Consider the following 57,671-nt stretch of genomic DNA (forward strand, 5'->3'; position numbering starts at 1 on the left):
GCTCGTCATCGTCTACCGCCGCGTCGAGAATCGCCTCGAGGACGCCCAAGAACTGTCCGTCAAATACTACAACCAATTGATCACCGATTCGCTGACCGGCTTGCCGAACCGCATCCTGTTTCAAGACCAACTGACCGCCAAACTTGCCGAGGTGCAGAAAAAACGCAAGAAACTCGCCGTGTTGTTTCTCGACCTTGACCGTTTCAAGTTCATCAACGACACGCTCGGGCATCGCGTGGGCGATCTGCTTTTACAGGGAGTCGTGGAACGGTTGCAGCGTGTGATGAGAAGGGACGAGACGCTCTATCGTCTGGGCGGCGACGAGTTCATCCTCGTCACGGAGTGCGAGCAGAAGTCGGACGGGCTCGAGCGGGCGAACGCTCTGTTGCACCATATGGAAGACCCGTTCGAGATCGACGACCACGAATTGTTCATCACGACCTCCATCGGGCTCTCGTGGTACCCGGATGACGGCGAAGACATGGAGACGCTGTTCAAAAACGCCGACATGGCGATGTATCGCGCCAAAGACCACGGCCGCAACAACGTCCAGCAGTACGAATCGGTCATGAACGTCCATGCGGTCGAACGCTTGCAGTTGGAGAAAGACTTGCGCAAAGCGATCGAGCGCGAGGAATTCCGCGTCTTCTACCAACCGCAGATCGACATCGACAGCGGTCGGATGATCGGGATGGAAGCGCTGGTGCGCTGGCAGCATCCGGAGCGCGGCATGGTCTCCCCCGGTCTGTTCATCCCGCTCGCCGAAGAGACGAACTTGATCGTCCCGATCGGCGAGTGGGTCATGCGCACCGCCTGCGTGCAGACCAAGCGCTGGCACGATGCCGGATTCCCGCATATCCGCGTCTCGATCAACCTGTCCGCGCACCAGTTCACCCAGCCGTCGCTGGTTTCCAAAGTGCGCACGATCTTGGAAGAGACGGGCATCGAACCGAAGTACGTGGACCTCGAAATCACCGAGAGCATCACGATGACCAACGTCGACAAAGCGATCTCCACCATGTCGGAGCTGACCGGACTTGGCATCCAGATCTCCATCGACGACTTCGGGACGGGGTATTCGTCGCTTTCGTATCTCAAGAAATTCCCGATCCACACGCTGAAAATCGACCAGTCCTTCGTCCGCGACATCCCGCAGAACTCCGATGACGCGGCGATTGCCACAGCGGTCATCGCGATGGCACACTCGTTGAACCTCAACGTCATCGCCGAGGGCGTGGAGACGGAGGAACAGTTGGAGTTCCTGCGCGAGCGCAACTGCAACGAATACCAAGGCTATCTCTGCTCACGTCCGCTCCCGCCGCATGAGTTCGAAGAATTGCTGGCCAATGAATTGCAAATGAGAACCTGATCCGCCTGTGCGGGTCGGGTTCTTTTTTTGTGTGTGCGCGGTTTACAATCCCTTAACGAAGAAGCGGAACTAGATTTACGTTCGGCTGATAGGATTAGACCTGTAAGACAGTGATCAAACACATCCTATGTGAAAACATTTCAAATGCAATGCATCTAAAGGGGGACTTTCAGTGTTTAACGTGTCGAAGAAGGCGGTCGCATTCTCTATGGTAGCAACGCTCGCCGCCGGTCTGATGGTAGGGTGCGGAACTGATTCCAGTGCAGAAGCAACGAAATCCGGTGACGCAGGTAAAGCCACCGAAACCAAATCCGATCTCTCTGGCAAAATCACCGCATCCGGCTCCACGGCACTGCTGCCGCTCGTCAAGCAAGCAGCGACTGAATTCCAAGATCAAAATAAATCGGTTACCATCGACGTTTCCGGCGGCGGTTCGGGCACCGGCCTGAAGCAAGTTGCAGAAGGCTCCGTCACCGTCGGGATGTCGGACGTCGAATCCGGCAAGGACTACGCAGACAAAGGTCTCGTCGATCACCAAGTCGTCGTCGCACCGTTCGTTCTCGTCACCAACAAGGACGTAAACGTCACCAACTTGACCAAGGAACAAGCGGGCAAGATCTTCACCGGCGAAATTTCCAACTGGAAAGACGTCGGCGGCAAAGACGAAAAAATCACCATCGTCGGCCGTCCGGAATCCTCCGGCTCCCGCAAACTGGTCAAAGCACTCGTACTGCCGGCCGACAAAGACTTCGCCAAAGACGCAATCGCACAAGACTCCACCGGCGCAGTTCGCCAAACCGTTCAACAAACCGCGGGTTCGATCGGCTACATCGACGCTCCGTACATCACGCCGGAGATCAACGTCCTGAAGTTCGAAAACGTCGAATACAGCAAAGACAACATCTTCAACGGCACCTACAAACTGTTCGCCTTCGAACACATGTACACCAAAGGCGAGCCGGACAAAGTCACCAAAGCGTTCCTCGACTACATCATGTCGGACGCGTTCCAATCCAAAACCGTGGAAGAACTCAAGTTCATCCCGGTCAACAAAATGAAAAAGTAAGACCAAACCCTTGGCGCAACCTCAACCGGGGTAGGGACGGTGAACCTTCATCGTCCCTACCCCTTTGTCAAAAACCAATTGTAAAAATTGTCTAAAATATTCATGAAAATGGGTAAGGGCGCGAAGCCTGCTACCGATTCACAGGAGGTACTCCGGATGGACATTGCGATCCAAGATACGCCCCAGAACGATCGCTCCTCATCGGCACCGCCGAGTTGGAACAACCGCCGCCGTCGGACAGATCGTTTGATGCGCGGGCTGTTCGTCGGCTCTGCTACATTTGTTTCTCTGATTATTTTTTCGATCATCGTGTTTGTCGGCAGTCAAGGGTTGAAGACGTTCTCCGATGTGAGCCTCTTGCAGTTCCTCTCCTTGGACTGGACTCCCGCTGAGAATAAATTCGGGGCCGGCGTGTTCATCCTCGGGTCGTTCATCGTCACAGGCCTCGCTCTGGTACTCGCCGTACCGGTGGCTGTAGTAGGCGCCGTATTCATGGCAAAAATCGCACCGAGTTGGATGCGCGAAATCATGCGCCCGGCGACCGACTTGTTCGTCGGCATCCCGTCGGTCGTCTACGGTCTAGTCGGGTTGACCACGTTCGTCCCGATTGTCGGCAAACTGACAGGGACCGCCGGTTTTGGTGTGCTCCCCGCCGCTTTGATTCTCGCGATCATGATCCTCCCGACGATCATCTCCGTCTCCGAAGACGCGATCCGCACGTTGCCGGGGACGCTGGAAGAAGCGTCCTACGCATTGGGGGCCACGCGCTGGCAGACGATTCGCAAAGTGTTGATCCCGGCCGCGACTCCGGGCATTCTGACGGGTGTCATCCTCGGCATGGGCCGTGCGATCGGGGAAGCGATGGCCGTTCAGATGGTCATCGGGAACGCGCCGCTGTTGCCCAAAGGTCTCGGCGATCCGACTTCCGTCCTGACCACGCAAATTGTAAAAGAGATGCTGAACGCGCCGTTTGGCTCCACGCTCAGCAACTCGCTGTTCCTCATGTCGCTCGTGCTGTTGCTCGTCTCTCTGTCTCTGATTCTCATCATCCGAATCGTGGCACGCAGGAGGGCTGTCTAAATGAACTCCAAAGTAACCAACAAACTCGCCACCGGGATGTTCTGGCTGGTCGGTCTCGGAATTCTCGCGATCCTCGCATGGTTCCTGTGGCACATCTTGAGCGCAGGTCTCCCGCACATCTCGTGGAAGTTTTTAACCAAAAAGCCGGAGGAAATGCTCGCCGGCGGCGGCATCGGGCCGCAATTGTTCAACTCGTTCTACATCTTGGCACTCTCTCTGCTCTTCTCGATTCCGTTTGGGATCGGCGCGGGCATCTGGCTGTCTGAATATGCCAAGAAAAACTGGTTCACCTCACTCGTGCGCCTCGCAACGGAAATGCTCGCCTCCGTTCCGTCCATCGTCTTCGGTCTGTTCGGTCTGCTCGTCTTCGTGACGACGCTGCACATGGGCTACTCGATCATCGGCGGTGCGTTGACGCTCTCGCTGCTCAATCTCCCGGTGCTCGTGCGCGTCACCGAAGAAACGCTGCGCTCTGTGCCGGACTCGTACCGGGAAGCCTCGCTTGCGCTCGGTTCGACCAAATGGCAGACGATCCGCAAAGTTCTGCTGCCGACCGCTCTGCCGGGTCTGATCACGGGGATTACGCTCGTCGCGGGCCGTGCGCTTGGAGAATCGGCGATCTTGATCTTCACCGCGGGCGTGTCCGTTTCGCGCTTCGCCCCGGACCTCAACTTGTTCGCGTCGGGGGAAACCCTGTCGGTCCACCTCTGGTATGTGCGCTCGGAGGGCCTCGTCCCCGATGCCACCCAGATTGCAGAAGGCACCGCCGCACTGCTGGTCGTCGTAGTCTTGCTCCTCAATTTGCTGATTGCCTTGCCGAGCCGCCTATTAAGGAGGAAATATAGATGAACAACAACAAGATCCAAGTGCAGAACCTCAACCTGTTCTACGGAGAGAACCAAGCCCTCTACGACATCGACCTCTCGATGGGAGCAGGTTCGATCACCGCGTTTATCGGTCCGTCCGGCTGTGGCAAATCCACGCTGCTGCGCACTTTGAACCGCATGAACGACCTCATCGCGGGCGTCAAGATCACAGGCGACGTGCTCGTGGACAACCAACAAATTTACAGCGATGACATCGACGTCGTGTCGCTGCGCAAGCGCGTCGGCATGGTCTTCCAGCGACCGAACCCGTTCCCGATGTCGATCTACGACAACATCGCATACGGGCCGCGCATTCACGGCATCAAACGCAAGCGCGACCTCGACGAGATCGTGGAAAAATCGCTCAAGCAAGCCGCGCTCTGGGACGAAGTCAAAGACCGTCTCCACAAATCGGCAATGGGTCTGTCCGGCGGTCAGCAACAACGTCTGTGCATCGCCCGCCTGCTTGCCGTCGATCCGGACGTGTTGCTGATGGACGAACCGACGTCCGCGCTCGACCCGATCTCGACCTTGAAAGTCGAAGAACTGACCCAAGAGCTCAAAGACAAGTACACGATCATCATCGTCACGCACAACATGCAACAAGCGGCCCGCATCTCGGACACCACCGCGTTTTTCCTGAACGGCGTGATGGTGGAACACGGCGAAACCGACAAACTCTTCACCAATCCCGGTGACCAACGCACGGAAGATTACATCACCGGACGATTTGGTTGATAAAGGAGCGTATCTCTGTGGACTCTAGAAAAGGATTTCACTACGCACTCGATGAACTGCAACACGGCATTTTGAAAATGGGCGTGATGGTCGAAGAAGCGATCTACCTCGCCGTCAAGTCGCTGGCGACCCAGGACCTGAAAATCGCCGAGAGCGTCATTCAAAACGACAAGCAAATCAACGACCGCATGATCGAGATCGAATCGCTCTGCTTGAAACTCTTGGCGTTGCAGCAACCGATGGCGTCCGACCTGCGCGTGATCGGCACGGCGATGAAGATCGTCACCGACTTGGAGCGCATCGGCGACCACGCGGTCGACATCGCCAAAACCACACGCCGTCTGTCTGGCGAACCGTTGGTCAAACCGCTGGTCGACACGCCGCGCATGGCGGACATGATCAAAGAGATGCTGCACGAAGCGCTGAACGCCTACGTCAAGCGCGACGTCGAACTGGCGAAGGGACTCGCGGCCAAGGACGACGAAGTCGACGGTCTCTACAAGCAGATCTTCAACGAACTGCAAGAGTTGATGGAAAACGACCGCTCCAGCGTCAAGCAAGCGATTATGCTCCTGATGGTCTGCCAGTACCTCGAACGGATCGGAGACCACGCCACGAACATCGGCGAATGGGTTATCTACATGGTCAGCGGAGACCGTACGGACTTAAATATCTAAGGAGACGGGCAGGACTCCGGCGTCGCCTGCTCGAAATCCAGTACGGGAAACGTGTTGGACGGAGAGCAGGTGATTTTTTATGGAAACATATGAAGGACGTATCAAGAAGATCACGTTTCAAGCCGAGGACGACGGGTACACGATCGCCACTCTGGTCACCGAGGGGGAAAAAAGCGTCGTGACCGTGGTCGGCACGATGCCGGGTTTGGTGGCGGGCGACCTCGTCAAAGTGTCGGGGTCTTGGTCGCGCCATGATAAATTCGGCCCGCAACTGCAAGTGGAGATGTGGGAGAAAGTCATGCCCCAGACGCGTGAAGGCATTCTGAAATACTTGAGTTCCGGACTGGTGAAGGGCATCGGCAAAGCGACCGCCAAGAAACTGGTGGAGAGCTTCGGTGTGGAGACCCTGCAAGTCTTGGAACGGTTCCCGGAGCGGATCACCGAAGTCGAAGGGATCGGCGAGAAAAAAGCAGAGCGCATCCTCAAGAGCTTTCGCGAACAACGCGGTGTGCAGACGCTCGTCTACTACCTCGCCTCCAAGGGCGTTCCGACCGGCATCGCCGCCCGCATCTACAAACGCTACGGCGCAGAATCGGTCGCGATCTTGGAGGAGAACCCCTACCGCCTCGCCGACGAAGTGCCGGGCATCGGCTTCAAGTCGGCCGACACCCTGGCCCAACAGATCGGCATCCCGCCGCTCGCCCCGTCGCGCTTGAAATTCGGTTTGAAATTTACGTTGATGCAAGCGGCCGATGACGGTGGACACGTCTACCTCCCGCTGTCTGAGCTGTTGGAAAAAGGCCTCCACCTGCTCGGCCCCGAAACGGCCCCCCATCTCGCGGCGGCGTTGCAGAGTTTGACGGAAGAGCGCACAGGCGGCGTCAAAGTGGAGGACGGGCGGGTGTATCTGACCGGCTTTTATTATATGGAAGAAAAGACCGCCGAGCGTCTGCGGATCTTGATTGGGTCGGAGGGGATGCTCGACGACGCAGACCCGCAGGTGGTCGAAGCGGTGGAACGCGAAGAAGGCCTCTCGCTCGCCCCGTTGCAACGGGAAGCGGTCGAGGCCGTTTTATCAAAACGGGTGGTCGTCGTGACCGGGGGACCCGGTACGGGGAAAACGACGACCGTCAAAGCGATGATCGCAGCACTCGCCAAACAGGGCATTCGTCCCGTGCTCGCCGCGCCGACCGGTCGAGCGGCGAAGCGGATGACGGAGAGCACCGGCGTGGAATCGAAAACGCTGCACCGACTGCTCGAATACGGGCAAGTCGAGGGCGAAGGCTTGAAGTTTCAACGCGACGAGGACAACCGATTGGAAGGCCGCGTGTTCATCGTGGACGAAGCGTCGATGATCGACTTGTATCTGTTCCATTGCCTCTTGCGAGCGTTGCCGGACGACGCACGGCTTGTGCTGTGCGGAGACATCGACCAATTGCCGAGCGTCGGGGCAGGGCGCGTTTTGCAAGATGTGATCGATTCAGGCTCCGCGACGGTCGTGCGGTTGCTGACGATCTTCAGACAAGCGGGCGAAAGTTACATCGTCAAAAACGCCCATCGCATCAACCAAGGGCAATTGCCGCAGTCGGCGAAAGACTTTTTCTTCGTGGAACAGCGTGCGGTGGAAGATGTGATCGCGTATGTGATCGATCTCGTTACGAGGCGACTGCCGAAGTATCTGCAGGGCGACCCGCTCGACAACATCCAAGTGCTGGTGCCGATGCGCAAAGGTCCGCTGGGCGTCGATGCGCTCAACGAGCATTTGCAAGCGGCGCTCAACCCGCCGTCGCCCGACAAGCGCGAATTCAAACAGTTTCGCGTGGGCGACAAAGTCATGCAGATTCGCAATCATTATCAGAAGGACGTGTACAACGGCGATGTCGGACGCATCGTCGAACTCGACCCCGAAGAGGAAGAAGTGACCGTGGAATTCCCCGAGGGCACCGAGTCGCGGCACGTCACGTACCAGTCCGGCGAACTCGACCATCTGACGCTTGCGTATGCGGTGTCCGTTCACAAAAGCCAAGGCAGCGAATATCCCTGCGTGGTGTTTCCGGTCGTGTTCCAACATCGGGTGATGCTGCAGCGCAACCTGCTCTACACAGGCGTGACGCGGGCGAAGCAACTCGTGATGCTGGTCGGAAACAAAGGCGCGTTGCAATTCGCGGTACGAAACGCAGACAACCAGCACCGCTATTCAGGTCTGGCTCAACGGATTCAGAGAAACAGCTAAACATCTAGGAGGTGTCCCCATGGCGGCTTCCCGCATTCTGGTGGTAGATGACGAAGAATCGATTTCCAAACTGGTGGAGTACAATTTGCAGCAAGCGGGCTTTGAAGTTCAGACGGCCGACACCGGCACGCGCGCGTATGAAATTTTGCAAGAGACGCCGCGCCCGGACTTGGTCGTGCTCGACCTGATGCTTCCGGGCATCGGCGGCATGGAACTCTGCCAACGACTGCGCAAGGAAGGCATCTCCACCCCGATCATCATGCTCACAGCGAAGGAAGACGAAGTCGACCGCATCTTGGGACTGGAAATGGGCGCCGACGACTACGTGACCAAGCCGTTCTCGCCCCGCGAACTCGTCGCCCGCGTCAAAGCGGTCCTGCGCCGTGCGAACGAAGACAGCACCGAAGAGGAAGGCGTGTACAACTGCGGCGACATCATCCTCGACGTGAACCGCTATGAAGTTTCGATTCGCGGCGACCGTGTCGATCTGACTCCGCGGGAGTTTGAACTGCTCCACTTCCTCGCCAAGCACACCGGACGCGTGATGAGCCGCGACCATCTGCTGGACAAAGTCTGGGGCTATGAGTTTGCCGGGGACACCCGCATCGTCGATGTTCACATCTCGCACTTGCGAGACAAGTTGGAGCGCGACCCGAAACAGCCGGAGTACATCAAAACCGTGCGCGGTGTCGGCTACAAACTCGTCCGAAGCGAATGAGGAAGCTGCGGGGAATTCGCGGTCGGATCGTCCTGACCTACGTGGTCTTGATCGGGTTGGCCCTCTCGGTCTTCGGGGTGTACACCCTGCAATTTATCGAAAAAATGTACATGGACTCCATGCAAGATCGCGTCAAAGAAGAAACCTCGCTGCTCGCCAAATGGGTCGTGCCGTATCTGAACGTCAACCAAGACACCCGCACCTTCGAAGACTTGCATGACATCGTCTCGCGCACATCGCTTGAAACGGGCGGTCGTGTCACGATTCTCGATACGAAAGGCAATGTGCTGGTCGATTCCCGACTGGACAGCGATTCCTCCGAGAACCAGTTGCAGTTGCCCGAAGTCTCGGCTGCGGTGCACGGCACGACGGGCACCAACGTGCGCAAGGCACCGTACACGCAATTCAACATGTTCTATCTCGCCGTGCCGGTGCTGGATGATGACGGCCCGATTGCGGTCGTGCGCATGGCGGTGCCGCTCGAAGTCGCGCATGATACGCTGACGTGGCTTTGGGGTCGCATCGGTCTCTCGCTGTTGATCGTCGCCGTGCTGGCCTCGTTGTTCGGGTTGCGATTTGCGCACGGCATCGCCGCGCCGATTGAAGCGATCACGAACACCACGCGCAAAATCGCCAAGGGCGCTTTTGACGAACGTATCTACCAGCGCGGACGCGATGAACTCGGCGTCATGGCAGACTCGATCAACGCGATGGCGGCACGCCTCTCCGACCAGATCGAAGACCTCACGCAGCAAAAAGGCAAAGTCGAAGGGATTCTCACGCACTTGGTCTCCGGCGTATTCGTCGTGGACCGCTCAGGCCGCGTGACGATGGTCAACCCGGCGGCTGAAAAGCTGATCGGGATCAAAGCGGACGACGTGATGCAAAAGTGGCACTGGGAAGCGGGCGGCAATTTCGGGTTGTCCTCGCTGATCGACGAAGCCATTCTCGTCGGGACGGAGCAGATGAAGGAAGTCACGTTCTTCAAGCCGGTGGAGCGCACCGTCGAAGTGTACATCTCCCCGATTCAGTCCAACTACAACCGAATCGCGGGGGCGGTCGTGCTGATGCATGACGTGTCGGACTGGCGACGGTTGGAGCGCATGCGAAGTGAGTTCGTCGCGAACGTCTCCCACGAATTGCGCACACCGATTACGGCGGTCCGCGGATTTGCGGAGACGTTGTTGGACGGGGCGATGGACAACCCGGAGATTTCCAAGCAGTTTTTGCAGATCATCCTCGACGAATCGACTCGGCTGACCCGTTTGATCAATGAATTGCTGGAACTTTCCAAGATCGAGTCGGGACATATCCAGTTCCACTATGGGCCGGTCGATTTGGTGAAATTGGCGGAGCGCACGGTGTTGCGCTATCGACACCAAGCGGAGCAGGCGGGAGTTACGCTTCGTTTTGAGATGCCTGCGAGCGGGGTCGAGTTTGAAGCGGACGGAGATCGGGTGTCGCAGGTGTTGATCAACTTGCTTGGCAACGCGATTGCCTACACGCCGTCGGGCGGGAACGTCACCGTCCATGTCGAGGACGCGGGCGAAGAAGTGTTGATCCAAGTCTGTGACACCGGAATCGGGATTCCCGAGGAAGACCTCCCGCGCTTGTTTGAGCGCTTCTACCGTGTGGACAAAGCCCGCGCCCGCCGTTCGGGCGGCACAGGGCTCGGCCTCTCGATCGTCAAGCACATCGTCGAAGGGCATCACGGACGCGTGGAAGTGAGTTCTCAAGTCGGGTTGGGCAGTCAGTTCAAAGTCTACTTGCCCAAGCAACTCCCGCAACTATAAAAACAGCACATCCGCCGAGGAGCGGACGTGCTGTTTTTTTTCATCCAACTTCCCCTTGGGTGATTTTGCTAAATCGGGTATACTGGATGCACGGATTCGAGAAAGTATGGACTGATTTTTACATAGGAGGGTTTCTTCCATGAGCAAAATCGCGTTGGTTACAGACAGTGCGGCGTACATGCCGAGCGATATGATTGAGAAGTACGACATCACCGTGGTTCCGCTGATGGTGAATTTTGGCAATGAAAGTTTCCGCGAGGGTGTGGACATCTCCTCGGATGATTTTTACAAACGACTCGCTTCGGAGAAAGCCCTGCCGACCACGTCGCAACCGGTCGTGGGCGATCTCGTCGTCGCCTTTGAAAAACTGCTTCAAACGCACGACTCTGTTATCGCCGTCCTGCTTTCCAGCGGACTCTCGGGAACGGTGAACTCGGCGGAAACCGCCGCTCGCATGGTCGGCGGCGACATCACGGTCATCGATTCCAAGATCACCGCATGGGGACAGGCTCACATGGTTTTGGAAGTTGCCAAACTTCGCGAGGAAGGTCTGCCCAAGGACGAAATCGTCTCCCGCGTGCTGGAACTGCGCGACCGTGTCGGTGCGTACTTTGTCGTGGATTCCTTGGAACACTTGCATCGCGGCGGCCGCGTCTCCGGCGTATCGGCGATGCTCGGCTCGCTCCTGCAAGTCAAGCCGGTGCTGCGCGTCAACGACGGCAAACTGGAAATGTTCGAAAAAGTTCGTACCCGCAAAAAAGCGCTCGCCCGCGTCATCGAGCTCTTGCAAGAGAAAGTCGGCGAGAACGACAAACTCGTCGCCTCGATCGTCTATTCGGACGTCAAAGCGGACGGCGAAGCGTTCCTCGCGCAAGTGCAGGAAGCAATCCCGACAGCTGTTCTGGAACTGAGCCAACTCGGGCCGGTCGTCGGCACGCACGTTGGTCCCGGACTGCTCGCCGTCATCTACGCCGTTCGATGAGAAATCAGAGTTGGCGGGAGGCGTTGCTCGGACTGCTGTTTCCCGAGCCTCCCCGCTGCCTGCTCTGCCGCCAAAACTTCATACAGAACCCCGAAGAGGCGGTTTGCGCTCCCTGTCTGGCCCAAGTCCAGAGAAGCGCACCGCCTCTTTGTCGTCTGTGCGGGCGCAAAAGTCTCACGCGGGCGATTTGCTACGATTGCCGCCGAAGGTCGGAGTCGTTTTTTCTCAAAGCGTGCTCGTATGGGCCGTATCGCGGGAAACTCCGAGAGTTGATTCTCGCGGTCAAAAAGGACCGTCGCACGGAGTTGCTTCCGATCCTTGCTGAGTATTTGGCTGACGTGTGGGCGGCAGAGCTGGTGGACAAAGGGGTGTCGTGTCTGGTCCCCGTGCCGATGGCGGAGGAGAAGCGTCGAGAGCGCGGGTTCAATCAGGCGGAGTTGTTGGCGAGGAAGTTGGGCGGGCTGGTGAGGGTGAGGGTTTGCGAAGCTTTGACGTGGCAAGGCGAGCGCCGCGCCCAGATTGCGCGGGATCGAGAGCAACGGTTGGAGGGAATGGGGGAATCGCTCGGGCTGTCGAAGGACGCGGAGCTCGTGGCGGGTGAGGTCGTTTGCCTCGTCGATGACGTCTACACAACAGGATCAACGGCCAACGCCTGCGCTAAAAAACTGCATGAGGCCGGGGCGAGGGCGGTGTACGTGTTGACGTTGGCGAGGTAGAGGCTTTAGACTGTATTTGTTAACGTGTATCGCTTGTTTGGTTAACAATCCGAAATGAGGAATGCATAGATGGCGTCTCCTGAGGTGTTGCGTATCTTGGCGCATCGAGCGCCTTTTTTGTTCGTGGACGAGGTGGTGGAGTTGGTGCCGGGGGAGTTGGCGCGGGCGATTTCGCATGTGCCAAGCGTTGACTTGCAGGCGCTCGGAGCGGGGCAGTTGAAAAACGTGCCGCTCTGGTACGCGGCTGAATTTCTCGCGCAGACGGGAGCTTTGGCGGTGCTCGCCGGAGTTCCGGAGGGGGAAAAAACGCTGATGACCGGACTCGACTCCTTCACCCTGTTGGGGGAGGGAAGCGTAGTCGAACCCCTGTCCGCCGAAGTCACCCTGCTCGGTGAAAAACGCGGCATCGGCAAACGCCAGGGCACCGTCTGGCAAGGCACGCGCAAAATCGCAGAAGGGGTGGTGTGGTATGCGCGAATTCGGAGTTGAGGGACCGCGCGTGCCGGAGCGACCTCGTCGTGTGGCGCTGATCACCGGGGCATCCGGCGCGATTGGCGGTGCCGTTGCAGAACGGCTCGCACAGCGTGGCGAAGACGTTTTTCTCGCATATCGGTCGCATCGGGAACTCGCGGAGCAAAGAGCTGCGTATCTTCGCGAAACGTACGCGATTCAAGCGGAAGCACTCCCGCTCGACCTGTTGGATCGGGATGCCACACACCTCGCCGTCCGACGCATCCTCGACTCGCGGGGACGACTCGACATCCTCGTCCACTGCGCGGGGATGGCGCGTGACAAACTTTTGATTCAAACCAAGGACTCCGACTTCGACGAGTCGTTGCATCTGCACACGACTGCGATGTTTCGTCTCTTGCAAGCCTGCCTCCCGACGATGCGAAACCATCGCTTTGGACGCATCGTTGCGCTGACCTCCTATGCCGCCCTGCACGGTCGGGCGGGACAATCGGCGTATGCGGCGAGCAAAGCGGCGCTGATCGGACTGGTCAAGTCTGCCGCTCTCGAAGAACTTCCATACGGCATCACGATCAACGCCGTCGCGCCGTCCGTCACAGAATCGGCGATGACGAATGCACTCACAGATTCCGAACAAGCCTCCTTGCTCGCTCAAATTCCGCTGCAACGCATGCAGACACCGGAGGAAGCGTCGGCGCTGGTCGAATGGCTGACCACAGACTCTGCGGCGACGCTCAGCGGGCAAGTTTTTGCAGCCGACAATCGAATGTACAGGTGGTAGAGCACGATGAAATCAACCTCAACTCGACGCGTCGTCGTCACCGGAATCGGCGCCGTCACGCCGTTTGGCGTGGGGGTGCCGCTTTTTGCCGAGGCATTGCGCGCGGGCCGAAGCGGTATCCAAACCTTGACGCAACTGGATACGTCCCTCCTGCGCACGAAGGGCGGCGGCGAAGTGCCGCTTTTTTCACACGGGGCTCAGTTGCGCTCCGTTCATTTTGCGAGCTTGGCGTTTCAGGAGGCGTGGAACCAAGCGAACCTGCAAGGCCGGGTCGATCCAACCCGTCTCGGCGTGCTCCTCGGGACGTCGCGCGGCGCGATTCGCGAATGGGAACTCGCCCACACGTTGCGGGAAAAAAGGAACCCGACCGCCAGCGGGTTCCTTTTTCCTAACGGCGAGGTCCCCGAGCTCTCTGCGCTTTTCTCGCAGTTGATCCCTTGCTTCGGCTCGTCTCCGCTCGGGCACTCACTCGCCAAACTAAGCGGTGCAGCCGGGCCGATTGGTACGATCTCGGCCGCCTGTACGTCGGGAACGATTGCCATCGGCGAGGCCGTGCAATGGATTCGCGAGGGTCGTTGCGACGCGGTGATCACAGGCGGAGCGGAGGCTCCGTTCACTCCGACTTCCTTCGCCGGCGTCTGCTCGTCCAAAGCGATGAGCGAACGCTGGGACGACCCGTCTACTGCCTGCCGACCGTTTGACCGAACGCGCGACGGCTATGTGATGGGCGAGGGCGCAGGCGTTCTCATCCTCGAAGCACAGGAGCACGCTCGCGCACGCAACGCCCCGATCCTCGCCGAAATTCTCGGGTACGCACAAACGGCCGACGCCGACCACATCACCGTCCCGACCGGGATCGGACTCTCCGAAGCGATCTCACTCGCTCTGCGAGAATCGGGCGTCGCCCCGTCCGACCTCGACTACATCAACGCCCACGGCACGTCAACCGAACTCAACGACCGCTTCGAAACCCTCGCCGTGAAAAAGGCACTCGGCCCGCACGCGGACCTCGTGCCGCTCTCCTCCACCAAGTCGATGACCGGGCACTTGCTCGGAGCGGCGGGGGCCGTGGAAGCGATCGCGACCATTCTGGCGATGCAAGGAAGTTTTTTGCCGCCGACGATCAATTATCATGTGCCCGACCCCAACTGCGATCTCGATACTGTGCCCAATTTCGCCCGAGAAGCGCGCGTTGATTTGGCGATGTCGCAGTCGCTGGGCTTTGGCGGTCATAACGCTGTTTTAGTTATGAGTGGGGTTTTGTAGGACGTATTCATCTTTTGTAACGCGGAGAGGTCTGCTATAATAAACAGCGAATGGGAGAGGAGGGTGGAGTATGGCACTCGCGAACTGCAAACGCTGCGGGAAACTTTTTAACCGAATGCATCTCGAAATCTGCGCGGAATGCAACAAAGAAGACGACGAGAAGTTCTTTCTCATACGCGATTATTTGAAAGACAACCGCCGTGCGACAATCTATGAAGTAAGCGATGGGACCGGAGTCGAAGTCAGCATGATTATCCGCTTCATCCGTGAAGGTCGGATCACGCCGATTGACAACCCGAACCTCGCCTATCCGTGCGACAACTGTGGGACCGCGATTCAACACGACAGGTACTGCAAACCTTGCAAGGACAAATTGCAGAAGGGCCTGAGCAGCACCCGTGAAGAATTGCGCCAATCAGGGGACAAAAGCGCTCGAACGGATTACTTCCATAAACGTGAACGCTAGACAGTGCTTTCAACGAGAGAGAGAGAGAATACGTGAGATAGACGCTGGTGTTTTCTCCAAACGGCTTTTTCTACGCCTTAATCAAATACTTCCTTGAACCGATACAGGGGTTATCCAAGTATCGGTTTTTTTATTGTGAGGTGATTCCTTATGAAGATCAATGACAGCAATCGCATCTCTCAGGTGCAGAAGTACCAACAAGCAAACCGTGTAGCGGACAACGATAAGAATACGTATGCTTCAACTTATTCCAAGCAAGACGGCGTTTCGATTTCTTCGGAAGCGCTTGAGAAAGCTCGCGAGCTTTCCCAGACGGACAGCGCCGAGCACGCCGAGCGTCTCGCAGAAGTGAAGCGTCAAGTCCAAGAGGGAACGTACCATGTGGAAACGAACGCCGTGGTTCGCAAGATGCTGGAAGCCTACGGTGAGAACTAGAGAGGAGACTTTGCGGTGAGCGTGTTGAAGCCTTTGTTTTCGGTCGTCGAAGCCCTGTTGCGTGAACATCAACAACTGCTCGAACTCGCAGAGCGCAAGAAAAAAGTCCTGGTCGAGAACGACATGGACTCTTTGAACGCCATCGTCCAAGAAGAGACAGGACACATCCACCGTATTGAGCGGTTGGAGTCGGAACGCCAAGGCGCGGGTCGCCTGCTCGCCGTTCGGGCCGGGCTTCGTCCCGACCAACTGACCGCGCAGCGCGTGGCAGAGTTTGCGGAAACTCCCGAAGAGCGGGCGCGAATCACGCAACTCACCGAGAAGTTGCGCGATGTGATCCTCAAACTCAAGGACTTGAACGACCTCAATCAGATGCTGATCCAACAGTCCCTTGATTTCATTCAATCGACCGTGGAAGCACTGACCGAATCGCCGACCGTTCCGCAGTACGGCGGCACCGGGCAGACGCTCGCGAACAACCCGTATCAGCAAGGTCGAGTCTCATACTTCGATTCCAAAGCGTAACGGAGGTACTCCATGTCATCTACATTTTTTAACCTTGAAATCGGCAAGCGCGGCCTGTTCGCTCAACAATCGGGCCTGAACACCGTGTCGCAGAACGTGGCCAACGCCAACACGCCGGGCTATTCCCGTCAGCGAGTCGACTTTGTCACCACGCCGTCGATGGAAGTGCCGGGCCTTGGCAAATCGACCGAAGTCGGCCAGCAAGGCACCGGTGTCGTCGCAGGTCAAATCACGCGGATGCGCGAGTTTTTCCTCGATGCACAATTCCGCAACGAGAACACCACGTCCGGAGAATGGGAGATTCGCCAAGACACGTTGGACAAGTTGCAAGCGATCTTCAACGAACCGTCCGATACCGGGATGTCGAAAGTTATGGACAACTTCTTCCTCTCGTGGCAGACGCTCGGCCGTAATAAGGACATGGCGTCGCGCAACACCGTTCGCCAAGCGACCATCGACTTGGTGGAAGCGTTCAATACGGTCGGCTCGAAGTTGAACGAACTCGACACCGATGTCGCGGACAACGTCAACGCCAAAGTCAGCGAGTTCAACACGTTGACCGCGCAGATCAGCGGCATCAACAAGCAGATCACCACGCTCGAAGTCCTCGGAGACAAAGCGAACGACTTGCGCGACCAACGCGACTATCTCGTTGACCAATTGTCCAAGTCGGCGGGTGTCTCCGGTCAGGAATTGCCGGACGGGACCTACCAGCTCTCCGTGGGCAACACGATCATCTTGCAAGGGGCCGGAACTCCGGTGCAATTGACGTACGATGCGACCACGAACACCACTTCGTTCCCGGTGACCAGCGGTCAAATCGGCGGGATGATGTTCTCGCGCAGCACCATCATTTCCGGTTTCAAGGACCAACTGAACTCGATGATCAACGGGATGGTCAACGGCAAGATCGAATCGAAGTTGCCGGGCGACTATACGTTCGACAGCGCGGTTACCACCTTGCCTTATGACATTACGCTGGCTGATGGAACGAAAGTTGCGGCGGGCACGAACCTCGACCCGACGTATCGCACGCTGACCAAGGGCACGACGATCACGTTCCAAGGTCTGAACCAACTGCACCAATTCGGCTACACGGCCACCCAACCGACGTCGAATGCCGGTGTGCTGTTTGAGACCACCGACAAATCGACCGTTTTCAACGCGACGAACATCAAAGTGTCACAGGCGATCCTCGACGATGTGCGAAACATCGCGTCGTCTAATGCGACCTATGTTGACGTGAACGGCAAAACTCAAGTCAAGGACGGCAACGGCGACCTCGCGTTCATGCTCGGGGAGTCCGTTTCGGCGACGATCGACTTCAAGCAGGGGTTGCCGCCCAACGGTGCCATTCTCGCCAAGGGCTCCGTCAACGACTACATGCGTGCGCAGGTCGGTTCGCTCGGTCTCCAAGCGCAGACGGCAGAACGTCAAGTGAAAAACCAAGACGCGCTTTTGGCCCAGATCGACAACCGCCGTCAATCGATCTCCGGCGTTTCTCTCGACGAGGAAATGTCGAACATGATCCGCTTCCAACAGGCGTATGCAGCTTCGGCACGCGTCGTCAACACGGCGGAAAGCATTCTCGATCAGATCATCCATTTGGGCAACAACCACTAGATATCTTTTGAGATAGGAGGCGTTTGCGACCATGCGAGTCACGCAAAGTATGATGAACTCCCAGTTCATGCGCAATTTGAACTTGAACAACGACCGCTTGACCACCTACCAAGACCAATTGGCATCCGGGAAGAAACTCAACAAGCCGTCCGACGACCCGATCGCCGTCGGGTACGCGATGCGGTACGATCAGCAAATCTCTCGTAATGACCGCTACCAGCGCAACGTCGATGACGGGCAGAGTCAGCTCGAATACGTGGAATCGAACATCGGTGAGATAAATGACATCTTGCAACGCGCCCGTGAACTTTCGGTGCAAGGGGCAACCGGAACGATTCCGTCCGACGCACGCACGGCGATTGCCAATGAAGTTCACCAGTTGTACGAGCAAGTTGTGCAGATTGGGAACTCGAAGTTCAACGATCGCTACATTTACAACGGGCAGACGACCGACCTGCAACCGTTTGACGTCGCCAATGCGCCGTACCAGCAGACGGATAGCGGTAAGATTTCCTACATGATGAGCGAGGGCGCAAACATGGAGGTCAACGTGTTGTCGGATGATCTGTTCGGACCGCCGACCACGGCTGGTAATGAAGCCAACTCCGACAACGTCTTCGCCGTGCTTAAATCTCTGGAAACCGCGCTTCGCGCCGACGACGCGCCGGGTATCGAGAAAGCGCTTGGCAAGGTTCAAGACCGTTCGAACAAAATTCAATCGGTCTGGTCGGACGTCGGAGCGCGTATGAACCGCATCGATTTGATTACCAACCGCTTGAAGGACTATGACACGAACGTTCAAGGATTGCTATCCAAGACGGTTGACGTCGATGTCGCCGAAGCGATCATGAACATGAAAATGGCAGAGAACGTCCAGCAGGCTTCGCTCTCCACCGGAGGCAAGATCATCGTGCCGACGTTGGTGGACTTCCTGAAATAGATTCAGAACGGACTTCCGGGAGGTGAGGAATGATGTTAAGCACATCGTTGCGGCTTGAGCTGTCGCACGGAAACGCGCGGATTGGCGTCCAATCGACTCCGGGCAAGTGGGACATGCAACAACCGCATGCCGACATGGAGATCACGCAGAAGCCTGCAGTGCTGACCATCGACCAAGGTCCGGGTCAACTGGACCTTGACCTCTACACCGCACGGCGGGCCCTCGGATTTAAGAAGACGGGCGACATGCTCGCCGATGTCGCCGGCCAGACCAAGCAGATCGTGCTGGAGGCAATTGGACGAATCGTGGAAGACGGAAACCAGATGGCGGCGATCCAGAACCATCGCAATGTCGTCGCAGACCTTGCTCTGGAGCACCAAGACCTCGGCCCGATGCCGATTCAAGATGTTGATCCCGGAAGCTATAATCCGGTGGGAATTCACTATCAACCGCATGAGACCCAGTTGCACTGGGAAGTTCGCGGCACTGAAATTCACGCCACGCCGCACGCGGCGATCACCAACTACACGCCGGGCAAGGTGGACGTCTATCTCGACCAGAAGAACTGGTTACAGATTGACGTCAAGGGGCAATACATGAATAGAGAGTTCTGAGCAGGAGCGGAGCCGTTGGCACGCTCCTCTTGTTTACCTTTGGGAGAAAGTGAGGCGTCAGAATGGAGATTGCATCTGTTGTGCTGGGGAAATTGGAAGTTGAGGGTGACGCGGTCCTGACGTTTGCAGACGGTTTGTACGGATTTGAGGTGATCCGCGAATACGTCTTGGTGCAAACAGACGCGACCTTGCCATTTGCGTACATGCAAGCCAAGGACGAGCCCGGCATCTGTTTATTAGTCGCAGATCCCTTTGTCTTCAACCCTTCCTATGAATTCGATTTGAGTGCACAAGACACCCAAGCGTTGGGCAATCCGGCGCCGTCAGATTTGCAAATTTGGGTCACTGTGACCACCGAAGAGGAAATGGAACAATCCACGATGAATTTGCTTGCGCCGCTCGTGCTGAACACGACCACAAAAGTGGGCCGGCAGGTGGTGCTGCATGAGTCGGGCTACCAATCGCGCACTCCGATGTTCCCGAAAAAGGAGGCGGAGTAAGTGCTGGTCTTAAAACGCAAAGTAGGCGAATCAATTATGATTGGCGAAGACGTTGAATTGATCGTGCTGGAGAAGGAAGGAGATACCGTCAAGATCGGGATTCACGCGCCGCGAACCATTCGCGTGTTTCGCAAGGAACTCTATGAAGAGATCCGCCAAGCCAATCAACGTGCGTTTGCCTCCACATTGCCTCCGATGGCCGATCTGCAAAAAATGTGGCAGAAAAAATCGAAAATAGACGAAAACTAGCAGAATGGGCCTCTTAGATTGAGATAATCAATCATGAGGTCCATTTTTCGACTCAAACAGGCCTACAACGGGATTAAGCTTTCGAACTCCCGTGACGATATAGAAAGTGTAAGAGATTCTCTTACAAAAAATTGGTCCCACAAGGACGTGGGACGACAATTCCAGGGAGGAAACAAATCATGCGTATTAACCACAACCTTACCGCTCTGAACACCTACAACCGTCTGACCTCTAACACCGAAAACGCTTCGAAATCCATGGAGAAACTGTCTTCCGGTCTCCGCATCAACCGCGCTGGCGACGATGCAGCAGGTCTGGCAATCTCCGAAAAAATGCGTGGCCAGATCCGTGGTCTTGACCAAGCATCCCGCAACTCCCAAGACGGTATCTCCCTCATCCAAACCGCTGAGGGCGCACTGAACGAAACCCACGACATCCTGCAACGTATGCGTGAGTTGGCTGTTCAATCCGCGAACGGTACCTACACCACCACCGACCGTGCGAAGATCGCAGGCGAAGTTAACCAACTTCAAAAAGAAATCACCCGTATCGCGACCCAAACCGAGTTCAACACCAAGAAACTCCTCGCGACCGGTCTGACCCTTGACTTCCACGTTGGTGCGAACTCCGGCCAAACCATCACCCTCTCCATCAACCAAATGGCTGCTTCTTCCCTGAAAGTTGACTCCGGTAGCATCACCGTTTCGATCCGTGCGAATGCTGAAGCAGCAGTTGCAAACATCAACTCCGCGATCAACACCGTCTCCAAAGAACGCGCGAACCTTGGTGCTTACCAAAACCGTCTCGAGCACACCATCAACAACCTCAGCACCTCTTCCGAGAACCTCACCGCTGCGGAATCCCGCGTACGTGACGTTGACATGGCGAAAGAAATGATGAAGTTCACCAAGGACAACATCCTGTCCCAAGCGGCTCAAGCAATGCTCGCACAAGCGAACCAACAACCGCAAGGCGTACTTCAACTTCTCCGCTAATTGGTTCTCCAATTGGTCCAAAAAGAGCCAACCCATTACGGTTGGCTCTTTTTAAACGAAAAGAACGTATGGAGGCGATTTGAATTTGTTAGGAACAGAGTTGAAAGCAGTAGCTTCTAAGTTCTACCGCATGGAAATCAACTCCGCCGTGCAAGATTTGAATCGGGCGGTTGATCTCGTGGGAGAATTTGTATCAGAGGCGATTTCACAAGAAAAATTGTCGTCAGAACAATTGCAAGATGTTAACCAAACGCTGTCTTTGATTATGGACTGCCTCCAAAATGACGATTACATTCTGGTTGCAGACCTGTTCCAGCACGAGCTGGCGCCCCTGATCGAAGAACTTGGATAGATAGGAGTCAACCATGAACACAACTTTCCAATCCAACCAACTCTGCTTGAACGAATACAACCAACATATTTTTGCAATGATCGAAGAACAGCAACTGGAACCGGTCGAGACGCTGCACGTTGGCGAAGACATGATCTTCAAATTGGTCGATGAACAAGGGCGAGAGTTTTATTCAGCCAGCGTTTACGACCCCGTTCATGAAGCTGATGTTTATTTGGAAGGTGTGAATTTCGACAACACGGGCTATATCATATTTGGACTCTCTTCAACTGCACTGATCCGTACCGTTTTGGAACGAAAAACAGACAACTCGTGGGTATTTATCATCGAGCCGGATCTCCGACTCATCAAAGCGTTTCTTTCGGAATTTGATTTTAGCCGCTACCAGTCGGCAGACTTACAACGCATCGTTTTCTTTGGTGGAGAAGAAGCACAACTGAAAGAATATCTCTCCGCATTTTGTAACTCGTTGGTTGGCTATTACTTCATGCAAACGGAAGTATTGCGGACCTTCCCGGCCATCCGCCGGAACAAAGACTTGTTCGACCGTGCATACGAAGTTGTGGCGGGTTTCATAAAGTTGAATGTCACCAATATCGGAAATTCGTTGGACGATACCTTGATGGGGATCACGAACGAATTGAAGAATTTGAAATATATAATGAACCAAGAGAAACGCTTCAAACACCTCGAAAATGCTTACAAGGACAAGCCGATCATCTGTGTCGCTTCAGGACCGTCTCTGGACAAGCAAATTCCTTTGTTGCGAGAGGCCAAGGGGAAAGCCGTTATCATTTGCGCAGAATCCACCTTGCGGGTTCTCTTGAACAACGGAATCGAGCCGGACTTCGTCAGCATCCTCGAGCGGGGAACCCCCTCGTATGAGATCAGTCTCGCGGGGCTGGAAATTCCGCAAGAGACAGCGTTGGTAGGGCTTTCGCTGATCGATCATCGGATCTATGAGAAATGGCACCGCTACCAATTCACGAGTTTTAAATCAAACATTGCACACAGTCGTTTTTTGAACGAACTGTTTCACGGAGATTTTGGTGAGATGTATTCCGGCAATTCCAGCGCCCACATGAATTTCTCCTTGGCAAAATACTTGGGCGGAAACCCGATCGTGTTCATCGGCCAAGACTTGGCTTACTCAGAAACCGGGCAAACGCACAGCAAGGACAGTGTCTATGTGAACGGAACGAAGGGGCTGGATCAACAACAGATCGAGAGCATCCAAAAACCTCTGAAAACCGAGAAAGAAGATGAGAACAATGCGGTGTATCTGGACGGGTACTACGGCGGCAAAGTGAAGTCGCGCGACCTCTGGGCGATTTTTAAACAATGGATGGACAATTTGGTTCACCTACTTGGTGAAGGAATCCAAGTGATCAATTCGACAGAAGGCGGGGCACGGATTGAAGGATGTGAGCAAATTCCTTTCAAAGACGTTGTGGAAACCTACTGCCAGAATCCGATTCCCTCTATTTCCACCGTGTACGATCAACTTCCGATACCCGATCATGAACCGAAAGTCTACTTGCAGTTGCTTTGCAACCGCGTAGACGAAATCAAGCGAATCTACAAAGAAATTCGTGAGATGACAGACGTCAACCGCAAGAACTTGAAAGAGTTGTACGATGACATCGAGAACGGCAAATTGGATCTGGTCGAGGCAAGAGCGGCACGCGTGCTTCGTAACACGGAGAAACTGATTCACCACTTCTTGGCAGAACCGTACGCAGCATTTTTCTACCGTCCGTTGATCGCCAACTTGCACGTGAAGTCAAACCCGATCTCTCGCATCAGCTCTATGGAGCGGTTGCAAACGATTCTTCGGTACCAAGATTTCTTCATGCATCGCGTAATCTTCTTTGCTCATCAATTGGAGGAGACGTATGAGCAGGGCTTCCAACAGGTGGCAAAGGATTTCGGATATTCAGTGGATGATTTTGAGAGAGAGGTACTGGAAGATGGAGAACACGAAACAACTGGTGAGTGAGACCAAAGAGAGTTTGCAAGGCTATCTCCCAAAATTGATCCATGCTTGCGAAGACATCGCATCCCAACTGCAAAGCAGCCAAGATTCGTGGGTCCCTTTGTTCAACGCCCTGCTGGAAGGAGTTCAGTGGGTGATGAACGCTGTAACGGGGATTCAAAGCGTTCAATCGGAAGAACTTAGCCAGTTGAAGCTAACCCGGTTGCAAGAAGTGCTCGTCGAGGTGCAGGAAGCGCTTACCAACCAAGACATGGTGCTGTTCCCTGATCTGCTGGAGTATGAGTTGAAACCACTCTTGCAAACCTTCTTGGAACAAGTAGAAGGGAAGTAGTGAATGGTACGGGTTGCATTCACTGAGTCGAAAACAGGGCTTTTGACAGGCCGTTGCGAAGCGGAAGGCCGTGAATTTTGGTTGCACAGTCCGTATGATCCTGTACGTGAAGCAGAGCGTACGATGCAGGCACAACTTGCCGTCGCGCAGGAACCTTTTGACAGTTGGATTGTCTACGGCTTCGGTTGTGGTCACCATCTGCGAGCCTTGCTCAAAGAGCCGATGTTGGAAGGGAAATTGATCGAGGTTTGGGAAACCAACCTCGAATTTTTCCATTCGGTGTCTCAGAGACCGGAAGTGGCGGATCTGTTGGAGAATCCCCGGATTCGCGTACAGGCGACGGCGGACATCTCGGAGTTGGCGCGCTATAGCGAATCGTGGGAGGAGCAGAGACCGTTTTTACTCGTCCATGAGCCTTCGCTTCGGCTGATGCCTCCGCATTTGCAGCCGTTCCAAGAGTTGCTGGTTCGGTACAAGATGTTTCTCAATGGGTTGTCTTCGTTCGGAGAGCAGATGCAGGAAAACTTCCAGAAAAACGTCTCCCTCTCCAAGCCTGGTATCGCACGGTTTGTAGGTCAGTTTGAAGAGATTCCGTTTTTGCTGATTTCAGCGGGCCCTTCCTTGCAAAGGAATCTCCATCTGGTAGAAGAAGCCAAGAAACACTGTTTGGTCGGTTGTGTAGGTACGGCCTTGAAACCGGTCGTACAAGCGGGGGTTGAGCCTGATTTCTTCATGATCATCGATCCAAAAGAACAGGTTGCGGAACAAGTGGAAGGTCTTGAGGAACACCGATTGCCTTTCTTTTTCATGAGTACGGCGCATCATCGTGTGGCACAGCAACATCGCGGGCCGGCGTTTCTCGTCTACCAAGAAGGGTACGAACCAGCTGAGCGGGCAGCGCAGGAGCAGAACGAACCTACCGTGAAAACGGGAGGCTCTGTTTCGACGGCGCTGTTCGAACTGGTTTTGCAGTTTGGTGCGAACCCGGTTTGTTTAATCGGGCAAGACTTGGCCTATACGGATCAGAAAAGTCATGTGACAGGAGCTCACATGGAGCGCGAAGTTTCCGATCTGAGCGGGACGGTACACGTTGAGAATTTCTGGCGCACGGGTACCGTCCCGACGGTGCGCAACTTGGTGGTCTATCGCGATTATCTCCAACGTCGTTCCAGCGGACAGGGCGCTGCTCTGTACAACGCGACCGAGGGTGGCGCTTTTATCGAAGGGTTTCATCATGTGACATTGGAGTCGTTTCTAGATGAGGTTCGACACGTGGATGCAGAGGTAGCGCGGGGTCGGTTACGAGAGCTCGTACACGGGAGGAAGTAGGATGGATTACCAAGGAAAAAAAATCCTGATCATCGGCGGTACGGGAACGATCGGGTATATGTTGACAGACTATCTGCTTCGTGAGAACCCGCAGGTCATTCGAATTTTCAGCCGAGATGAGTACAAGCAGTTTACGATGCAGAGGGATTTTTCCGAATACGCCTCGCAGATGCGGTTTTTGATCGGGGATGTTCGGGACGGGCAACGGTTGGCTCGGGCGATGGAAGATATCGACTATGTTTTCCACTTGGCTGCCATGAAGCATGTTCCTTTTTGTGAGTACAATCCGTTTGAAGCTGTGCAGACGAATGTCATCGGGACGCAGAACGTCATCCAAGCTGCGATCCAGAACGGGGTTCGGAAAGTCCTGTTCACGTCAACGGACAAAGCCATCTCCCCGACCAACACGTACGGGGCGACCAAGTTAACGGCGGAGCGGTTGATCTCGGCTGCCGAGTACCAAAAGGGACCGAAACAGACGGTGTTTGCCTCGGTTCGTTTTGGCAACGTGATGGGCTCGCGCGGTTCGGTCATCCCCTTGTTTGAAAAGCAAATCGTGGAACGCCGTCAGATCACAGTGACCGACATGTCGATGACGCGCTATATGATGACGCCGAACCAAGCGATTACGTTGATGTTGAAAGCGACCTTGCTGTCCCAAGGCGGCGAAGTGTTTGTTCTCAAGATGCCGACGGTGCGGCTGTCCGACCTCGCCGAAGTCGTGATCGAAGAAGGAACCCGTAAGCACGGAATCACCGATGAGGTCGAGATTCTAGAGACCGGCATGCGTCCGGGGGAAAAAATGTACGAAGAGTTGATGACCGATGACGAACTTCGCCAATCGTTTGAAACTCCGGAGATGTTCATCATCCCGTCGCCGTTCCGAGAGCGTCATGACGAATATCCGGAAGCGGTCAAAACACTTCCCCGTGAAGTGTCGTCTCATACGGATCAACCGATCGACAAAGAAACCCTGCGCAATTGGATCTTGCAAGAGCGACTGCTGTAGGCACGAGGAGGAACCCCTATGACAAAAAAAGTCGTGATCATGCAAGCACGGATGGGTTCTACGCGCTTGCCCGGCAAAGTTTTAAAGACCTTGCACGGTAAAAGTGTGTTGGCACACGGCATTGAGCGTTGCCTGGCCATGAAGCATGCAGACGTGGTGGTCATCGCCACGACAGACGGCCCGGAGGACGACTTGATCGTGCAAGAAGCAGAGCGTTTGGGCGTTCCGTGCTTTCGGGGCAGTGAGCGCGATGTGCTCAGCCGCTACTACGGAGCGGCTCGTGCGCACGGGGCGGATGTCGTCATTCGCGTGACATCCGACTGCCCGTTGCTCGATCACGCCGTCGCGGACGATGTGGTGGAGCGTTTTCTCGCAGGTGTTTCCTATGACTATCTGAGCAACACGTTGGAGCGGAGTTTCCCGCGAGGATTGGATACGGAAGTATTTACGATGGAAGCCTTGGCAACGACGATGCAAGAAGCGGAGCAGGAGTTTGAGCGTGAACATGTCACGCCGTTTCTCTATCGAAATTCGGAGCGCTTCCATGTCGGGTCCTATGCGTGGAGCCAGGATCTCTCGCGCTACCGGTGGACGCTGGACACGCAAGAAGATTGGGAGTTGATCTCTGCCGTGTACGACCGCCTCTATGAAGGCAAGTTGTTCGGTTGGCGGGAGGTTTTGGCGTTGATGGAGCGGGAGCCGGAACTGACAGCGATCAATGCGCATGTGGAGCAGAAAAAGTTAGGGGAGTAAGCGATGAGTGCACAACCGGTTTCGATCTGGATTCGTGCCGATGCTTCTGTTGGAACCGGCACGGGGCATGTCATGCGGTGCTTGACGCTGGCTCATGAATTGCGGGAAAAGGGCGCACACGTGCGCTTTCTCTCGCGGCTGTTCCCGGGGAACCTCTGTGATTTCGTGTCTGACCAAGGCTTCGACGTCGTGCGCCTGCCTTGGCAGGAATCGGACGTGGAGCCATGGTTGGGCGTGACGTGGCAAGAAGATGCGCAGCAGGTTCTGGACGTGCTTCGTGCAGAGGGACAACCCGTCGATTGGCTGATCGTCGATCACTACGGATTGGATGCGCGGTGGGAACGGCAGGTGCGCGGAGGTGTCCGCCGGCTTATGGCGATCGACGACACGGCCGACCGTCCGCACGAGTGCGATCTGCTGCTGGATCAGAATTTGCATGAGCAGTCGGAGGCGCGATATCGCCACCTCGTGCCTTCGTCCTGCGAGACGCTGTTCGGCCCGCACTTTGCGCTGTTGCGGCCGGAGTTTCGAGAGACGCGCAAGCAAGTTTCGGTTCGACAACGAGGCATCAAAAAAATCTTGGTCTTCTTCGGAGGCACCGATCCGACGCGAGAAACGGAGAAAGCCGTAGAAGCGTTGGCGAGTTTGCAGCCTGCCGATTGGACGTTCGATGTCATTGTCGGCGGGACCAACCCGCAACGGGAACGAATGGAGCAACTCGTAGCGGGGACGTCAAACGCCGCTTTTTATTGCCAAGTTTCCGATATGGCGGCGAAGATGGCCGCGGCCGACCTCTCGATTGGAGCGGGCGGTTCGGCGACATGGGAGCGTTGCTGCCTGGGCTTGCCGTCCCTGCAGATCGTCGTCGCGGACAACCAGCGTGAAATCGCGGAGAATGTCGCACGCGTCGGAGCGAGCGTTACTCTCGGGGAAGCGGTTGAGGTAACGGCAGATCGAATCCGAGCAGGAGTCGAGCGCTTTTTGACCCGGCCGGAGACGTTGGCGGAAATGTCCCGACGCGCCATGAAACTGGTTGATGGAGAAGGGGCCGCACGAGTTGGAGAGCGCTTGCTTGCATGTGCAGAAAGGGAGGAACGGGCATGAAAATTCTCTTGCTCGGGCCGGAACGACCGGAGTTTGTGGCGTATCTGCGCGCAAAGGGCGATGACGTTCATGTAACGGAAGCGCCGCTCCACGGTACGTCTGAGCTCTTGGAGGGCGTGGATTTTCTCATCAGTTACGGGTATCGCCATATCTTGCGTGCAGATGTGCTCGACCGGTTTCCGAAGCGGGCGATCAATTTGCACATCTCCCTGTTGCCGTGGAACCGCGGCGCGGACCCGAACTTGTGGAGTTTTTTGGAGGATAGCCCGAAGGGCGTCACGATTCATGAGTTGGACCCGGGGATCGACACGGGCGGCATTCTCGCGCAACAGGAAGTCGGCTATGAGCACGACGACACGCTGGCTTCGAGTTACGCCCGACTGACGAGCGCGATCCAAGAGTTGTTCTTCCGCGAGTGGCCGGGGATCCGCAACGGAGAGACGCAAGCACGCCTGCAAGTACAGGGTGGAAGTTTCCATCTCGTCAAACACAAACAGCCGTACGAACATCTCCTGACCGCGGGCTGGAACACTCCGGTCCGCGATTTGATCGGGAAGGCGCTTACGAATCCGCAGGGGGTGTAGAACATGACACAACAAGCCATCCAGTTGGGGCATCTGCAAGTCGGGCCGGGTCACCGTCCCTTTGTGATCGCCGAGATGTCCGGCAACCACAACCAATCGTTGGAGCGCGCGCTGGAGATCGTCGAAGCGGCGGCAAAAGCGGGCGCACACGCCCTGAAGATTCAAACGTACACACCGGACACGATGACGCTCGATTTGGCAGAGGGCGAATTTTTCATCGAGGACCCGAATTCTCTCTGGAAGGGTCGTTCGCTGTACGAGCTCTACGGAGAAGCCTACACGCCGTGGGAGTGGCACAAGCCGATCTTCGACCGCTGTCGGGAATTGGGCATGATCGGGATCTCGACCCCGTTCGATCACACGTCGGTCGATTTTCTTGAATCGCTCGACGTGCCGTTCTACAAGATCGCTTCATTTGAAAACACCGACCACGCACTGCTGCGCAAGGTCGCTGCAACGGGCAAGCCGATGATCATCTCCACGGGGATGGCGAGCGTTGCCGATTTGGATAAAACGGTGCGCGTGTGCCGCGAAGCCGGTTGCCAAGATCTCATCTTGCTCAAATGCACGTCGACGTACCCGGCAACGGCGGAGAACACCAACATCTTGACGATCCCGCACATGCGCGACCTGTTCGATGTGCAAGTCGGCTTGTCCGACCACACGATGGGTGTCGGCGTGGCAGTCGCCAGCGTAGCGCTTGGCGCAACCGTCGTCGAAAAGCACTTCACGCTCCGACGAGCAGACGGCGGCGTCGACTCGGCGTTTTCCTTGGAGCCGGAGGAGTTGGCAAGTCTCGTCGTGGAAACCGAGCGCGCTTGGCAAGCGCTTGGGCAGGTCTCGTACGGTGCCACGGAGAAGGAGAAAGCGTCCATGCGCTTCCGCCGCTCTCTGTACATCACCGCTGATCTGCAAGCCGGAGACATCTTGACGGCGGAGAACCTGCGGGCCATCCGTCCCGGTTTCGGTCTCGCCCCGGAGCATTACGACCTGTTCCTTGGCAAAAAAGTAAACCAAGACGTCAAGCGCGGCACGCCGCTGAGCTGGGACTTGATCTAAACATTCGCGAGGAGTTGTGAGAACATGAACGTATTTCTGACCGGCGGCGCCGGATTTATCGGTCGTTGGGTGGCGAAACGCCTCTTGAACGACGGCCATAACCTGTGGATTCTCGACGACCTCTCGAACGGTCGCAAGGAAAACCTCGACGAGTTCGAAGGGCACCCGAACTTCAAAAAATTCGTCGTCGGCGATATCAAAAACGAAGCGACGCTCGCGGAGCTTTTTGAAGAAGGGCAGTTCGACCTCTGCTACCACCTCGGAGCTTCGATCAACGTGCAAGACTCGATCGACGACCCGCGCACCACGTTCAACAACGACACCGTGGGCACGTTCTACGTCATGGAACAAGCGCGCAAACACAACGTCAAAGTCGTGTTCATGAGCACCTGCATGGTCTATGAGCGTTCCTTGGACGAATCGGGCATCACCGAATCGCACCCGACCAAACCGGCGTCCCCGTACGCAGGTGCCAAGATCGGCGCGGAGAACATGGTGCTCTCCTATTTCCACTCCTACGACTTGCCGGTCGTCGTCGTGCGTCCGTTCAACACCTACGGCCCGTTCCAGAAAACCGGGGGCGAGGGCGGTGTCGTGGCGATCTTCGTCCGCAACCAACTGAAAGGCTTGCCGCTGAAAATCTACGGCGAAGGCACGCAGACCCGCGACCTGCTGTTCGTAGAAGACTGCGCGCGCTTCGTTGTAGAAGCCGGCTACACAGACGCGGTCAACGGTGAAATCGTCAACGCAGGTCTTGGTCGCGACATCGCGGTCAACGACCTCGCCGAACTGATCTCCGGCGGCACCGTCGAGATTCAGCACGCCGAGCACATCCACCCGCAAGCTGAAATTCAGAAGCTCCTCTGCAACTACGACAAAGCGAAACGCCTGATGGGCTGGGAGCCCAAAGTCTCGCTTGAGGAAGGCATCGAACGCACCCGCGAATGGATCAAAACCAGCCACCTCATGTAAGGGAGGAAATTTCTGTGGAAAAACTCGCCCTGTTAGGCGGCACTCCGGTGCGTACCTCCGTCCTCTCCTACGGCCAGCAATGGATCGAGGAGCAGGACATCCAAGCGGTCGTCGATACGCTGAAAAGTCCGTTTATCACGCAAGGCCCGGCGATTGACGCGTTTGAGCTTGCAGTCGCCGAGTCGTGCGGCGCGAAGTACGCCGTCGCTTTTACAAACGGCACGGCCGCTTTGCACGGGGCTGCGTTTGCAGCGGGCATCGGGCCGGGAGATGAAGTCATCACATCGCCGATCACGTTCGTCGCCTCGTCCAACTGTGTGTTGTACATGGGTGGCACGCCTGTTTTTGCCGACATCGACCCGCGCACGTACAACCTCGATCCGGAAGTCGTGCGCGGCAAGATTACAGATCGCACGAAAGCGTTGATTCCGGTCGACTTCACGGGGCAGCCGGCCGACATGGAAGCGTTCCGCAAACTTGCCGACGAGCACGGTCTCGTGTTGATCGAAGACGCCGCGCATTCGCTGGGCGCTTCGTACCAAGGGCGCAAAGTCGGAACGCTCGCCGACATGACGATGTTCTCGTTCCACCCGGTCAAGCACATCACGACCGGCGAGGGCGGCATCATTGTAACGGACAGCGAGGAGTACGCGGAGAAACTCCGCCTGTTCCGTTCACACGGCATCACTCGCGAACCGTCGATGCTGACCAAGCCGGAGGAAGGTCCGTGGTACCACGAGATGCATGCGCTTGGCTACAACTACCGCATGACCGACTTGCAAGCGGCGCTTGGCAACTCGCAGATGAAGCGTCTCGACGAATTCGTCGCCCGCCGCCGTGAGATCGTCGCGGCGTACGACCAAGCGTTTGCCGAATTCGACGGCATCGTCACGCCGTTCCAGCAGGAAGACACGAACTCGTCGTGGCATCTCTACATCTTGCGCTTCACCCGAGACAAGTTCACGGCGTCGCGCAAGGAAATCTTCGAAGCTCTGCGCGCAGAGGGCATCGGGGTGAACGTCCACTACATCCCGGTCTATACCCAACCGTACTACCAAGCTCTCGGGTATGAAAAAGGTCTCTGCCCGCATGCAGAGGCCCTCTACGAAGAGATCGTCACGATCCCGCTGTTCCCGAAGATGACCTCCGAGGACATCGAAGACGTGGTGCGCGCCATCGGCAAAGTCCACGCACACTTCTACAAAGCCTGACAAAAAAAGTCCGTCTCCCGAGAGACGGACTTTTTTTGCCCTCTTACAGAGTATACTGGAGCTAGTAGATGATAGCTTGCGTAAATGGGGAAATTCAGCCCTCAGAGATACAGATCTCTATGCCGATACTGGTAACTAGAGAAATGTATTCGGTAAAGGGAGTGACGTTCATGCCGACTCGAATCAATGGATTAGGAACCTCCGGCCTTGACACAGATACACTGGTCAAACAATTGATGCAAGCCAAGCGTATTCCGATTGATAAAATGGTTCAAAAGAAAACGCAACTCGAATGGAAGCGAGACGCGTACCGTGATATGAACACCGTATTGTCCGGGTTCCAAACGGCCGTCGATAAACTCAATCTGCAATCGACTCTTCTTTTGAAAAAAGCCACCTCCAGCGACGAGACGAAAGTCAGCGCCACCGCGAGCTCGGGATCGATCAACGGTACCTATAACCTCGTCGTCAAACAAGTGGCGAAGGCGGCGCAAGTGAGCAGCACGTCGACACTCGGGATTTCATCGAATGTGAGCCAAAGCCTCACCGCGACAGGGACCAGTTTTGACCTGACCGGCGAATTGGGCACGCAGACGATCAACATCGCTGCGGGGAGTACCATCGGGTCGACTGTGCAACAGATCAACGCAGTCTCTTCTCAGACAGGTGTGAAAGCGGTCTATGACCAAGCGATTGACAAATTCACCCTGGTTTCGACCAGCACGGGTGCGGCGTCCAAGATCCAATTGAAAGAGAATGACGGTCAGAATTTCCTCTCCGGAACACTCAAACTTGCGGTCACCAACGACCCGGTCGCAAACCCCGGTTCCATTGACCAAACGGCCGTCGTCACGGGGCAAGACGCCATCGTCAACTTGAACAATGGTGGAGACAACAACGTGCGGACCAATAACTTTACGTTGAACAACATCACCTTCAACATCAAGGCCGACCCGGCCTCGTTTGGGGTGGCGCAATACAATGTGAGCTTGAGCGTCGATACGGACGTCGATGGCATGTACAACAACATCAAGACTTTCGTAGATAAGTACAACGAAGTCATGGACAAAGTCGGGGACAAGCTCGCGGAACCGGTGAACCGCGACTACCTGCCGCTGACTGATACGCAGAAGGCAGACATGAAGGATGCTGATATTGCAAGCTGGACCGCAAAAGCGAAGTCCGGGTTGTTGCGCCGAGATGATGTTCTCGCACCGGCTCTGGATTCGTTCCGTTCACTGGCGACAGATTCGGTGGGGACCATTTCCGACCCGAACTACAGCTCGCTGTCTGCCATCGGCATCGGTGGTCCGACTGTCACGGGCATGAACAACTTCCAATACACCGACAAGCATCTGTACATTGATGAGACCAAGCTGAAAGCGGCGCTGACCGCCGATCCGGATTCGGTCGTCAAACTGTTCACCGACTACAGCGCCAGCGACTACGATTCCAAGGGCGTTATGACCAACTCGAAAAATGAAGGGATTGCATCCCGTCTTTCCTACGCGGTCAAAAACGCACTCCGGTCGGTCGGCGATCGCATGAGCACAAGTCCGTCGCTCAGCCCCTTAACCAAGCAGATCAACGACTATAACACGACGATTTCCGAGCAAACGTCTAAACTCAGTACGTACGAACAGCAATACTACTCGCAATTTGCGTCTCTGGAAACCATGCTGACCAAGATGCAAACGCAGGGCAGTTGGCTGATGTCTCAATTGGGTAATTAATTTAGGGGGAGGAAACACCGATGTCTATGAACGCCGCTACCTATCAGAAATCCTACAACAACGCCCAGGTAATGACCGCCCCACCTGGTGAACTCACCCTCATGCTTTACAACGGAGCCATCAAGTTTCTGAAAATCGCCAAGACCGCTATGGAAGCGAAAAAGATCGCAGACACCAACCACAACATCCAGCGCGCGCAAGACATTATCTCCGAGTTGATGTGTACGCTGAACATGGATGTGGAGATTTCCAAGAACCTGATGGCGCTCTATGAATTCATGAACAACCATCTCTTGCAAGCGAACATCCAAAAAGACCCGAACCTCGTCCAGGAAGTTCTCGACCTCGTCGAAGACCTGCGCAACACCTGGGTTGAAGTCATCAAGACCACCCGCCTCCAAACCGCCAAAGCGGCAAACGGGATGGCCTAGATGCGTGAGATCTTGATCGCCTACCGCGATGCAACCCAGGCCGTCGTCGACCTGCTCGCACCGGGAAGCAAAACGGTGGACACCGCCCGCTTGGAGATGTTGTTGGACGTGCGCGATTCTTTGATCGCCACCCAGCCGACACTTCCCAACGTGCGTCAAGATGCCGAACTCGCGGCGCTTGCCGACGAGATTCTGCGTCTCGACCAACTCGCCCGCGATCTCGTTTCCCGTGCGATGCAGCAGACCCAAGCCACCATCAACCAGATGAACAACACGTCCCGAAAAGCTTCGAGGTACGAGCAAGCCTACGCGCCGGACGCGTACTTCATCGACAAAAAAAAGTAAACCACCTGTCCACAGTCGCTCTCATCCCTTTCCCGCTCTCTTCTGTGGATAGATTCATGGTTATACACAACACCTGTGCATAACTTATCCAGAGTTGTGAATAAGTCCTTGAAAGGGAGGGAGTAGACGTGCAAGTATCCAGAACTCCGCAAGCCATCACATCGCCTGAGACAGACCAGAGAGGCAAGGAACCGGTCGCACAACCGCAGACGGTTTCCGAACCTCCACTTATCCCGTCGAATGCGTCAAAGTCCAAGGCCGAGCAGATTGAAGCCAGTTTCAACCGCATTCAGAAACAACTTCAAGACATGCAGGACACCAAGGTTCAGATGGACTATGACAAAGACCTGGATCGAGTCATCGTCAAGTACTCCAGCAGGACCACGGGTGAAATGATTCACCAGATTCCTTCCGAGCAGTTTGTAGAATTTGAGAAGGAATTCGTCAAGTCTGTCGGTTTGCTTTTCGACAAGAAAGTCTGATACGAATCCTACGAAAAAAGCCCGTGCCCCTCGTCTGAGGGGCACGGGCTCTTTTTCACGTTTACAGGGAGAATGCAATCGACACGAGAATCATCAGGACAGCCGCGACGAGAAACGTAATGTCCCGTCCGCGTTCTTCCAAAGCTCTCGCGTCCTTGGCGTTCAGGTTGCGGTTTGATTCGTCGTGTTCGCGTTTCTCTTCGACCGTTTTGAACTTCAACATCGCCAAGTAGTTCGGCACGCCCATTCGACGGCGGAAACTGGCGAGGCGGGAGAAAATCACGACCCCGATCATGAGATAGATCAAGCCGAACTGAAACACCCCGTTCGAAATACGCGTGAACAGCTCCGGTTCTGCATCGGAGCCGTAGCGCAACCATTGGTAGAGTGCGACGATCACGGCGCTGACGAGGCCGATCAACAGGCCCCGCGTCACTCCTTTGCGCATGAGGGTCCCCTCCTACAGGTTGTAGATGCTCTCGACTTCTTCGTTCTCGAATTCCATCGTCCGCTCGCGGTTCTTCTCGCGGAACGAGACGACGTAATGCGTATACGTACGTTCCTTCAACAACAGATCGGTCACACCGAAGTCCGTGCTCAACTTCGCGGCGAGGTCGGTCTTGGCCGCCTGCGCTTCCTCATCCGGCGCGATCATCTCAATCGCCACCATCTGCGTCCAGCTCAGCAGGAGCAAGTCGAGGTCCGGCATGATTTCAACTTCCAAATCGTCTACGTAATCAGACACAGAAATCCCTCTCTCGTTTCAAAGCTATTTTCTATCTTACCACATTTTGCTGACGATCAACCCCGAAACCCTTTTCGCAGCAGGGAAAAAGCGTACAGACCCAGAACTTGTACGGTAGCAAAAGGAAAACGGAAAGGGAGCTGGGACGAGCATGCGTGAGACGATCAGGCTGTTGCAGGCGGGAGATCTACATATCGGAACGGCTTTCTCCGGCAGTGGGTTTGGCGTGGAGAAAGCCAGACGTCGCCGACGGGAAGTGTTGGGCACATTTCGCCTGTTGTGTGAAGCGGCGCTGACCCATCGGGTCGATGCGTTGTTGTTGACGGGAGACCTGTTCGAAGCAGAGTGGGTGACGGAAGCGGAAGTCGCAGAAGTGCGGCACTTGCTCGGCACACTGCGTCTGCCGGTGCTGATTACGCCCGGCAACCACGACGCGCTGCTTGAAGGGAGCCCCTACTCGTGGGGCGAATGGCCGGACAACGTCCACCTCTTCGGCCCGCAAGTGGAAGCCAAGCACCTGCCGGAACTCGGCTTGACCGTACACGGCTACGGCTATGGTCAGAAGTGGGTGCGCGAGAATCCGATGCAGGACTATCGCGTGCCGGAGGATGAGCATCTGCACGTCGTCATGATTCACGGCTCCTACGATTCACCGCAGGGCACCCCCTATTGGCCGATCACCCGAGACGAACTACTGTCATTGGGAGCCGATTACGTCGCTCTCGGCCATTACCACCAACCGCAAGTCCTGCTCGATTCCGGAGGTCTCATGCAAGCCGCCTACGCGGGTTCTCTGGAACCGCTTGGCTATGACGAAACGGGAGAGCACGGCGCGTTTCTGCTCCAATTGCAACGGGGCGGGGCGCGGGTGGAATGGTTGCCTGTCGCCCAGCGCGCGTACCGCCGCATCGAAGTGGATCTCGACGGATGCACGAATTTACTGGACGTCGCAGACCACATTCGTGCTGTCGTTCCCGAAAGTTCGCGGGGACGCGATTTGATCGAAGCCGTCTTGAACGGTGCGATCGACCCGGCGTTGCACCTCGATTTGCAAGACCTCGCCGAACGATTGCAGAACCTCGTGTTCCACTTGCGCTTGACCGACCGCACCCATCCCGATCTCGACGGCGACGCGTATGCGCCGAGCTCGGCTGGAGGCCGGTACGTGGCAAAGATTCGCGAGCGCCTGAGCGCGGAGACGGACGAGGAAAAACGTCGCGTGCTGGAACGCGCGCTGGTGATCGGACTGAATGCGTATGAACGCGGCAAGGTGGTGAACTCATGAAGATTCAAAAAGCCCACATCGACGGCTTTGGCCGCTACGCCGAACGAGACTTCGAGTTCGGTGACGGCCTCAACGTGATCTACGGGAAAAACGAAGCGGGCAAGTCCACGCTCCAACACTTCCTGCTCGCCATGCTCTACGGCCAGAAAAACCCCAAGCGCAAGCGCACCGTGTATGTAGAAGAGGAACAAAAGTACCGCCCGTGGCAAACCGGCACCTACGGCGGGAAACTCTGGTTCAGCACGGAGGGCACCGACTATCGCGTTGAGCGCAACTTGCGCCGTGAGGACGAATGGGTACGGGTGTTCCTGAACGAAACGGGCGAGGAGATCACGAGCCACTTCGACCTCGATTCCCGCAAAGAACCTTCCTTCGCGCAAGTTTTGCTGGGCGCGGACCGCGACCTTTTTGCCCATGCGTTGTGTGTCGGGCCTGTGCAAGACCGCGACCGTCTCGCGTGGTTGAAATCGTCCGTGCGCCAAGGAGGTCGAGCCGGGGAGGAAGGTCAGGAGCCGGCGACGCACGAGCAACAGCAGATGCGCCTCGCCGAAGAAGTGATCGCCAAGTACCTCGAGTCGCTCGGCACCGAACGCGCCGCTTCCAAGCCTTACGGACAAGCTCTGAAACTGCGCGACGAACGCCACCGTGAACTCAACGACGCTCTGGAGCGGGAACGCACCCAAGCCGGAGCTCGACAAGAAGCGGAGCAGACCGAGTCGCAATGGCAAGAGTTCGTCCGCGACGAGCAGATGTTGCGCGACGCTTTTTTTGAAAAACTCACCTGCTTCCTGAGCGTGCAAGGAGCCAAGCGCGGGGAACTCCAAGGGCGGATCGCGCAACTCGCCCACGCGCTCGACCAAAACCGCGAAGCAGCCCGCAACGAACTCGACAACTTGAGCGAAGAGACGTTCCGTGAACTGCAGAACGACTTCAACCGCTTCGTCAACGCCAAAAAGGAACTCGACTCCTACCAAAAGCGCCTCGATGCGCTCCTTGAGGAGTCGCACACGGCGTCCTCCTACGTCGACCAACACCGCAACTTCGACGAAGCACAACTGCTCGACGTCGAACGCACCGCCCAGCGGTTGGAATGGTACGAGAGCCGTCTGAGCCCCAAGGAACTCCACGCGGACGACGAAGCCGACTCCGAGTTCGAAGGCAACTCCGCGCCGTCCCGACAGGCCCCAAGCGATCGAGACACCCTCGTCGCCCGTCAAAAACAACAGCGCGGCAAAGTCTGGATGTTCGGGGCCGCCGCCGTCCTCACCACGCCGCTTACGTTCCTGCACTGGGCCGCGATCTTCGTCGTGCTGATTTGCATTTCGCTTGCCGTCATGACAGCTCTGAGCATTCCGCGCATCCAGGGCGACATCGAACACTGGGATGCCGAACGAGAGCGCGAAGCTCTGGAACGGGAAGCGGACCTCGCCGAACAAGCCCGCTTGGAGCGACACCTCCAAGACCTGCTCGCCGACTTCTCCGTCGACACGCCGCGTCAATATCGCCAGAAGTGGAACAACTTGCTCAAAGCCCGCGAACAAGCCGCGCTCTACGAACGGCAAAACCTCTGGCTCTCCGGCGAAGTTTCGCGCGCCAAGGGGGAGCGCGACATCCTCGCTCGTCGCCTGCTCCGCCAGATCGGGGGCGAAGAGTCGAAAGCAAGCCGTCTCGACACCGAACAAGTGCGCCAAGCGATCTATCTCTGGGAGCGCCGTTTCAACGAAGCGAAGGCTCTCCAAAACCAAGCGTCCGTCTGGGAGCGCGAGTTGGATCTCTTGAATTTCGAACTGCAAACGCTGGAATCCGACCTGTCGCGTTGGGAGGAGATCGCCGCCCGCTTCGGCTTGCAAATCGAACCGCCGTCTCTGCTGTTCCAACCGGAGGACGTCGAATCTGCCGAACTCGACTCCCTCTACCAAAGCTGGGATGCGGCCGAACGACTTCTGCTGGAACAAAAGTCGAACGTCGCCGAAGCCACCACGCGCTACCGAACGCTCGTCGAAGGCCAGAAGTCGCTCTCCGATCTGCTTTTGGAAAAAGAGCTCGCCGACGCCGACCTCTCCGCCCTCGAATCGGAGCGCAGCGCCCTGTTGCTCGCCCAAGAAGTATGGGGCGAAGTTCGGGAGGAACTCTATCAAACGGTGGCCCCGAAATTTGCCTCCACGCTCGCAGAAGTCGCCGCCCGAATCACCCAAGGCCGCTACGGCGACATCACCTTGGACAGCTCCGATTCGGTAAAAGCCCTCTCGCCGGACTCCGGCTACACCGTAGACTTGAGCTCGCTCAGCGAAGGCACGATCGACCAGATTTCGTTTGCGCTCGGGCTGGCACTCTCGGGATGGAGCATTCCGGGCGGCGACGTGCTGCCGTTGTTGCTCGACGAACCGTTCCGGCGCTACGATGACGACCGCCTCGATGCGGTGCTCCAAGTCTTGCTGGAAGAAGCGAAGCACCGCCAGATCTTCCTGTTCACATGCCGGGAGCAAGAGGTCGAACGCGTCCTGCAAGCAGGAGGAGACGGAGTCCGGCTGGTTGAGTTAAACTCGGCTAAGTATGGTATGATAAACCAATAAGTCGTTGATTAGGGGGAAGTACATATGAAGAAAACGATCAGCGTCATCGGCGTGCCGATGGACCTCGGCCAAGGCCGACGCGGTGTCGACATGGGCCCGTACTCGATCCGGTATGCCGGCTTGAAGGAACGCATTCAACGCCTCGGCTACAATGTGCATGACCAAGGCAACGTCAACGTTCCGCAAGCGGAATCGCACGACATCCACGATCAGAAGCTCAAGTATCTCCCGGAAGTCACCCGCGTCTCCGAAGACCTCGCAGAGAAAGTGGCGACCGTCATCGCGCAAGACCATTTCCCGATCATCCTCGGCGGCGACCATTCCATCGCCATCGGCTCGATTGCAGGCATCACCCAGAAGCACAAGAAATTGGGTGTGATCTGGTTTGACGCCCACGCCGATTTCAACACCGAAGACACCACCCCGTCCGGCAACATCCACGGCATGCCGCTGGCGTGCTGCTTGGGCGTCGGTCATGAAACGCTCGTCAACGTGGCAGGCTTTGCCCCGAAGATCGCCCCGGAGAACGTCGTCATCGTCGGCGCCCGCTCGATCGACCCCGAGGAGCGCAACCTGCTCAAGAAGCACGGCATCAAAGTGTTCGACATGCACGAAATCGACAAGCTCGGCATCCACCGCGTCATGGAAGAGTCGATCCGCATCGCGGGAGAAGGCACCGACGGCATCCACCTGTCGCTCGACCTCGACTCCATCGACCCGGACATGGCACCGGGCGTCGGGACTCCGGTTCTGGGCGGCGTCACCTACCGCGAAGGGCACTTCGCGATGGAGTTGCTCTACCAATCGGGCAAAGTCGTTTCCTGTGACGTCGTCGAAGTCAACCCGATCCTCGACGAACACAACAAAACCGCCCGCACGGCGGTTGACCTCGTCTGCTCGCTGCTCGGCGAAGCTGTCATGTAAGGGCAAGACCCCTCCGATTCAGTCGGACGGGGTCTTTTTTTGCTTCTAATCCCAAGTATGCATATAGGTATTGACGGATTCTAGAATATGGGGATATAATTACTGGAAAAGTCGGATTTGAGAAATTAGGGAACTTGGAACCCTACGCATCTGACCTGTATATCTTACAAAAGAACATGGGAAAAGGGAGCGTGTGGCATGAGCACGAAACAATTGCTGCTGACGGCCGAAGAAGTCGCCGTCTTGAACGAACAATTTGTGGGCAAAACTCCGCAAGAAATCCTCCAACTGGCTTTCGAGAAGTTCGACAACATCTCGTTCGCGTGCAGTTTCGGCGCCGAGGATGTCGCTCTCGTCGACATGATTGTCAAAATCAAGCCGGATGCAAAAATCTTCTACCTCGACACCGATGTGCTGTTTGAAGAGACCTACCAAGTGCGCGATGAGATCTTGAACAAATACAACGCGAACTTGATCAAGTATTCTCCGCTCTTGTCTCTCGAAGAACAAGCGGACCAACACGGCGACAACCTGTGGGCGACCGATGCCAATGCATGTTGCAACATTCGCAAAGTGGAGCCGCTTCAACGTGCGCTCTCGACGCTCGATGCATGGATCACCGGCATTCGCCGCGACCAAGCTCCGACCCGTGCGAACGCCGGCGTCATCGAAGTCGACACGAAATTCAACCTGATCAAATTTAACCCGATTGCGCTGTGGACATGGGAAGACGTGTGGGCTTACATTCGCGCCAACGACGTTCCTTACAACAAACTGCATGACCAAAACTATCCGTCGATCGGTTGCATCCATTGCACCCGTCAGGTCGCTCCGGGCGAAGACCCGCGCGCGGGCCGTTGGGCCGGCAATGACAAAACGGAATGCGGTCTGCATAAGTAAGTCCACCTCGGGATTGGGAGATATCGCCTTGGGGGAGGCTGTGCAATGAATTGGGAAGTATCGCTTGGCGGATTTGTCGTAGGCTTGCTGGTCGGGCTTACGGGCATGGGAGGCGCATTGGTCATGACGCCGATGATGATCTTCCTGTTCGGTGTCAATCCGACGGTTGCGGTGGGGACAGATTTGATTTACTCCTCGATCACCAAGATCTTCGGAGCCTGGCAGCACTGGCGACAAAAAACGGTCGACTGGGTCGCCGTACGCCTGCTTACGATGGGTAGCGTGCCCGGCGCCTTGGCCGGAGCTGTCACCATGTTGCTGTTGCAAAAAGGATTTGCCGACTCCGTTCAGGGAATTGTCGGCAAACTGCTCGGGATTACGTACCTGTTGATCTCCCTGTTCATGATTTGGCAAGTGATTCGTGCGGTCCGCCAGCGCCAACGCCGGAGAATCGAGCTGGAAACGGCGGCGGCCTCCGAAATTGCGACGGTGGACGTGATTCGTCCAGACGCACGGAAAATGATCTGGCTTGGCATCATCGCCGGCTATGTGGTCGGGCTGACATCGGTCGGCTCCGGCACACTTTTCATGGCCTTTTTGGTCGTGATCTACCCGATTGCGGTGGCTCGTTTGGTCGGTACGGACATTGTGCAAGCCGTCCTCGTCACCGGTGTTGCAGGCCTCGCCCATTTGTCGATGGGCAACGTCGATCTGACGCTGGTGGGGCAATTGCTGATCGGTTCCATTCCGGGGATTTTGATCGGGAGTCGCATGACGACGAAAGTGCCGGAATCCTTTGTAAAAAGTGCGTTGTTCGTCTTGATCCTCTGCGCCGGATACAAGATGTTGATGAAATAAGGGGAGGGCTACAACTGTGAGCGGATTGATTGCACCACACGGAGGCACGCTGATCGACCGCGTGCTGACAGGAGAGGAACTTCAAAAACAGCGGGAACGCGCGGCAGGACTGAAAAAAGTCGCACTGGACGCCTTTGCGCTGTCTGACTTGGAACTGATCGCCGTCGGTGCGTTTTCGCCGCTGACCGGGTTCATGGGAAGTGCGGACTACCAAAACGTTGTCGAGAACATGCGTTTGGCGAACGGCACGGTCTGGTCGCTTCCGATCACCCTGCCGGTCACCGAAGAGGCGGCCGAGGAGATCGCAGTGGGCGAGAGCGTCGCTTTGATCGGCGAGAACGGCGTCATCTACGGCTTGCTCGACGTCACGGAGAAATTCATTCCGGATAAAACCTTGGAAGCCCAAAACGTCTACCGCACCACCGAAGACGCACATCCGGGCGTGGCGAAGCTCTACGCGCGTCCCAACGTCTACATCGCCGGTCCGATCTGGCTGTTGGAACGCGATGCGGACAAAGACTTCCCGGAATTCCGCTTCGACCCGCGCGAAACGCGTGAGTTGTTTGCCAAGCGCGGCTGGAACACCGTCGTCGGGTTTCAAACCCGCAACCCGGTGCATCGCGCACACGAATACATCCAAAAAGCAGCGCTGGAGATCGTCGACGGCCTGTTCTTGAACCCGCTGGTCGGGGAAACCAAGTCGGACGACATCCCGGCTGACGTTCGCATGAACTCGTACCAAGTCCTGCTCTCGAACTACTACCCGACGGAGCGTGTGCAACTGGGCGTATTCCCGGCTGCGATGCGCTATGCGGGTCCGCGTGAAGCGGTCTTCCACGCGATGGTTCGCAAAAACTTCGGTTGCACGCACTTCATCGTCGGCCGCGACCACGCGGGCGTCGGCAATTACTACGGCACCTACGACGCGCAGTTGATCTTCTCGAACTTCACGGCGGAGGAACTTGGCATTCAACCGCTGTTCTTCGAGCACAGCTTCTACTGCACGAAGTGCCAATCGATGGCGTCCACCAAAACCTGCCCGCACGGCAAGGAAGACCATCTGACCCTCTCCGGCACCAAAGTCCGCGAGAAACTTCGCAACGGCGAATCGCTCCCGGTCGAATTCACTCGCCCGGAAGTCGCCGAAGTCCTGATCCGAGGACTGCGCGAAAAAGCATCGGTATAACCCATACCTTCGCAAAAAAAAGCCTTCGACACACTCGCGTGTCGAAGGCTCTTTTTTATATCTCCCTTATTCGTGGATGTATTGGGTTGCCGCGCTTTCGACTCCGGCGAGCAGGTCGCTGGCTCGGCGCAGGACATCGACCGCTTTGGCGGCCTCTCCCAGCTTCTTGTACGCGTCGGCGGCGAGTTTGAGGGCGGAGACCGCCTCTTCGGAGAAACCCATCTCGTGGGCTTTTTCAAAGGCTGTCATCGCGTGTTCAATGGATCCTTCATACTCGCCGCGCAGGGCCATGTAGCGAGCCTGCGTCGTGTAATACGTGCGCGTGACGAACATCGGCAGCACGTCGACGGTGATCAAAGAGCGGGCTTGTTGGAGATAGACCCCGGTCTCCTCATACCGCTGTTGAGAAAAACAATGCTCCGCCGCATTGGAATACGAGTTGATCAAGCGGATGCGATCATCGTCGCCAAACGACCCCTTGCGAACTTCGCGCAACACATCCCTGAGTGTCGCTTCCGGGTTCGCTTGCTTGCGACGAACTTCTTGCATCGCTTCGACGATCTCCGTCTGCATCTGACGGCGGTTGAGCGAACGGTAGAGCGCTTTGGATTGCGTCAGGTAGTTGAAGGCCAGACGCGGATCTCGCTCCGATACTTCGTTTGCCATGTTGAACAATTTGTCTGCCATCGATTGCGCTCCGCCCATCGCATCGGCGACGTGACTCAACCCGTCGGCGAGCTGATCGGCCAAGCCGGGGGCTTCGTGATGAGGGAGCTTGTCCACCAAGAGATAGCCTCGCATGTAGGCGAGATACGCTTCCACTTGTGCCTCTTCGCGCGGAGACGACCCGCTCCCCGGCAGAAACGCCGTCACGGAGGAGGGTTCGTTGCGACCCGGCTTCTCCGGGCGAGGAAGACGCTCGGTGTCCGCCTTGAGCTCATAGACTTCGCCCAGTCGCACATGCAATTTGGCGAGATAGAGCTTGTCCTCCGGCGTCTTCTTGCCAAACGCCGCCCCAATCGCTTCGACGAGTACGCGCAGAGCTTCTTTGGTGCGCTCCATGCGCAGCAGCGCTTCGGTCTTCACCAAGACCAGTTTACGCCGCGCTTCAAGCCCCAGAGCCGGATCGCGCTCTTGGAGCTCCACTCCTTCGAGAATACGCCGATACGTCTCACGGACAAAATACGCCTGCCCAATCTCCATCGGGACCGGAGTCACCGACGGAAACGTTTCCGAAACTTCTAACAAATCTTCGGCCGCGACCCCCAATCGCTCGGCCAACTTCCCAATCAAATCTACTGTTGCAAAGCCCCGCCCCTCCTCTAATCGTCGCAGGGCCTCGACGGAACACAGGCCTTGCGCTACATCACTTTCGGACAGATTCTGTTGCAATCGGGCTATGCGGATGCGAGAGCCCATTTGAGTCAGTTGAAGTTCCGGCACGCTGATCGACCGCCTTTTAGACAAAAAGTTTCAAATTTCTCAACTAGCATCTAGTATAGAACGTACATTAAATTGAATCAATACAAATTAATCAACTTTTACAAAAGAGGAATCCCCAACTGAAATAACACGCCCTGGTGTGTCAAAATGAGGGTCGTGGCAGGAATTTTTTAGCAGAGGGTGAAAAAGAGAAGAAGATGTGAAACTTATTCGGACCCGGTTCGTATACAGAGTAAGCCGGAGGAAAAACGGCGGAGGAAGCTCATGGAACTTATAGAAATTCGGATCGTCAAACGAGCCCAAAAAGGCGACCGCCTCGCGTTCGCCGAGTTGGTCGAACTGTACAAGGACAAACTGTACAATCTCGCCTACCGAATGCTTGGCAACCCGCAAGAAGCGGAGGACGTCGCCCAAGATGCTTTTTTGCGAGCCTATGCGAATTTAGACAAATACAATGCCACCCACAAGTTCTCCACGTGGATCTACCGCATCGCCACCAATTTGTGCATCGACCGCATGCGCAAGAAAAAAGCCGACTATTCGCTTGATGCGGAAGTCGACGGGATCGAAGGCGGCGATATGTACACCCGTCTCGCCTCTCCCGACCTTTTACCGGAGGAGGAGTTGGTGCGGACGGAAACCCAGCGCGAAGTGCAGTCGGCCATCGATGCTCTGCCGGAGAACTATCGGGCAGCCGTGATCTTAAAATACCTGCATGACATGTCGTTGCAGGAGATCGCCGACATTCTGGAAGTGCCGGTTTCGACAGTCAAGACGCGGATTCATCGCGGACGGGAAGCCCTGCGCGAAGGGTTGAAACACCACAGTCGATAGGAGGTGACGCAGAGTGAGCAGCCAACACATGAACGATCAAATTCACCAGTACCTCGATGAAGAACTCAGCGGCCCGCAACGAGAGGAATTCGAAGCGCACATCGCGACTTGCGCAGAATGCCAAGGGGAGTTGAAAGCGATGGGCGGCGCGATCCAACTCCTCACGAAGGCCGAATGGGTCAAAGCGCCGGCCGGGTTTACGGAGAACCTGATGGCGCAATTGAACACGATGCACCCGCCCAAACGCAACTGGCGCGTGCCGATCATGAAGTACACGGGCGTTGCGGCCGCGGTTCTGCTGGTCTTCGGTTTGGGCGTGTCTCTGACCGCTCCGTCGAAGTTCGCGTTGCAAGCGGACAACACCCAAGGTCTGGTGGTCGCCGACAACAAAGTGATCGTCCCGGCCGGCACCGAGTACAACGGGGACATCACGATCGAGAACGGCGATGTCGAAGTGCGGGGCAAAGTCAACGGCAACGTCACGGCGCTCAACGGCAAAGTCTACCGCACGGCCGGCGCCGACATCTCCGGCGAGACGGAGGAAGTCGACCAGGCGATGGAGAAAATTGTATTTTACGCCAAGCGTGTATGGAACGGGTTGGTCCAATAGCAGGGATCGTGCGAAGAGCAGAAGTTTTCTGCTCTTTTTTGTTGTTCTTAAAAAGGGAAACCCGACCCCGAAGCGAAATGTTATACGATACGAACGGACATGATAACAGTGATTTCCGTGGGATTTCGTACAGAAGACAGTAGGTGGCGGATTTGCAGACGACATTCGAAAATTTGGTGAGTTCATTTCGACTTTTGGACGCGCTGGACCTCCTCATCGTCGCCTTCGTGCTCTACCGCATGATTTTGATGATTCGCGGCACCCGAGCTGTGCAATTGCTCAAGGGCGTCGTGATGATCCTGTTGGCGACAGGTCTTGCACACACACTCCATCTGGGAGCGCTCAGTTGGCTATTAGACAAAATCCTCACGATCGGGCTGTTTGCGATCCCGGTCGTGTTTCAACCCGAATTGCGCCGAGGTTTGGAACAACTCGGGCGCGGCAAGTTCTTCTCTTCGCGCAGCACCACGCTGTTCCAAGAGGAGGAGGACATTCCGAAGACGATCAATGAATTGACCAAGGCGACCGGCGTTTTGGCGAAAAACAAAATCGGTGCCTTGATCATCCTCGAACGGGAGACGGGGCTCTCCGACCACATCGAGACCGGGATTCCGATCGGTGCGGTCGTTTCTTCGGAGTTGCTGATCAACACGTTCATTCCGAATACGCCGCTTCATGATGGAGCTGTGATCATTCGCGGACAGAACATCCTCGCGGCGTCGTGTTTTCTGCCGTTGTCCGACAATGCCTTGATCTCGAAGGAATTGGGCACGAGACATCGGGCGGGCATCGGGATCTCCGAGCAGTCGGACGCTGTGGCGGTCATCGTCTCCGAAGAGACGGGGGCGATTTCGCTGGCGGCCGACGGGAAACTGACACGCAACCTCGATGAGCAGTCGTTCCGCGAGTTTTTGACGAACTTGCTGGTTCCGGTCAAGACGGACCGCTTCACACTGTTCAAGGGAAAGGCGGGATCTTGAGATGATGGACCGCCTCTTGCGCAACAACACCGTCGTGAAGATCATCGCGTCGATTCTCGCCGTCTTGCTCTGGCTGATCGTTCATTCCGGCGATGAGACTTCCACGATCGGCTCCACGGGCATTGTGCAGATTACGCAGCCTCTGCGAGACAAGCCGGTCAAAGTCCTCTACGACGAGCACAACTTCACGCTCGACGGCGAGCCCAAAGTCACACTCAACTTGCACGGACCGGGCTTTGATGTCATGAACACGATTGCCCAGAACGACTCGATCAACGTCATCGCCGATGCAACGAAACTTGGCGAAGGCACACACGAAGTTCCGGTGTTCGTCCAAGGGCTGCCGTCGGGAGTCGTCTCGGACAACCCGACCGTCACGGTGAAACTGGAAGCGAACGTCGTGCAGGAGTTCCCTGTGACGCTGAACACCGAAGGCAAGCCCAAGGAGGGGCTCAACGTCGGCGAAGCGGTCATCTCGCCGAAAAGCGTCGTGGTCTCCGGGCCGAAGTCGGTGCTGAGCACCGTGACGTCCGTCGTGGCGACGATCTCGCTCGACAACGCCGAAGAGTCGATTCACACCTCGGTTCCGCTGACTCCGATGGACGAATCGGGCAAAGCGGTCAAGGGCGTGAAACTCAACCACGACCGCGCCGACGTGACGATTCCGGTCAACCACCCGTCGAAGTCCTTGCCTTTGGGCTTGCAGTTCAAAGGCGAACTCGCACCGGGCTATGCGGTGGAGAACGTCACCCAGACGCAAAGCGTTACGGCGTACGGCAACCCGCAAGCGCTTGAGGCGTTGGATTCTTACAGCGTGCCGGTGCTCGATCTCACGGGGTTGAGCAAGTCTCTGACGCAGAAGATCAAGCTCCCTCTGGTGGACGGCATCACCGCGCTGGAGCCTGACATTGTGGAAGTCACCGTGAACGTTGTGAAGTCCGAGACGCGGACGTTTGACAACATTCCGGTGAAAGTCATGGGGCTCAAGGAAGGGCAGTCGTACAAAGTCATCGGAACACCGGAGCAAGTGTCCGTCACCCTTGAAGGCGCGAAATCGCTGCTCGACAAACTGCAACCCACCGACTTGCAAGTGTTCGTCGATGCGACGAACCAAGCGGGAGGGCAACATACGGTGCGTTTGCAAGTGACGACGCCGAACTTCATCAAGGCGGTTTCGATTACGCCCAGCGAGATGAACATTGAATTCAAGAAGTAGGAAAAAGAGTCCCGACCCGCCACAGCGGGCTCGGGACTTTTTTGGTTGAGAATCCCTGCAAGATATGGGAGAATAGGAGTATTGCGTTGTTTTTTGCGAAAGCGATTTCGACTTCTGAGAGCGAAGGAGATTTTCATACATGGCACGTTACTTTGGTACGGACGGCATCCGTGGGATTGCCAACCAAGAACTCACCCCTGAACTGGCTTACAAACTCGGTCGCGCCGGCGCGTACGTTCTGACCCAAGGGTCGGGCGAGAAGCGACCGAAGATCGCCGTTGGCAAGGACACCCGCATCTCCGGCGAGATGCTCGGCGCGGCCCTCGTGTCCGGCATCATGTCGGTCGGTGTTGACGTCATTCGTCTGGGCACGATCCCGACGCCGGGCGTGGCGTATCTGACCCGCAAACTCGGTTGCGACGCAGGCGTTATGATCTCCGCTTCGCACAACCCGGTGCCGGACAACGGCATTAAGTTTTTTGGCGGAGACGGGTTCAAATTGACCGACGAGCAAGAAGCGGAATTTGAGCGTCTGCTGGACGCAGCAGTTGACGAGTTGCCGCGCCCGACGGGCGAGCATGTGGGACGTCTGTTGGAGCAACAGGACACCTATCAACAGTTCATCAACTTCCAGAAATCGACCGTTCAGAACTCTTTCGAAGGCGTGAAAGTCGTGCTCGATTGCGGCAACGGCGCGGCGTCGTATGTGGCGGGGGATTTGTTCCGCTCGCTGGGTGCCGAAGTCGTCGAGATTTTCTCCGAACCGACGGGCACGAACATCAACGTCTGCTGCGGGTCGACGCATCCGGAGCAGGTGCAGGAAGCGGTGGTGCGCTATGGGGCGCAGATCGGCTTGAGCTTCGACGGAGACGCGGACCGACTGATTGCAGTCGATGAGAAGGGCGAGATCGTGGACGGCGACTACATCATGGCGATTCTGGCGAAAGCGATGAAGCAGCGTGGCACGTTGACGCACAATACGGTCGTTTCCACCGTCATGTCGAACATCGGGTTCCACAAAGCGATGCGCGAACAGGGCATCGACGTGAAGATCACCGCTGTCGGCGACCGCTATGTCATGGAGGAGATGCGTGCGGGGAGCTTTGCCATCGGCGGCGAGCAATCCGGGCACATCATCTTGCTCGAGCACAACACCACGGGGGATGGGCTATTGACAGCCCTGCATCTCACGGATATTATGGTAGAATCCAAACAACCGCTGAGCGCTCTTCGCTCGATCATGCGTTCCTTCCCGCAGATCTTGGTCAACGTCCGTGTGGCGACCAAGGACGGGTGGAGTGAGAATGCAGAGATCAAAGCGGCAATCCAACGCGTGGAGGAAGCCCTGGGGGCTGACGGCCGCGTGCTGGTGCGCCCGTCCGGCACCGAACCGCTGATTCGCGTCATGGCGGAAGGCCCGGAGGAAGAAGCGCTGCGCCAGTATGTGAACGACATCGCAGACATCGTACGCCGCGAACAAGGCGAAAGATAAAAATGGGGGAGCTTTTGCTCCCCACATTTTCTTTTCCGGCATACGATACCTTTAGTGGAGGTGATGTGGGGCACAGCGGAGAGTTGTGTGGATGTGATGTTTTTTCAAAAGCGCCTGAACTGCACCGTATGAGCGGAGAAACACCACGGGCAGTTGACGAGGTGGAGGAGTATCGATTTTTCGGCGGATGCCTCCCGGTGGGATGTTGTACCACACCGTCATAGCGTCATTTCGAAATCCGTTGGGTGACTGACGGGACAAGAGACGCTTCTTGGTACACACTAACAAAATTCAGTGAGTTGAGGCACAGGGCGCTTGTAGCCAACGGCACAAGTTTAATTTCCTATTGCCTCCAAACGACGAGGAGGATTTTTAGTATGTGTGGCATCGTGGGTTATATCGGGAACAAGCAAGCGCAAGACGTTTTGTTGCATGGGTTGAGCAAGTTGGAGTACCGCGGGTACGACTCTGCGGGCATCGCGATTTTTGAAAACGGCGACGTTGCGGTGAAAAAATCGGTGGGTCGTCTCGCGAACTTGGCGGAACTGGTGGACGGCGCAGACCGTCTCTCCGGCCACCAAGGCATCGGGCACACCCGTTGGGCGACGCACGGCCGTCCGTCCGACAACAACGCGCATCCGCACCAAGACGACAACGGCAATTTCACCATCGTTCACAACGGGATCATCGAGAATTACCAAACCCTGCGTGAAGAACTGATTGCCAAAGGTCACACCTTCCTGTCCGAAACCGACACCGAAGTTGTGGCACATCTGCTGGACGACATGTGGACCGGCGACCTGTTCGACACCGTGCTGGCGATCTCCAAGCGCATCCACGGCGCGTATGCACTGGGGATCATGGCGAAGCAAGAACCGGGCAAACTGATTGCGGTTCGCAAGCAATCTCCGCTGGTAATCGGTCTTGGCGAAGGCGAGAACTTCATCGCGTCCGACATCCCGGCGATTCTCGAATACACCCGCAACGTGTACATCCTCGACGACGGTGAGATCGCCGTTCTGACGGCAGACTCCGTGAAGCTGTTCGACCTGAACGGCACCCCGACGCAGAAGGAAGTCTACGAAGTGACCTGGTCGGCATCCGCTGCGGAAAAGGGCGGCTACGACCACTTCATGCTCAAAGAAATCCACGAGCAACCGAAAGCAATCTCCGACACCCTGACCGGCCGCATCTCCGAAGACGGTACGAAGGTCGTGTTTGACGAAGTGCAATTCCCGGCCGGTTTCGTCAAGGACATCGACCGCATCCACATCCTCGCGTGCGGCACGTCTTGGCATGCAGGGATGGTTGGGAAGCATGCGATTGAGAAGCTGACCCGCATCCCGGTTGATTGCGAAATCGCTTCTGAATACCGCTACCGTGACCCGATCGTGTCGAAGAACACGCTGATGGTCGTCATCACCCAATCCGGCGAGACGGCCGACACCTTGGCTGCTCTGCGTCAAGCGAAGGAACAAGGCACCCGCGTTCTGGCGATCACGAACGTTGTCGGCTCTTCGGCTGCTCGTGAAGCGGACGATGTAATCTTCACTTGGGCTGGCCCGGAAATCTCCGTCGCTTCGACCAAGGCGTACACCACTCAGTTGACGGCGCTGTACCTGTTTGCAGGTTGGTTGGCACAAGAGCGTGAATCGGTCGGCGCTTCCGAAGTTCCGGCGATCTTGACCGCTCTGCGCGACATGCCGGCGAATGCAGAGAAAGTTCTGGAGACCGCTCCGGCGATCCAAGCGTTCGCGAAGGAATGGAGCTCCCGTGAGCATGCGTTCTTCATCGGTCGTGGCTTGGACTATGCAGTGTCGCTGGAAGGCTCGCTGAAGCTGAAAGAGATCTCCTACATGCACGCCGAGGCGTATGCAGCAGGGGAGCTGAAGCACGGAACTCTCGCGCTGATCGTCGAGGACATTCCGGTCATCGCACTGGTAACGCAAGACGATCTGTACGAGAAGACCCTCTCGAACATCCAAGAGGTAAAAGCACGCGATGCGTTCGTGCTGGCACTGGCTTGGAGCGGAGATCAACAGATCGCGAAGTCGGTCGACCAAGTGATTCACATCCCGAAAGTGAACCCGTTCCTGGCTCCGATCTTGGCAGTAATTCCGTTGCAGTTGCTGGCGTACTACGCGTCGGTCGCTCGTGGGAATGATGTTGATAACCCGCGGAATCTGGCGAAGTCGGTTACGGTGGAGTAGGGTAATAGAATAAGGAAAAGGCCTCCTGTATTAGGACAAAAAAGTTCTTTACTGGTCAAAAAAGTTCTTTACCGGACAAAAAAGTTCTTTACTGAGACTGTTTGCCATGAGAAAATCATGGCAAACAGTCTTTTTTTAATTGGGCGTTAAAAATGGAGGTGTAGTATGTCAAAACGCGACCGTACATGGACAGAGGAGAAAATTGCAAAGTACATAAAGGCAGGCAGAGGGCTTGGCGAAGGGAGGCATTACAAACCCTGGTTAACCGTACAGGACGTACCGGCAAACTCAAGAGCCCACCGTATCCCAGGAAATAAAATAGGCCGTACTCATCACCTTATGTCAGATATCGAAAGGGATTATTTCTATATTCTTGATTGGCTTGACGAAGTTATCGATATCAGAGAGCAATTCCCGTTAGAGAGGGAGTTGACGACGAAAATCGCAGAGCAGAAAAACATCAAGCATTCAGTTGACGTTAAAACACGAACCCCGCTCGTAATGACAACAGATTTCCTCATCACACTTCGTAGGGACAACAAGGTCTTCCATATTGCTCGTACAATAAAGCCTGCAGAAAAGTTGAATGATCCTCGTGTCATTGAAAAATTCGAAATAGAGAGAGAATACTGGGCGACCAAAAATGTTAGTTGGGCGATCGCTACAGAACGTGGTATGCCCACAGTCCTTTGTGGAAACCTCGAGGCAATTCGAAGTTATCTGCATGTTGATGAGGAAACTCAAGAAGTCGCCGGAGAGTTCCTGAGGTATCTCTCGAAATCAAAAGCAAGTACACTTTCTGAGGCATTCCGAGAGTTTGAACAAATGCACTTTTTAGAGTCGGGGGCTGCGTTACTTTGCTTTAAGCATCTGCTGATCGCAAAAACAATCTCCATCAATTTGAGTGAACGTATCAACCTTCATATGAAGCTGGAAGAAATACAGATTCGAACAGAACGAGAGCACATAACGAGGTGGGCCACATGAGGTTCATGGTAAACGACTTGCTAAAGGAGAAGTCTGGTGAATGCACGTACCGAGTTTTATGGATCGATCCTGAGCAAATTCAGTGTTACTTAGTCGATGTAGAAAGCCAGAGCGCCTTCCCAGTTCTACGGAAAATTAGTGAGATCAATGACGAAATTGTATTGGGGGATCTTCATAAAATCAAAGAAGATCCGTACTTTCCCCGTATTGGGCCTGATGTTTCCCCAGCCCATCTTGAAAAACGGAACCATGCTTGGAATCTAATTTCAGAAATGGTAACTCAGGAACCAGACGTTTATGATAGGGACCGCCGTGGTGAAATGGTCAAGTTGCTTTTGGAACAACACAACACGACCAAACCTACAGTCTATAAGAATCTTCGACGTTACTGGCAGCTTGGTAAGACACCAAATGCACTTTTACCTAACTATCATAAATCTGGTGGAAAAGGGAAAGAGAAAAGTGCAGGAGAGGCAAAGCGTGGACGTCCGCCTATTTATGGTGAGGAAGGGGTAAACGTCGATGAAAGCACCAAGAAAACCTTCCGTATCGCACTGGAAAAATATTATTTAACGAGGAAGAAAAACAGCCTGCCTGCTGCCTATGAAATGATGGTGAAGGAGTTCTTTGCCAGCGATATCTACTACGAAAACGGTATTCAACGAGTCTTGCTCAATGATCTGAACATGATACCGACACTTCGTCAGTTCAAATACTGGTACTACAAAGAGTATAAAGCGCAAGACACAATTATCGCCCGCGAAGGAAGGACGAAATTTGAGAAAGATCATCGGGCTATCCTTGGTTCATCAACATTTGAAACCTATGGTCCGGGTTCGAGATTTCAAATTGACGCTACTGTTGTGAACGTCTATTTGGTCTCACGTTATAACCCAGACTGGATCATCGGTCGGCCAATTATGTATATGGTTGTTGATGTGTATAGTCGAATGGTTGTGGGCATGTACATTGGACTGGAAGGTCCATCTTGGTTGGGGGCTATGATGGCCCTTGCAAACGCAGCTTTTGACAAAAAATCGTTCTGCGCGCAGCACGGCATTCCCATCGAAGAAGAGATGTGGCCTTGCACGTACCTCCCCGAAATCTTGTTAGCAGACCGAGGTGAGATCGAAGGAGTCAAAGTTGAAAGTCTTATGAACGCTTTTCATATCCACGTCGAGAATGCCGCCCCTTATCGCGGAGATATGAAGGGGATCGTGGAACAATATTTTGATACACACCAAGAGAGGGTAAAACCATTTCTGCCTGGTTACGTTGAAAAGGATTTCGGTGAACGGGGCTCACAGGATTACCGCCTTGCCGCAAAGCTTACTATCGAACAATTTACCCAGATCATGATCAAACAAGTCTTATACCATAACAATAAGCATTACCTTAACGAATACATTCGTGACGAAGACATGATTCGCGATGGAGTTGAACCCATTCCCATTGAGATTTGGAAATGGGGAATTAAGAACCGATCAGGGAAATTGCGTTCCTACCCTGAGGATCAAGTTCGAATGCATCTATTGCCACGCGGGAAAGCAACGGTCACCTTTAAAGGAATTCAGTTTGAGCAGATGCGGTACAGTTGTGATCGAGCCTTACGAGAGGGATGGTTCACCAATGCAAGAGCGAAGGGCAGTTGGAAGGTGACCGTTCACTATGACCCAAGAAATGTTTCAATCATCTACCTATGGGATGAGAATTCTAAAACCTTCGAAGAATGCCATTTGCTTGAGTACGTTGAACGATACGAGAACAAATCACTCGACGAGGTCCGATATCTACTTGCCAAAGAAAAAATGATGAAACATGGACATCAGTCTACTCAATTGCAGGCCAAAGTTGACTTCATGATGGATGTAGAAAGTATTGTCAAACAGGCCGTCAAGGAGACAAATAAGCGTCAGACAAACACATCCAGTAAGGCGCAACGGGTGAAAAGCATAAAAGAACACCGAAAAGTTGAGAGGGAAGAGCGGCGAAAAGAGGAGTCATTTGTTCAACCTACTCGTGCGGAGAAGCAGGCAGACATCATCCCGTTTTCATCCAAGCAAGAAGAGGAGGACTTTAGCCGACCGTCGATCAAAGAATTCCTCCGTAGGGAAAAGGAGCGAAAAGGCGATGAGTGATGAGGTTCAACAGCTTTTTGAGGAACGGAAATTGCAGTGGAAAGCAGTTTACAAAAAGCAGCAACTTCCAGAATATGATGGTAATCCCTTGATCGAAGCCCTACCTCCTGTTCTCTCGATGGGCGAAGCCTATCGTGAGATGTCAAGAACCCAACCATACGACGAAGCGGAGCGAATGTTGTCTCTCGAGTTGCGCTACCAAGCCCTGTATCGATTGCAACACTTCTTTCAGCCAGTCACAGATCATCTTACTTTGGAAAGAAAGTTGTCCAGCCTAATTCGTTCAGGATACATTTCTCGCAACCCTCTTGATCCAAAACAGGTACAAATGCTAACCGGGGTACCGGTTCCAGGGTTGCGATCGACTGCTTCTAGCCTTACATTTATGGGCTTTTCGGGCATGGGAAAGACAACGGCCATTGAACGAGTCCTCTCTCTTTATCCGCAGTGCATCTTGCATGAACACCCCGTAAATCGTATTCAACTGGTTTGGCTCAAACTCAACTGTCCGCATGACGGCTCACTCAAATCTCTATGCATGGATTTCTACCGCAAAATTGATGACATTTTGGGAACGAATTACTACCCGAAATACGGTCAACGACGCAACACGATAAACTCGATGGTCGCCAATATGGCAATTGTTGCTCGCATTCATTGCATTGGTGCCCTCGTTATAGATGAGATCCAGCATTTGTTGACGGCTAAGGAGAAAGGTTCAGAGCAAATGATGAACTTTTTTGTCTCTCTGATTAATGAGATCGGCATACCTGTGATTCTAATTGGGACCATGAGGGCTCGAACCATTCTCCAACAGGATTTCCGCCAAGCACGACGTGGCAGTGGTATAGGAGATATGGTCTGGGAACAGATGGAGCCTGATGAAGACTGGGACATGCTGATCGAAACTATGTGGCGTTACCAATGGACAAGAGAGCGTGTTGAATTAACCGAAGGATTGAAGAAAACCCTCTATGATGAGAGTCAGGGCATTGTCGATATCGCTGTCAAACTCTACTCTCTCTCTCAAGGGCGTGCGATGGAGACCGAGCGTGAGAGGATTACACCTGCACTGATAAAGCAGGTTGCGCGTGAGGATTTAAGACTTGTCCAACCGATGTTGAACGCTTTGCGGTCGGGCTCATTTTCCGAAATTGAGAAATATGAAGACATCATGCCTATGGATCTTTCCTCTTGTCTCCAAACACGTCAAAGCAAAATCGATCTGAGAGCAACCATCCAAAAAGAGAAAGAGAAACAAGAAAACGCAAGTAAGCAATACGAATCCTCCGTTACAGAAAAGGCAATCCATGCTCTGCTCACCATGGACGTAGAAGCTAAAGTGGCTGAAAAAGCGGTTGTTCACGTTCTCAAGGAGAGTGGGGAGAAGAACATTACGAGAGTGGTTTCCCTAGCGATTGACTTTATCGAGGAACAAAAAGTACAAAAGCAACAAAGGCAGAAAACCCGCAAGCAACCTCCACAAAATGAATTGAAGGCCATCGTGGAAAAAGGGAAGGAACACAAACACTCAGCCTATGAGTCGTTGGTAGAGGCTGGTTATGTCGTGGAGCCGTTGCATGAGTTTACTATCTGAGGAGGAAGTGTATGCTTGGTTTTTTTCCACAGCTTTATCCGGATGAGTTGCTGTATAGTTGGTTCGCAAGATATCACTTGTACTGCAATAACGCGAGCCCCAAGCAAACGATGATAGACCTCTACGGTGATGAGAAACAATTGGCTGTGCCGGACTTGCCTACAAACCTTGAAGAAATCAATGGGCGAGTCCGGCATTTTATCAAACAAACAGCGGATGATTGGATCTCCCAACATACCTTTTTCAGATTCTACACATCCTTCGCACTGCCTGAGTTTAGGGCTCGTGCCCAAGAGACCATGAGAACGAACGCTCGTGACAGTTCCTTGCACATGTTAACGGGCGTTATGGCGAGCACCTTCAAAGATAAGAAGTACTTCGAGTACTGCGCGATTTGCGCAGAGGAGGACTTGAAAACCCACGGGGAGATGTATTGGCATCTCCCGCACCAACTTCCTGGTGTACTGGTCTGTACAAAGCATGGGGTTCCCCTACGTAAGAGTTTGGCTCCGTTTCGACCAGACAACAGGCATCACTACGTCGCTGCGACTCGAGAGACTTGCCCGTCACTTGCTCCGATCATTTCATATGATCCCAAGACAATGGAGCATCTGCAAGAAATCTCCTTAGAAGCTGAGCGACTTGTTCAACGAGATTATACGTTTGACCGAGAGGCCATCCGTCAGACTTACTTGGTCCTGTTACAGAAGCAAGAGTTAGCAAGAGGCAAAAGTCACGTGTACCAGAGGAAACTGGCGGAACAATTCCGGGCTTTTTATGGTGACGAATGCCTACGTATCCTACAATCCGAGGTTTCGATGGAGGGCGAGAATTCTTGGCTTCGAGCGATCACTCGCAAACACCGAAGGGCGTTCCACCCGATCCGGCATTTGCTGCTT

57 protein-coding genes (2 of these 57 only partly in view) are annotated in these 57,671 nt (G+C 55.4%); 54 read left to right on the plus strand and 3 right to left on the minus strand.

Going from position 1 to position 57,671, the window contains the following annotated elements; genetic code table 11:
* The 38 genes from JJB07_RS02445 to JJB07_RS23895 form a co-directional block, all read left to right on the plus strand.
* Positions 1–1,369 carry the 3' portion of a putative bifunctional diguanylate cyclase/phosphodiesterase gene (locus JJB07_RS02445; protein WP_201630805.1) on the plus strand. 428 nt of this gene lie to the left of the window's left edge, so the window shows 1,369 of its 1,797 coding nt (coding positions 429–1,797); its start codon lies off the left edge, out of view; it ends in the stop codon at positions 1,367–1,369.
* Between the two features lie 172 nt (positions 1,370–1,541).
* Positions 1,542–2,435: a phosphate ABC transporter substrate-binding protein gene (locus JJB07_RS02450; protein WP_347338309.1), complete on the plus strand. Its 894-nt coding sequence runs from the start codon at positions 1,542–1,544 to the stop codon at positions 2,433–2,435.
* A 156-nt stretch (positions 2,436–2,591) separates the two neighbouring features.
* Positions 2,592–3,515 carry a phosphate ABC transporter permease subunit PstC gene (gene pstC, locus JJB07_RS02455; protein WP_201630806.1) on the plus strand — a complete coding sequence of 308 codons (924 nt, stop codon included), beginning with the start codon at positions 2,592–2,594 and terminating at the stop codon, positions 3,513–3,515.
* Positions 3,516–4,364, plus strand: a complete 849-nt coding sequence (gene pstA, locus JJB07_RS02460) for a phosphate ABC transporter permease PstA (RefSeq protein ID WP_201630807.1) — start codon at positions 3,516–3,518, stop codon at positions 4,362–4,364. It abuts the gene before it with no gap.
* Positions 4,361–5,119: a phosphate ABC transporter ATP-binding protein PstB gene (gene pstB, locus JJB07_RS02465; protein ID WP_201630808.1), complete on the plus strand. Its 759-nt coding sequence runs from the start codon at positions 4,361–4,363 to the stop codon at positions 5,117–5,119. The genes pstA and pstB overlap by 4 nt, the downstream gene beginning before the upstream one ends.
* 17 nt (positions 5,120–5,136) lie before the next feature.
* Complete coding sequence (phoU, locus tag JJB07_RS02470; protein WP_201630810.1) at positions 5,137–5,796, plus strand: phosphate signaling complex protein PhoU; 660 nt, start codon at positions 5,137–5,139, stop codon at positions 5,794–5,796.
* 79 nt (positions 5,797–5,875) lie between these two features.
* The gene (gene recD2, locus JJB07_RS02475; protein WP_201630812.1) at positions 5,876–8,029 is read left to right on the plus strand and encodes an SF1B family DNA helicase RecD2; all 2,154 of its coding nucleotides are present in this window, start codon (positions 5,876–5,878) and stop codon (positions 8,027–8,029) included.
* Between the two features lie 19 nt (positions 8,030–8,048).
* A complete protein-coding gene (locus tag JJB07_RS02480) occupies positions 8,049–8,747 on the plus strand; it encodes a response regulator transcription factor (RefSeq protein ID WP_201630814.1) in 699 nt (232 codons plus the stop codon).
* Positions 8,744–10,540, plus strand: a complete 1,797-nt coding sequence (gene pnpS / locus JJB07_RS02485; protein WP_201630816.1) for a two-component system histidine kinase PnpS — start codon at positions 8,744–8,746, stop codon at positions 10,538–10,540. Before JJB07_RS02480 ends, pnpS begins: the two co-directional genes overlap by 4 nt.
* Positions 10,541–10,679: 139 nt before the next feature.
* Positions 10,680–11,522 carry a DegV family protein gene (locus JJB07_RS02490; protein ID WP_201630818.1) on the plus strand — a complete coding sequence of 281 codons (843 nt, stop codon included), beginning with the start codon at positions 10,680–10,682 and terminating at the stop codon, positions 11,520–11,522.
* Positions 11,523–11,545: 23 nt separating this feature from the next.
* Positions 11,546–12,238: a ComFC family protein gene (locus JJB07_RS02495; RefSeq protein WP_201630820.1), complete on the plus strand. Its 693-nt coding sequence runs from the start codon at positions 11,546–11,548 to the stop codon at positions 12,236–12,238.
* A gap of 69 nt (positions 12,239–12,307) precedes the next feature.
* On the plus strand, positions 12,308–12,727 hold the full coding sequence (locus JJB07_RS02500; RefSeq protein WP_201630822.1) for a hotdog family protein: 420 nt from the start codon (positions 12,308–12,310) through the stop codon (positions 12,725–12,727).
* The gene (locus JJB07_RS02505) at positions 12,708–13,490 is read left to right on the plus strand and encodes an SDR family oxidoreductase (protein WP_201630824.1); all 783 of its coding nucleotides are present in this window, start codon (positions 12,708–12,710) and stop codon (positions 13,488–13,490) included. The genes JJB07_RS02500 and JJB07_RS02505 overlap by 20 nt, the downstream gene beginning before the upstream one ends.
* A 6-nt stretch (positions 13,491–13,496) precedes the next feature.
* On the plus strand, positions 13,497–14,756 hold the full coding sequence (locus JJB07_RS02510) for a beta-ketoacyl-[acyl-carrier-protein] synthase family protein (RefSeq protein WP_201630826.1): 1,260 nt from the start codon (positions 13,497–13,499) through the stop codon (positions 14,754–14,756).
* 70 nt (positions 14,757–14,826) lie between these two features.
* On the plus strand, positions 14,827–15,222 hold the full coding sequence (locus JJB07_RS02515) for a TIGR03826 family flagellar region protein (RefSeq protein ID WP_201630827.1): 396 nt from the start codon (positions 14,827–14,829) through the stop codon (positions 15,220–15,222).
* A 150-nt stretch (positions 15,223–15,372) separates the two neighbouring features.
* Positions 15,373–15,657: a flagellar biosynthesis anti-sigma factor FlgM gene (locus JJB07_RS02520; RefSeq protein WP_201630828.1), complete on the plus strand. Its 285-nt coding sequence runs from the start codon at positions 15,373–15,375 to the stop codon at positions 15,655–15,657.
* A gap of 15 nt (positions 15,658–15,672) precedes the next feature.
* A complete protein-coding gene (locus JJB07_RS02525; RefSeq protein WP_201630829.1) occupies positions 15,673–16,182 on the plus strand; it encodes a flagellar export chaperone FlgN in 510 nt (169 codons plus the stop codon).
* A gap of 12 nt (positions 16,183–16,194) precedes the next feature.
* Complete coding sequence (gene flgK, locus JJB07_RS02530) at positions 16,195–17,805, plus strand: flagellar hook-associated protein FlgK (RefSeq protein WP_201630830.1); 1,611 nt, start codon at positions 16,195–16,197, stop codon at positions 17,803–17,805.
* Positions 17,806–17,836: 31 nt separating this feature from the next.
* A complete protein-coding gene (flgL, locus tag JJB07_RS02535) occupies positions 17,837–18,745 on the plus strand; it encodes a flagellar hook-associated protein FlgL (protein WP_201630831.1) in 909 nt (302 codons plus the stop codon).
* Positions 18,746–18,774: 29 nt separating this feature from the next.
* Positions 18,775–19,359: a DUF6470 family protein gene (locus tag JJB07_RS02540; protein ID WP_201630832.1), complete on the plus strand. Its 585-nt coding sequence runs from the start codon at positions 18,775–18,777 to the stop codon at positions 19,357–19,359.
* Positions 19,360–19,421: 62 nt separating this feature from the next.
* Positions 19,422–19,859: a flagellar assembly protein FliW gene (gene fliW / locus JJB07_RS02545; RefSeq protein WP_201630833.1), complete on the plus strand. Its 438-nt coding sequence runs from the start codon at positions 19,422–19,424 to the stop codon at positions 19,857–19,859.
* Complete coding sequence (gene csrA, locus JJB07_RS02550; protein WP_201630835.1) at positions 19,860–20,108, plus strand: carbon storage regulator CsrA; 249 nt, start codon at positions 19,860–19,862, stop codon at positions 20,106–20,108.
* Between the two features lie 179 nt (positions 20,109–20,287).
* Positions 20,288–21,103, plus strand: a complete 816-nt coding sequence (gene hag / locus JJB07_RS02555) for a flagellin Hag (protein ID WP_201630843.1) — start codon at positions 20,288–20,290, stop codon at positions 21,101–21,103.
* 85 nt (positions 21,104–21,188) lie between these two features.
* Positions 21,189–21,455, plus strand: coding sequence for a DUF8042 domain-containing protein (locus JJB07_RS02560; protein ID WP_201630845.1), 267 nt, complete (start codon positions 21,189–21,191; stop codon positions 21,453–21,455).
* Between the two features lie 13 nt (positions 21,456–21,468).
* Positions 21,469–23,454: a motility associated factor glycosyltransferase family protein gene (locus tag JJB07_RS02565; RefSeq protein ID WP_201630847.1), complete on the plus strand. Its 1,986-nt coding sequence runs from the start codon at positions 21,469–21,471 to the stop codon at positions 23,452–23,454.
* Entirely contained in the window at positions 23,426–23,782 is a 357-nt protein-coding gene (locus tag JJB07_RS02570; RefSeq protein ID WP_201630849.1) for a DUF8042 domain-containing protein, read from the plus strand. Before JJB07_RS02565 ends, JJB07_RS02570 begins: the two co-directional genes overlap by 29 nt.
* A gap of 3 nt (positions 23,783–23,785) precedes the next feature.
* Positions 23,786–25,111, plus strand: coding sequence for a motility associated factor glycosyltransferase family protein (locus tag JJB07_RS02575; RefSeq protein WP_201630851.1), 1,326 nt, complete (start codon positions 23,786–23,788; stop codon positions 25,109–25,111).
* Position 25,112: 1 nt separating this feature from the next.
* The gene (locus tag JJB07_RS02580) at positions 25,113–26,120 is read left to right on the plus strand and encodes a polysaccharide biosynthesis protein (protein ID WP_201630853.1); all 1,008 of its coding nucleotides are present in this window, start codon (positions 25,113–25,115) and stop codon (positions 26,118–26,120) included.
* A gap of 18 nt (positions 26,121–26,138) precedes the next feature.
* The gene (locus JJB07_RS02585; protein WP_201630856.1) at positions 26,139–26,873 is read left to right on the plus strand and encodes a cytidylyltransferase domain-containing protein; all 735 of its coding nucleotides are present in this window, start codon (positions 26,139–26,141) and stop codon (positions 26,871–26,873) included.
* A 3-nt stretch (positions 26,874–26,876) separates the two neighbouring features.
* On the plus strand, positions 26,877–27,977 hold the full coding sequence (pseG, locus tag JJB07_RS02590) for a UDP-2,4-diacetamido-2,4,6-trideoxy-beta-L-altropyranose hydrolase (RefSeq protein WP_201630858.1): 1,101 nt from the start codon (positions 26,877–26,879) through the stop codon (positions 27,975–27,977).
* Positions 27,974–28,561: a formyltransferase family protein gene (locus JJB07_RS02595; protein ID WP_201630860.1), complete on the plus strand. Its 588-nt coding sequence runs from the start codon at positions 27,974–27,976 to the stop codon at positions 28,559–28,561. The genes pseG and JJB07_RS02595 overlap by 4 nt, the downstream gene beginning before the upstream one ends.
* Before the next feature lie 3 nt (positions 28,562–28,564).
* Positions 28,565–29,620, plus strand: coding sequence for a pseudaminic acid synthase (gene pseI, locus JJB07_RS02600; protein WP_201630862.1), 1,056 nt, complete (start codon positions 28,565–28,567; stop codon positions 29,618–29,620).
* A 24-nt stretch (positions 29,621–29,644) separates the two neighbouring features.
* The gene (locus JJB07_RS02605) at positions 29,645–30,592 is read left to right on the plus strand and encodes a dTDP-glucose 4,6-dehydratase (protein WP_201630864.1); all 948 of its coding nucleotides are present in this window, start codon (positions 29,645–29,647) and stop codon (positions 30,590–30,592) included.
* Positions 30,593–30,606: 14 nt separating this feature from the next.
* Positions 30,607–31,803: a UDP-4-amino-4,6-dideoxy-N-acetyl-beta-L-altrosamine transaminase gene (gene pseC, locus JJB07_RS02610; protein WP_347338310.1), complete on the plus strand. Its 1,197-nt coding sequence runs from the start codon at positions 30,607–30,609 to the stop codon at positions 31,801–31,803.
* A 170-nt stretch (positions 31,804–31,973) separates the two neighbouring features.
* Complete coding sequence (gene fliD / locus JJB07_RS02615; protein WP_201630867.1) at positions 31,974–33,536, plus strand: flagellar filament capping protein FliD; 1,563 nt, start codon at positions 31,974–31,976, stop codon at positions 33,534–33,536.
* Between the two features lie 20 nt (positions 33,537–33,556).
* Positions 33,557–33,967 carry a flagellar export chaperone FliS gene (fliS, locus tag JJB07_RS02620; RefSeq protein WP_201630869.1) on the plus strand — a complete coding sequence of 137 codons (411 nt, stop codon included), beginning with the start codon at positions 33,557–33,559 and terminating at the stop codon, positions 33,965–33,967.
* Positions 33,968–34,312 (plus strand): flagellar protein FliT, encoded by a 345-nt coding sequence (fliT, locus tag JJB07_RS02625; RefSeq protein WP_201630871.1) that lies wholly within the window; start codon positions 33,968–33,970, stop codon positions 34,310–34,312.
* Between the two features lie 128 nt (positions 34,313–34,440).
* Positions 34,441–34,794, plus strand: a complete 354-nt coding sequence (locus tag JJB07_RS23895; RefSeq protein ID WP_201630873.1) for a flagellar protein FlaG — start codon at positions 34,441–34,443, stop codon at positions 34,792–34,794.
* 61 nt (positions 34,795–34,855) lie between these two features.
* On the opposite strand, the gene JJB07_RS02635 is transcribed toward JJB07_RS23895, so the two are convergent.
* Together JJB07_RS02635 and JJB07_RS02640 are read right to left on the minus strand one after the other, a co-directional pair.
* The gene (locus JJB07_RS02635; protein ID WP_201630875.1) at positions 34,856–35,242 is read right to left on the minus strand and encodes a hypothetical protein; all 387 of its coding nucleotides are present in this window, start codon (positions 35,240–35,242) and stop codon (positions 34,856–34,858) included.
* 12 nt (positions 35,243–35,254) lie between these two features.
* Positions 35,255–35,539, minus strand: coding sequence for a hypothetical protein (locus JJB07_RS02640; protein ID WP_201630876.1), 285 nt, complete (start codon positions 35,537–35,539; stop codon positions 35,255–35,257).
* A 151-nt stretch (positions 35,540–35,690) separates the two neighbouring features.
* Between JJB07_RS02640 and JJB07_RS02645 the strand changes: the two genes are divergently transcribed.
* From JJB07_RS02645 to sat, 6 genes are all read left to right on the plus strand, one after another.
* On the plus strand, positions 35,691–36,824 hold the full coding sequence (locus JJB07_RS02645) for a metallophosphoesterase family protein (RefSeq protein WP_201630877.1): 1,134 nt from the start codon (positions 35,691–35,693) through the stop codon (positions 36,822–36,824).
* Entirely contained in the window at positions 36,821–39,397 is a 2,577-nt protein-coding gene (locus tag JJB07_RS02650) for an ATP-binding protein (protein WP_201630878.1), read from the plus strand. The genes JJB07_RS02645 and JJB07_RS02650 overlap by 4 nt, the downstream gene beginning before the upstream one ends.
* A 24-nt stretch (positions 39,398–39,421) precedes the next feature.
* Positions 39,422–40,321, plus strand: coding sequence for an arginase (gene rocF, locus JJB07_RS02655; protein WP_201630879.1), 900 nt, complete (start codon positions 39,422–39,424; stop codon positions 40,319–40,321).
* Between the two features lie 198 nt (positions 40,322–40,519).
* On the plus strand, positions 40,520–41,221 hold the full coding sequence (locus JJB07_RS02660; protein ID WP_201630880.1) for a phosphoadenylyl-sulfate reductase: 702 nt from the start codon (positions 40,520–40,522) through the stop codon (positions 41,219–41,221).
* A gap of 45 nt (positions 41,222–41,266) precedes the next feature.
* Entirely contained in the window at positions 41,267–42,079 is an 813-nt protein-coding gene (locus tag JJB07_RS02665; protein WP_201630881.1) for a sulfite exporter TauE/SafE family protein, read from the plus strand.
* 16 nt (positions 42,080–42,095) lie between these two features.
* Positions 42,096–43,265 carry a sulfate adenylyltransferase gene (sat, locus tag JJB07_RS02670; RefSeq protein WP_201630882.1) on the plus strand — a complete coding sequence of 390 codons (1,170 nt, stop codon included), beginning with the start codon at positions 42,096–42,098 and terminating at the stop codon, positions 43,263–43,265.
* A gap of 66 nt (positions 43,266–43,331) precedes the next feature.
* Here the strand turns inward: sat and JJB07_RS02675 are convergent, their stop codons facing one another.
* Positions 43,332–44,708 (minus strand): helix-turn-helix domain-containing protein, encoded by a 1,377-nt coding sequence (locus JJB07_RS02675; protein ID WP_201630884.1) that lies wholly within the window; start codon positions 44,706–44,708, stop codon positions 43,332–43,334.
* A gap of 264 nt (positions 44,709–44,972) precedes the next feature.
* Here JJB07_RS02675 and sigW point away from each other — a divergent pair, with 264 nt between their 5' ends.
* The 10 genes from sigW to JJB07_RS02725 form a co-directional block, all read left to right on the plus strand.
* On the plus strand, positions 44,973–45,542 hold the full coding sequence (gene sigW / locus JJB07_RS02680) for an RNA polymerase sigma factor SigW (RefSeq protein ID WP_201630886.1): 570 nt from the start codon (positions 44,973–44,975) through the stop codon (positions 45,540–45,542).
* Between the two features lie 13 nt (positions 45,543–45,555).
* A complete protein-coding gene (locus JJB07_RS02685; RefSeq protein ID WP_201630888.1) occupies positions 45,556–46,152 on the plus strand; it encodes a zf-HC2 domain-containing protein in 597 nt (198 codons plus the stop codon).
* 143 nt (positions 46,153–46,295) lie between these two features.
* On the plus strand, positions 46,296–47,132 hold the full coding sequence (cdaA, locus tag JJB07_RS02690) for a diadenylate cyclase CdaA (RefSeq protein ID WP_347338311.1): 837 nt from the start codon (positions 46,296–46,298) through the stop codon (positions 47,130–47,132).
* Position 47,133: 1 nt separating this feature from the next.
* On the plus strand, positions 47,134–48,348 hold the full coding sequence (locus JJB07_RS02695; protein ID WP_201630890.1) for a CdaR family protein: 1,215 nt from the start codon (positions 47,134–47,136) through the stop codon (positions 48,346–48,348).
* 139 nt (positions 48,349–48,487) lie between these two features.
* Positions 48,488–49,840 carry a phosphoglucosamine mutase gene (glmM, locus tag JJB07_RS02700; RefSeq protein ID WP_201630892.1) on the plus strand — a complete coding sequence of 451 codons (1,353 nt, stop codon included), beginning with the start codon at positions 48,488–48,490 and terminating at the stop codon, positions 49,838–49,840.
* Positions 49,841–50,217: 377 nt separating this feature from the next.
* The gene (glmS, locus tag JJB07_RS02705; RefSeq protein ID WP_201630894.1) at positions 50,218–52,050 is read left to right on the plus strand and encodes a glutamine--fructose-6-phosphate transaminase (isomerizing); all 1,833 of its coding nucleotides are present in this window, start codon (positions 50,218–50,220) and stop codon (positions 52,048–52,050) included.
* A gap of 165 nt (positions 52,051–52,215) precedes the next feature.
* Positions 52,216–53,037: a TnsA endonuclease N-terminal domain-containing protein gene (locus JJB07_RS02710; RefSeq protein ID WP_201630896.1), complete on the plus strand. Its 822-nt coding sequence runs from the start codon at positions 52,216–52,218 to the stop codon at positions 53,035–53,037.
* A gap of 5 nt (positions 53,038–53,042) precedes the next feature.
* Positions 53,043–55,175, plus strand: coding sequence for a Mu transposase C-terminal domain-containing protein (locus JJB07_RS02715; RefSeq protein WP_236587568.1), 2,133 nt, complete (start codon positions 53,043–53,045; stop codon positions 55,173–55,175).
* Positions 55,168–56,772 (plus strand): ATP-binding protein, encoded by a 1,605-nt coding sequence (locus JJB07_RS02720; protein ID WP_201630900.1) that lies wholly within the window; start codon positions 55,168–55,170, stop codon positions 56,770–56,772. The genes JJB07_RS02715 and JJB07_RS02720 overlap by 8 nt, the downstream gene beginning before the upstream one ends.
* An 11-nt stretch (positions 56,773–56,783) precedes the next feature.
* Positions 56,784–57,671: the beginning of a TnsD family Tn7-like transposition protein gene (locus JJB07_RS02725; protein ID WP_201630902.1), read on the plus strand. It continues 984 nt past the right edge of the window; only the first 888 of its 1,872 coding nucleotides appear in the window; its start codon is at positions 56,784–56,786; its stop codon lies beyond the right edge, outside the window.

The organism is Tumebacillus amylolyticus (assembly GCF_016722965.1).
GTDB classification, from domain to species: Bacteria; Bacillota; Bacilli; order Tumebacillales; family Tumebacillaceae; genus Tumebacillus; species Tumebacillus amylolyticus.

Bases quoted from the DNA above. Each gene is read 5' to 3' on its own strand.
- pstC (WP_201630806.1), top strand. From the start codon at position 2,592: ATGGACATTGCGATCCAAGATACGCCCCAGAACGATCGCTCCTCATCG.
- pstA (WP_201630807.1), top strand. From the start codon at position 3,516: ATGAACTCCAAAGTAACCAACAAACTCGCCACCGGGATGTTCTGGCTG.
- pstB (WP_201630808.1), top strand. From the start codon at position 4,361: ATGAACAACAACAAGATCCAAGTGCAGAACCTCAACCTGTTCTACGGA.
- recD2 (WP_201630812.1), top strand. From the start codon at position 5,876: ATGGAAACATATGAAGGACGTATCAAGAAGATCACGTTTCAAGCCGAG.
- JJB07_RS02480 (WP_201630814.1), top strand. From the start codon at position 8,049: ATGGCGGCTTCCCGCATTCTGGTGGTAGATGACGAAGAATCGATTTCC.
- pnpS (WP_201630816.1), top strand. From the start codon at position 8,744: ATGAGGAAGCTGCGGGGAATTCGCGGTCGGATCGTCCTGACCTACGTG.
- JJB07_RS02490 (WP_201630818.1), top strand. From the start codon at position 10,680: ATGAGCAAAATCGCGTTGGTTACAGACAGTGCGGCGTACATGCCGAGC.
- JJB07_RS02500 (WP_201630822.1), top strand. From the start codon at position 12,308: ATGGCGTCTCCTGAGGTGTTGCGTATCTTGGCGCATCGAGCGCCTTTT.
- JJB07_RS02505 (WP_201630824.1), top strand. From the start codon at position 12,708: ATGCGCGAATTCGGAGTTGAGGGACCGCGCGTGCCGGAGCGACCTCGT.
- JJB07_RS02510 (WP_201630826.1), top strand. From the start codon at position 13,497: ATGAAATCAACCTCAACTCGACGCGTCGTCGTCACCGGAATCGGCGCC.
- JJB07_RS02515 (WP_201630827.1), top strand. From the start codon at position 14,827: ATGGCACTCGCGAACTGCAAACGCTGCGGGAAACTTTTTAACCGAATG.
- JJB07_RS02520 (WP_201630828.1), top strand. From the start codon at position 15,373: ATGAAGATCAATGACAGCAATCGCATCTCTCAGGTGCAGAAGTACCAA.
- flgK (WP_201630830.1), top strand. From the start codon at position 16,195: ATGTCATCTACATTTTTTAACCTTGAAATCGGCAAGCGCGGCCTGTTC.
- flgL (WP_201630831.1), top strand. From the start codon at position 17,837: ATGCGAGTCACGCAAAGTATGATGAACTCCCAGTTCATGCGCAATTTG.
- JJB07_RS02540 (WP_201630832.1), top strand. From the start codon at position 18,775: ATGATGTTAAGCACATCGTTGCGGCTTGAGCTGTCGCACGGAAACGCG.
- fliW (WP_201630833.1), top strand. From the start codon at position 19,422: ATGGAGATTGCATCTGTTGTGCTGGGGAAATTGGAAGTTGAGGGTGAC.
- hag (WP_201630843.1), top strand. From the start codon at position 20,288: ATGCGTATTAACCACAACCTTACCGCTCTGAACACCTACAACCGTCTG.
- JJB07_RS02565 (WP_201630847.1), top strand. From the start codon at position 21,469: ATGAACACAACTTTCCAATCCAACCAACTCTGCTTGAACGAATACAAC.
- JJB07_RS02570 (WP_201630849.1), top strand. From the start codon at position 23,426: ATGGAGAACACGAAACAACTGGTGAGTGAGACCAAAGAGAGTTTGCAA.
- JJB07_RS02575 (WP_201630851.1), top strand. From the start codon at position 23,786: ATGGTACGGGTTGCATTCACTGAGTCGAAAACAGGGCTTTTGACAGGC.
- JJB07_RS02580 (WP_201630853.1), top strand. From the start codon at position 25,113: ATGGATTACCAAGGAAAAAAAATCCTGATCATCGGCGGTACGGGAACG.
- JJB07_RS02585 (WP_201630856.1), top strand. From the start codon at position 26,139: ATGACAAAAAAAGTCGTGATCATGCAAGCACGGATGGGTTCTACGCGC.
- pseG (WP_201630858.1), top strand. From the start codon at position 26,877: ATGAGTGCACAACCGGTTTCGATCTGGATTCGTGCCGATGCTTCTGTT.
- JJB07_RS02595 (WP_201630860.1), top strand. From the start codon at position 27,974: ATGAAAATTCTCTTGCTCGGGCCGGAACGACCGGAGTTTGTGGCGTAT.
- pseI (WP_201630862.1), top strand. From the start codon at position 28,565: ATGACACAACAAGCCATCCAGTTGGGGCATCTGCAAGTCGGGCCGGGT.
- JJB07_RS02605 (WP_201630864.1), top strand. From the start codon at position 29,645: ATGAACGTATTTCTGACCGGCGGCGCCGGATTTATCGGTCGTTGGGTG.
- fliD (WP_201630867.1), top strand. From the start codon at position 31,974: ATGCCGACTCGAATCAATGGATTAGGAACCTCCGGCCTTGACACAGAT.
- fliS (WP_201630869.1), top strand. From the start codon at position 33,557: ATGTCTATGAACGCCGCTACCTATCAGAAATCCTACAACAACGCCCAG.
- fliT (WP_201630871.1), top strand. From the start codon at position 33,968: ATGCGTGAGATCTTGATCGCCTACCGCGATGCAACCCAGGCCGTCGTC.
- JJB07_RS02635 (WP_201630875.1), bottom strand. From the start codon at position 35,242: ATGCGCAAAGGAGTGACGCGGGGCCTGTTGATCGGCCTCGTCAGCGCC.
- JJB07_RS02645 (WP_201630877.1), top strand. From the start codon at position 35,691: ATGCGTGAGACGATCAGGCTGTTGCAGGCGGGAGATCTACATATCGGA.
- JJB07_RS02650 (WP_201630878.1), top strand. From the start codon at position 36,821: ATGAAGATTCAAAAAGCCCACATCGACGGCTTTGGCCGCTACGCCGAA.
- rocF (WP_201630879.1), top strand. From the start codon at position 39,422: ATGAAGAAAACGATCAGCGTCATCGGCGTGCCGATGGACCTCGGCCAA.
- JJB07_RS02660 (WP_201630880.1), top strand. From the start codon at position 40,520: ATGAGCACGAAACAATTGCTGCTGACGGCCGAAGAAGTCGCCGTCTTG.
- JJB07_RS02665 (WP_201630881.1), top strand. From the start codon at position 41,267: ATGAATTGGGAAGTATCGCTTGGCGGATTTGTCGTAGGCTTGCTGGTC.
- sigW (WP_201630886.1), top strand. From the start codon at position 44,973: ATGGAACTTATAGAAATTCGGATCGTCAAACGAGCCCAAAAAGGCGAC.
- JJB07_RS02695 (WP_201630890.1), top strand. From the start codon at position 47,134: ATGATGGACCGCCTCTTGCGCAACAACACCGTCGTGAAGATCATCGCG.
- glmM (WP_201630892.1), top strand. From the start codon at position 48,488: ATGGCACGTTACTTTGGTACGGACGGCATCCGTGGGATTGCCAACCAA.
- glmS (WP_201630894.1), top strand. From the start codon at position 50,218: ATGTGTGGCATCGTGGGTTATATCGGGAACAAGCAAGCGCAAGACGTT.
- JJB07_RS02710 (WP_201630896.1), top strand. From the start codon at position 52,216: ATGTCAAAACGCGACCGTACATGGACAGAGGAGAAAATTGCAAAGTAC.
- JJB07_RS02715 (WP_236587568.1), top strand. From the start codon at position 53,043: ATGGTAAACGACTTGCTAAAGGAGAAGTCTGGTGAATGCACGTACCGA.
- JJB07_RS02720 (WP_201630900.1), top strand. From the start codon at position 55,168: ATGAGTGATGAGGTTCAACAGCTTTTTGAGGAACGGAAATTGCAGTGG.